We start from the raw sequence: 53,889 nt of genomic DNA on the forward strand, positions 1-53,889 counted from the left end.
GTCGCATGAGCGTTACCGAACAAGCCCGCCCGCCGCTGCCGCCCTTCACGCTGGAAAGCGCGAAAGAAAAAGTGCAGAAGGCCGAAGACGCCTGGAACAGCTGCGACCCCGACCGCGTGGCGCTGGCCTACACCGAAGACTCGGTCTGGCGCAACCGCGCCGACTTCTTCTCGGGCCGGCCCATGATCCGCGAGTTTCTGAAACGCAAATGGGCCAAGGAACTGGACTACCGGCTCAAGAAGGAGCTCTGGGCCTTCACCGGCAACCGCATCTCGGTGCGTTTCGAGTACGAATGGCACGACGACGCCGGCTTCTGGTTCCGATCCCACGGCAACGAGCAATGGGAGTTCAACGAGCTGGGCCTGATGCAGCGCCGCGAGGCCAGCATCAACGACGTGCCGATCAAGGAAGCCGTCCGCAAGTTCCACTGGCCACGCCCTGTGGCCCCCTGATCACCGCTTTTTTCTTTTCAACACGGAGAACACCACCATGAACCGCAACGACATCACCGAAAAAATCATCACCGTCAAAGTCAGCAAGGGCATCACCTGGGAATCGGTCGCCAAGAAAGTCGGCCTCAGCAAGGAGTGGACAACCGCCGGTTGCCTGGGCCAGATGACCTTTGACGAAAAGCAAGCCAAAGTCATCGGCAAGATTTTCGGGTTGACGGCGGAAGAACAGAAGTGGCTGCAGGTCGTGCCTTACAAAGGCTCGTTGCCCACACCCGTGCCCACCGACCCGCTGATCTACCGCTGGTACGAAATCGTCAGCGTCTACGGCACGACGATCAAGGAACTGATTCACGAAGAGTTCGGCGACGGCATCATGAGCGCGATTGACTTCTCGATGGACATCGTTCGTACGCCGGACCCCAAGGGTGACCGCGTGAATGTGGTGCTGTCGGGCAAGTTTTTACCGTACAAGACTTATTGATTAGGAAACGCTAGGGTGCCTGGCACCCTGGCGCGTCCTGCGGATGCAGGCTAGAGACCTTTGACCCGGCAGGCCAGCAGCAGGAGGCCGAATCCGATGATCCACGACCAGGTGGCCATCGGCGCGCCCAAGCGGACCACACCAAACTGCGCGAGCAGCGCGACCACAAACAGGACGAGGGAGATCACCCACACGACGAAGGTTGGAGCTTTGCCGGAAAAATTGCGCATGATGGATTCCTTGCTGGTTGTGAGATGAAGTAGTTCGAGTCTACGGGTTGCCATCTGCCCGCAATCGACAAAGGCGTGAGGTCCCACACCTTCACGCGCCATGCGGCTACGTGGCAGATGCGCTAAGCGGTTGGCTCTGCTGTTGGGTGTATCTATCTAACGTTTAAGTTAGATCTCACTCGACGCTTTGACGCTGCGCTCTCGCACGAAGGCAACACCAACAAGGAGAGCTCCGAAAACATAGAAAATGCGAAGCCGCGAATTCCATCTGCGTTCTTCGTCTTCGAGCTCGTTATAGCGTTTGTAGTTACGAGGAACCAAGACCCCGGCAGACTGTAGTTCAAGAGCGCGCAACTGGGCGGCATGCGAGATGACCTTGTCATAGTCCTTCTCGCGATAGGCGGCCTTCGCGCTTTCGAGACGGTTCTCCCGGAATTCGGCAAACTGATTCCTCTCGCTCATGTTCTCGTTGTCCCAAGCGACCGCGGACTGGAGGACATTCAAAGTGAATTCCATGTAGAACAGAGACGCCATGGCGGTGGCCTCGAAGTTTCTTTCGGGTTGTGAGTCGAGCAGTCGGATATGGCTGTACCAGACCTGCGCAATGGTGTGGTTGCTAGACATGCGCACTTGGAGACGGTCGAGGTCCTCACGCCGATTCTTAGCCTCGTACTCAAAGTGCTTCTCGCTCAGCCACGAACAGAAGAGCAGCAGACTTCCGATGCAGTAGAGCCACGGGAGCTTTCTAAGGACACTTAGAACGTTAGAGGTATTGAGCATGGCCAGTCGCGGGTTAGTGCGGTCTAACGAAAAGTTACCAGCTCGCCGGCTTCACCGGCGCGTGCGAGGGGACTGATGGGTTAGAGCGTTCAAACTTAAGCAACTGCCAAATTTGATCCGGTCCTCAATTGCAGGTGGGCAATCGGCACATCCGACCGAACTACTACCAGCAATTTTTTTTCGGGCACACTTACTCTGTGCTGAATCGGACCATCAGGGTTTGAAACACCACCGTAAGTGGAAACCAAACTTCCGCATATCCAAGTGATTGCGTCTTTTCCTTGATCGTAATCAATCGACCAAGCCACTTGACTTTCATATCCAGTGTTTCGATTTTTTGACCTTGCAATTCCAGAAGCTATCCAGCTACGATCAAACCAAACTATGTCACCGGAAAACTGATCTATCACCCAAGTGGTACGGTAGTCGTATGTCGACATCCTCCAACTTCCGCCAATAGAAGTGAGAAAAGTATCTACGGAGTGTTTCACTCCAAGCCTCTCTAGCCGTGTTCTCACAAATTCGATCGACTCATTCTCGCTTTGCAAATTTGCCTCGACATCGAGCGCCGTCTCTTTACTCATTTCATTCTCCCAATCGTTGGTGGATTCAATTTTCTACTGTGAAGTGAAGCGGCGGCACCATTTCCCCATATGCCTAACTTAATGTGTGCCGCAAGACCTGCGGTGTAACTTGGACATGAATCCTCTTGAATAGGCTGCCAGCATTGGCTTTGCGGGAAATCGGGTCGAATTTGCAAAGGTAATAAATGAAGTCACCAAACCCGGCAGTGATTGTCAGAGAATTCTAGGTCTCTATCGCATTCGGGCCACCCCCCAATCGAAGTTGGTGTGGCTTTTAACGCCACCCACGACGCCCGTCCTGCCGACACCTGCTTCCTACGCCAAGGCAAAAAGACCCATGAATTCCCTAGACGGCTAGAAATTCTCAGGGAGAGACATATGTGAGCACTCTCGGTTGGTGTGAGGTGGTCAGACTTTGAACTCATTAAAGAACAAGTGATCGAGCTCATATGTCTTTACCGGGTTAAGACCAAGCTCAAACCTCTCGAGCATGTCAATCAGCTTCTCGCCATCGATCAATTCGATCGGCGGCGCACCATCGCGCGTAGCCTCACGCTTTGCTTCTGCAGTGAACGTTCCGGTAGTAATAATGATGCCTTTGTCAGCGCGCCCTGACATCGCTCCGCGAAAGTCGCGGACTTGAGAAGGCACTACTGATTTTGTATAGCGTTTGCACTGGAATAGCACTTTGAAAGAGACGAGCGGATTCACCTGCAATATTCCGAATCCGTCAATTCCACCATCGCCGCTTTGACCGGTGACTACCACTTGAGTGAAGCCTGCCTCGCGTAAAAGACGCTGTGAAAGGCGCTCGAAACCTGCTGGCGCAAGTGACAAGAGAACTTCCAGTGCCTCTTCTCTATAGTCAGTCGAAACAGCGCCCGTTCCTTCAGCGACCTTCTCGGCAACTGGTTCAGACGTCTCCTTTTGCTTACGTTGCTCTTGAAATATCTTTACCCATTTCAAGAAGATGCTGCGAGCTTGATCTTGAGTTAGATGAGTTTTGAAACCCGCTTCAGTGAGGCTCCAAACTCCGTGCTTGGAAGAGCTAATGAGACCTTCTCGAACTAAGTAGAACCTTGCCCACGCAACTTGATTTCGGAATCTCGAACCTCCCGAAGGCAGTGTTTCGTTGAGTACATCATCCGAAATTTTCAGATCAGTTGATACTCGATCGACCGCTTCGTCGGGCTTTGCGGAGCCGCCAAGACCCCGCAACGCATTCAAAAGCGGGCCGAAGTATCTAAGGAACTGAGCGCCTTCGTCCTTCTTCTGCTTCGTAGTAGCCAAAGTGGCCTCCATTGATGTTTAGCGTTCGCATTCACAGTCCGGAAGCAGTTTGCCACTCGGCATCGATTACCGGTGAATTCTAGGCGGGCAGCGACTTACACCCCTCCTCCAATCGAAGGAGTTGTCGCTTTGCCGCCACCAAGTCACGTGCTCGAGTTGCCTCCAATGATTTGCGGCTTCGCTCTGCCTCCGCAAGCTCTTCTGTCGCGAAAGGCACAATGCCCCACATGAACTCCCTAGACGGCATCCGCATCCTCGACCTCTCCCGCGTGCTCGCGGGCCCCTGGTGTACCCAGACGCTGGCTGATCTCGGCGCCGACGTGATCAAGATCGAACGGCCGGGCACCGGTGACGACACGCGGACCTGGGGGCCGCCGTTCTTGCAGGACAGTGCGGGCGCCGACACGGCCGAGGCGGCTTATTACCTGGGCACCAACCGCAACAAGCGCTCGCTGACCTGTGACATTGCCAAACCCGAAGGCGCGGCGCTGATCCGTGAACTGGTGGCGCACTGCGATGTTTTTGTCGAGAACTTCAAGGTTGGCGACATGGCGCGTTATGGGCTGGACTATGCCTCGCTCAAAGCGCTCAACCCGCGGCTGGTGTATTGCTCGGTCACCGGCTTCGGCCAGACCGGGCCGTATGCCGAACGCGCCGGGTATGACTACGCGATCCAGGGCATGGGCGGGCTGATGAGTGTGACGGGTGAGCGTGACGATCTGGGCGGTGGGCCGCAGAAGGTCGGTGTGGCGGTGTCGGACCTGATGACGGGCATGTACGCGACCGTCGCGATTCTTGCCGCGTTGCGCCATGCCGAAAAAACCGGCGAGGGCCAGCAGGTCGACATGGCGCTGCTGGACACACAGGTGGCCATGCTGGCCAACCTGGGCGCCAACTACCTGGTCAGCGGCAAGGTGCCGGGACGCGCCGGCAATGCGCACCAGAACATCGTGCCTTACCAGGTGTTCGAGGTAGCGCCCGCCCCTGACGGGACCAAGGACCACATCATCATCGCGGTGGGCAATGACTCGCAGTATGTGAAGTTCTGCAAGGTGGCCAACATTCCCGAGCTGGGCGTGAACCCGCTGTTTGCCAAAAACCGCGACCGGGTGCAAAACCGCGCGCAACTGGTGCCGATTCTGGAAACGGTGATGAAAACGCGGACCAAGGCCGACTGGCTGGCGGCGCTGGAGGCGGCCAAGGTGCCTTGCGGTGCCATCAACAACCTGGCAGAGGTGTTTGATGATCCGCAAATCGAGGCGCGGCACATGGTCACGCAGTGGCAGCACCCGTTAAAAAATCACTTGCGGTTGGTGTCCAGTCCGATCAAACTGAGTGCCACCCCGGTGCGCACACCGGGCCAAGGCGGGCTGCCACCCCCCATGCTGGGCCAGCACACCGAGGAAGTCTTGCGCAGCGTGTTGAACTACTCCGACGCGCAACTGTCTGACCTGAAAAGCAAAGAGGTGATCTGATGGCCAATTTTGTTCTGGTGCATGGTGCCTGGCACGGCGGCTGGTGCTGGCAGCGGGTCACCCACGCGCTGCAGCAGCAGGGCCACCGGGTGCATGCGGTCACGCTCACCGGCCTGGGCGAGCGCGCGCACCTGCTGGCGCCCAGCATCACACTCGACACGCACATTGACGACGTGATCAGCGCCATCGAGGTGGAAGAGCTGCACGACGTGATTCTGGCGGTGCACTCTTACGCCGGCATGATTGGCACGGCCGTGGCCGACCGGCTCGGCAAACACCTCAAACACCTGGTCTATGTGGATGCGGTCATTCCCAAGCCCGGCGAAAGCTGGAGCAGCACACAGTCGGCCGCGACGCAGCAGCAGCGCCTGTCGGCAGCGCAGGCGTCCACGCGTTTCAGCTTTCCGCCGCCTGACCCGGAAGTGTTTGGCCTGCATGACGCCGACCACGCCTGGGTCAAGCGCCGGCAGACGCCGCACCCCGGCAACACCTACCAGGCACCACTGGCCTTTGACATCCAGCGTGTGGCCGCGATCCCGCGCACTTTTATCAACTGCACGCAGCCGGCGCTGGCCACCATTGAGCCCAGCCGCCTGCGCGCGAAAGACCCCAAGTTCTGGGATGGCGCCTGGCTGCCCAACTCGAAAATCGTGGAGCTCAAGACCGGCCACGACCCGATGATCAGCGACCCGACCGGCTTGACCCGCATTCTTGTGGACTGCGCATGACCGAGCCGGGCAGACGCCACCTTGCTGCCGGCAGGCCAGCGGATGCTGTCTGTAGCGGGCTGGCCGAACAGCGGGCAAAGCGCCGGGCGGCCACGCGCGAGGCTCTGGCAGCGTTCAACCCGGCGTGAGCGGCGAGGCGACCCATGACCGACGCCGACTCCCTGCACGCGGCCATCCATGAAGATGTGAGTTTGCAGGCCTACGACAGCCGTTGGCCGGACCGATTTGTGGCCGAGCGGGACCGCTTGCTGGCGCTGTTTCCACTCGTTTTTGTCGACATCGAACACATCGGCAGCACGGCCGTCCCCGGGATGGTGGCCAAACCCATTGTGGATCTGCTGGCGGGCGTCGAAAGCATGGCCATGGCCCGATCGCTGGCCGAACCGCTGCGTGACGCGGCCTACACCACATCGGCAGAGTTCAATGCCACGCTGACCGACCGCCAGTGGTTCATGCGTTGGGCGGACGGCCGCCGCACCCACCACCTGCACATTGTTGTGCACGGCGGCCCGGTGTGGACGCGGCATCTGCAATTTCGCGACGCGCTGCGCGCCAGCCCCGTGCTGGCAGCACGTTATGCCGCCCTGAAGGCCGAGCTGGCAGTTCGGCACCCGACCGACCGCGAGGCCTACACCAGCGCCAAAACCGCCTTTGTGAGCTCCCTGTCGGACCCCACCTGAGCGGCCCGCCCCGTTACAGAAGCAGCCTCGGCCCTCAACTTTCCACCCAATCAATCACTTTTTTATAGCGGCTCGCGCTTGCTGCACAAGGGCTGAAGGCCAATTTGACCCATCATTTCTGAAACCTGCCTATTTCATCGCCCCAAACACCCGCTTCAGGATCGCGCTGCCGGTACCGACCGGGTCCTGGCGGATCTTCTTTTCTTCCTCGCCGATGACCAGGTAGAGCCCATCGAGCGTCTTGCCGGTGACGTACTGCTGGATGTTGGCGTGGTCTGGCCAAAGCCGCAAACCGCTCAAAGTTCGCCAAATCGGCTGTCATCCTTCAATAGGCCACTGTCCATCAGCAGATCTGCTGGCGAATGCGTGCTGGACAAGGTAAAGAAAAAAGTGCTTCCTGTGCCCGCCTGGGACTCTGCCCATATGCGTCCGCCGTGCCGCGCGATCACCCGGCTCACTGTGGCCAGTCCCACGCCAGTACCAGGAAACTCTTCGGCCGAGTGGAGCCGCTGAAACGCACCGAATAGTTTGTCGGCATAGGCCATGTCGAAGCCGGCGCCATTGTCAGAAACAAAAAAAACTCTCTCGCCCGACCCTGTCTGGTGGTGTCCCACGGCAATTTTGGCGACGTCGCGTTGCGAGGTGAATTTCCATGCGTTGCCCAGTAAATTCTCCATGACCACAAAAAACAGACCCGCGTCTGCGTTGATCATCAGCCCGGGCTCAATGTTGATGCTTACTTGCCGACCGGGGTCTCGTGCCTTGAGGTCAGACAACACCGCATCGGCGATTTCGCTCAGGTCAACCGGTACGGCCTGCAGGGAGTTGCGCGAAACCTGTGCCAGCGCAAGCAGGCTTTCAATCAGTTGCCCCATGTGCGCGACGCTGTGGCGAATCCGGGACATGTATTGCTGAGCTTTCGGATTGCCATCTGCGTCAAGTTGCTTGGCGAGCAAACGGCTGAACCCGTCGATGGTGCTCAGAGGCGCACGCAGATCATGGGAAACGGAATAAGAAAATGCTTCCAGCTCCCGGTTGGAAAGCCGCAACGCGGACTCGATGGCCTTGATATCCGTGATGTCGGTATCCATGCCGATCCAGCAGGTAATGTCTCCACGGGCATCCAGCACAGGCGAAGCCCTGTAGGCAAGCACATGGTATTTGCCATCAACTGCGCTCACCCGGCGAATACCCGACAACACCTTGCCGTTTTGCCAGACGAGCTTCCATTTCTCCATCATGTCGGCGACATCCTCGGGGTGAACCACCTGCATCCACTCATTTCCGTAGCCTGTGGGAGATGACCCGCCCACGAGCTCATACCAGAACCGGTTCAGGTAGGTGACCTCGCCTTTGGTGTTGACGATCCACATCACCTGCGGCGCCTGGTCGGCGGCAGCCTGGAAAAGTGCCTCCTGCCGCGCCAGGGCCTCTGTTCCGTCCACCACCTTGAGCTCAAGTTTGGTATTGAGATCTGTGATCTCTTCCAGCAATTTGACGTTTTCCATGGCCGCCGAGGCAATCTGGACCAGTTGCTCCAGCACATATTGGTCCTGCGCGCTGAACTCGCCTTCGCATTTGTCGGCCAGTTCCAGCAGGCCAACGCTTTCCCCATGGCGGTTTTTCAGCGGAACCGCGAGCCATCCACGCATGGCTGGTCGATGGTCCTGCTTTTTTGCCAGAGCGGGCCAAAGCGGGTGGGCCTGCAGCTCGGCCTGGGTCAATCGCATTGCGCCATGGCCGGCTAAAACCAGGGCATCCAGGCCTGTGCTGGTGTCGCCCTGTGCCGCTACCTCCACCTTGGCCCGCCAGTTCGCGTAGTCGTCAGACAGTGACGCGCTCGCGACGGCCTTGATCGAGCGGTCACCCGGCGACAGCCTGACGAAACACTGCTTGGCCCCGGCCACCGTTCTGGCCTGGCTGGCAAGCTCTGCAATCATGCCTTCCAGCGTCCGGTGTTGTGTGATGGCCTGGGCTGCGATAGTTGCACGCTGCATGGCAAGCATGTACCCCTGCTCACGTTGTTCCCCCTGTTTGCGCGCTGTGATGTCCCGGACAATGACCATGATCTGCGTTTCCAGCAGCGGCACGAGCCTGGCCTCGCAATGAGCGACCTCGCCCCCAAGCACGGTTGAATACTCCATGCTTATTGGAGAGTTTTTAGCGATGACGCCCCGAACGCCGTCCATCATCTGATCGGCCACATCGGCAAACAAGCTGTCCTGAATTTTTTTTCCGACAAGGTCCAGCCGCCGGGGCGCCAGCCCGTCACTGGTACCCGCCTTGACGTCAAGAATAAGGCCCTGGTGATCAAGGCGAAGCACCAGGTCTGGAACAGCCTGAAAAACGGCCCGCATTTCGGAGTTCGCGTCCAGCAGTTCCTGTGAGCTCAATTCAAGTGAGTGCTCCAGCATCGCGCGATCATCATCGAACCCCTTGTAGGCATCGTTGACGCCGTTGACGAATGCCTGCCACTCCGCCGGGATCTTGTCCGGGTCGCCGAAGTGGCGTTTGAGTTGGCGTTTGAGCAGGCTGTGCATCACATGCAGGCTATCGCTCTGAGAGCGTGGTAATGGTCATGGTCTGGTTGTGCAATTCGCATTTGGCACCGGGCGTGAACGGGGAAATTTCACCATAGGAATAAAAACCAGCCAGCATCGCCCCGCTTCCGAGAATCTCGCGGACTGCCTCCACTTCCTCTTCAACACGTTGCTTGAGAACCAGCTTTCGCCCCACACAACTTATCAGAATCGCCAGCTCAGGAACAACGGAACCCATGGATTCGGCGTTGGCCCGGGCCGCGCCGGCCGCACCGTCAATCAGCCGGTCAAAGTTCGCTTTCATCAGACGCGCGTAAGCGCCTTGGGGCACGTCGCCTGCAAAGGTCAGGCTCTGCGAGCTTTCATCAACCGCCAGGATGGTCCGGACCACGGGAGCTTCGCCGGGCCGGGCACGCACACTCAGCGGGAACAGAAGGCCGGTGGCAGGCAATCCGTCGGCATGGTCTCCGAGATACTGTTTATACAGCCCGAGCGCGGAACGCCCATCAAGTTCATACAGGACGTTGGCCTCTGAGCGTGTAATAAGCCGTTCAGGGCCGAAAGAATCCCACCCGCCCAGCGAGCCTATGCCCACTTTCAGGCGACTGCCGTACAGGCCCAAAGCGGCAATCGAATCTTTTTCCGGCACGCCGTCCCGGAAGACCAGTGTTTTACCAAAGCGGGCGCCATCACCGGCCAACCCGCCGGTCATGGTCGCGCCCTCAGGCAAGTGCCGCATCACACCGGATACAAAATCACTGCCATTGACCTTCAGCCCATCGGTTAGCACCAGCACGTGCGCCAGCTTTTCCTCCAGGCCGGTAGACGGGTCGGAAAGTGTTTGCGGCAAGTTCCGTGCAATCCATTCGCCGGCCTCAAAACTGTCAGGGACCAGACCCAGACTGACTTCCACGCTGCGCAGCAGGGTGTGCTCAAAATGCACTGCCGTGACCACCAGCGAATCGTCGAAGACACTCGTGCCGCAGATTTCGCCTGCCGTGGAGCACCCAAGCAGGCAGGCCGCTGGGTAGTCCTTGCGGATCGCCGCAACAAGTTCCGGTTTTTGCAGGGCGGCTGGCGCACCGAACACCAGGACCAGTTGCGAAGATGCGCCCAGCGAGGCTGCGCCCGTCGTCCAACCAAGTTGCTCAGTCCAATATCGCTGTTCGATTTTCATGAAGATCGCCTGGTGGTTTACATTTTGTTGCGAACTGTTTTCAAGATAACACCAAACAGGCGCCGCATCGTGCTAATTCGTAGAGGGAAACCCACCCCCAGGGGCTTGGGCGGCCGCGCCTCTATTGACCGCCGATGCTTTCTGGCGAGGCAATCGCACTTCACCGCTGGGGGTGCGGCATTCCGGCGAGCTTTGGAGCAGGAGAGGGCTCCATGGACAGAGTTCAGCGCAGCCGCCCTCGACTGCGGCAGATTGCTTAATTCATCGACCCAAACACCCGCTTCAAGATCGCGCTGCCGGTACCGGCCGGGTCCTGGCGGATCTTCTTTTCTTCTTCGCCGATGACCAGGTAGAGCCCATCGAGCGTCTTGCCGGTGACGTACTGCTGGATGTTGGCGTCTTCCTTCCTGACCAGGCCAAAGCCGGCAGCCTTGCCGGCGAACTCGTTGTATTTGTTGGCCAGCCCCACTTTGGCCGTGGCCTGGGTCACCGCCGGCAGAAACTTCTCCCCCAGCGGGGCGCGGGTTTTCTCGGCGAAGAAGTTCGTGACCGAGGTTTCGCCACCGGCGAGGATGTTTTTGGCGTCGGTGACACTCATGGACCGCACGGCACTGACCAGCAGGTCCTTGCCCATGGGCACCGCGGCTTCGGCGGCGCGGTTGATGGCGGTCACGAGCTCGTCAATGCGTTGGCCCTGGCCGAAATTTCTGAGCAGTTTCGACGCGTCTTCGAGATAACCGGGCAAAGGAATGCGAACTTTCGGGTTGCCAAGGAATCCATCAGTCTTGCCAAGCAGGGCCACCGCCGCCAATGCACCTTTTTCAAGGGCGGTTTTCAGCCCACTGGATGCTTCTGCGTTGCTCAGGTCGCCCAGCGACACGGCCTGTGCCTGCTGGCAGGTGGCCAGAATCAGCATGCCCAGTGCGCTGAGACCGGCCTGGTTAAAATGGCGACGTTGCATGAGAAGATCCTTCACAAATATGAGTTCAGTTTCAGCCGCAGTATGCCGGATCGCCCTCGCCTCGCTGCTGGCGCTGGGCACCCTTGCCGGCCTGGCCGGCTGCGGTGGTGCGCAGGTCGCCCCCGAGTCGACGTTTGTGCTGCTCGACGGCAGCAAGAAAACGACGGCAGACCTCAAGGGCAGGGTCACCCTGGTCAACTTCTGGGCCACCAGCTGCGTGACCTGCGTGGCGGAGATGCCTCAGATCATTTCCACCTACAACAAGTACCAGGGCCAGGGGTACGACACGCTGGCCGTGGCCATGAGTTACGACCCGCCGAGCTACGTCGTCAACTTCGCCGAAACCCGCAAGCTGCCCTTCAAGGTGGCCATCGACAACACCGGCGCGGTGGCCAAGGCCTGGGGCGACGTACAGCTCACGCCAACCACCTACGTGGTCAACAAACGCGGGGAAATCGTCAAGCAGTACGTGGGCGAGCCGGACTTTGCGGCGCTGCATCAGCTGATCGAGAAGCTGCTCGCTGAGACCTGATACACCTGCCGCTCTTAAGCCACCATAAAAAAAGGCCGGATCCCTTGCGGGATCCGGCCTTTTTTTATCACCCCCAGCGCAGGAAGCTCCTCTTTTTCAAGCAGGGGCCGCGGGACTGGCTTTGCCAGACCGCAGGCGCAGCGGCCCCCTCGGGGGGCAGGGAGCTACACGCAGTGAGCGACCGTGGGGGCTTTATTTATTCCGGAACGCGTCGTGGCAAGCCTTGCAGGTATCGGCGGTTGAAGCAAAAGCCGTTTTCAGGCTGTCAAGGCTGCCGGTCTTGCTGGCGGCAGCAAGCTTGGTGGTTTCCACCTGCAGCTTGTCGCTGTATTCCTTGAATTTGGCCTGCTCGGTCCAGATTTCGGGCTTGGCCTTGGTGTTGCCACCCTGGTCCGTGCCTGCACCAAAGCCGGCCCACGGGAGCTTGGCCATGGCGGCCACGATCTCTGCATTATCGGCGGCAACCTTGGCGTCATAAGGCGCGCGGCCGGACGCCATGGCGCCGACGCGACCGAAATGCGTACCCATCACGGACAGGGCGCTCTGGCGGTACTTGATGGCGTCTTCAGGTTTGGCGAACTGGGCAGAGGCCGGTGCAGCCAGGGCGAGCAGGGTGGCAGCGGCTGCAATACAGGCAAAAGTTTTCATTTATTTTTCCTCGTGGTTTTGTACATGTGCTGGCGATGGGCAGTGCTTCCCGATAGACTGCCTGTCAAAGGAGCTGTATCCCGGACGCAAAGTTCCACCGGAACCGGACGACTAGGGTAAGCACCAAGGAAAAGCAAGCGGGCGCTGAACCCGACGCATGAAACATACCATGGCCGCATGACGGCCCAGGCAACAGACACAACAAGAGGCTCACGCATGAACCAGCACATCCATAAAATTCGCGTCTGGGATCTGCCCACACGGCTTTTTCACTGGGCGCTGGTCGCCGCCGTGATCGGGCTGGCGATCACCGGCACCGTGGGCGGCAACGCCATGGTCTGGCACTTCCGCTTCGGCTATTCGGTGCTGACGCTGCTGCTGTTTCGCATCGTCTGGGGCCTGGTGGGTGGACGCTGGTCCCGTTTCGGGGCGTTTATTTATTCACCCGCCAGCGTGATCAACTACCTGAAGGGAAAAGGCAAGCTGGAACATGGCGTCGGGCACAGCCCCATCGGCGCCGGGTCGGTTTTTGCCATGCTGGGCTTCCTGCTGGCGCAGGTCGGCACCGGATTGCTCAGCGACGACGAAATTGCCTTCGCAGGCCCGCTGACGCGGTTTGTCTCCAACGCCACGGTCGGCCTGGCAACCAACTACCACACGAACATCGGCAAGTGGATCGTGCTGGCCCTGGTGCTGCTGCATGTCGTGGCCATCGTGGTCTACCTGAGGCGCAAACACAATCTGGTGGGCGCCATGCTGCATGGCGACAAGGAGCTGGTGACCGCCGTACCCGCTTCGCGCGACGACACGGCTTCGCGGCTGCTGGCCCTGGGCGTGCTGCTGGTCTGTGCAGCCGGGGTCTACTGGATCAGCAGCCAGGCTGCGCCCGCGTTCTGACACGCCCTGTAACGCAGACCCGGGCAAGTCCCGGTCAGGGCGGCGAAAAAAGCCGATAAACTGGGTTTTGACTTTCAGCGCCATGCCTGCTTCTTCTCCCACCATCGAGTTCATCCCCGCGTCCACGCCGGAACAGCTGGCGGCCACACGCCTGATTTTTCAGGAGTACGCCGACCAGCTGGGCGTCGACCTCTGCTTCCAGAACTTCGAGGCCGAGCTGGCCGGCCTGCCGGGCGACTATGCACCGCCCCAGGGCTGCCTGCTGCTGGCCCTGCTCGACGGCGAGATCGCCGGCTGCTGCGCGATGCGCCCGCTGGAGACGGTGGACTACCCCAACGCTTGCGAAATGAAACGCCTGTATGTACGCCAGGGCTTTCGCCGCTTCGGGCTGGGGCGGCAACTCGCCGAAGCGGTACTGGATGCCGCGCGTATCGCGGGTTACCACTGCCTTCTGCTCGACACCCTCAACGACATGGAAGCCGCGCGGGCGCTGTACGAAGATCTGGGTTTCAGGGACATCCCGCCCTACTACCACAACCCGATAGCGGGCGCTCACTACCTGAAGGTGGATTTGCAGTGAAATCAGGCTGTAGCTCTTATCTGCTGGTCGCAGACAGCTACTTTTTTCATAGCACTCCGACAATGCCCTGGCGCCTGAACCGCCCATAAAAAAGCCGCAGATCCTGCGATCTGCGGCCTGTCTGCGGGGTCAGCCCGGCGCCCGGGCAAAGGCTCAGCCCTTGGCCTGTGCCAGCAGTGTGCCCGCGTCGCTGACTTCAAACTTGCCAGGGCCTTCCACGTTCAGGGACGCGACCTTGCCGTCCTTGACCAGCATCGAGTAACGGTTGCTGCGCAAGCCCATGCCGCGCGCGCTCAGGTCCAGCGTCAGGCCGGTGGCCTTGGTGAAATCGGCGCTGCCGTCGGCCAGCATGCGGACCTTGGTACCGGTCTTCTGGTCGCGCGCCCAGGCACCCATCACGAAAGCGTCATTGACACTCACGCACCAGATCTCGTCCACCCCGGCGGCCTTGAGTTCGTCGAATTTCTCGACATAACCCGGGACATGCTTGGCGGAGCAGGTCGGCGTGTAGGCGCCCGGCAGTGCAAACAATGCAACGGTCTTCCCGGCCGCCGCCTTGGTCACGTCAACAGGGTTGGGGCCAATGCTGCAGCCATTGCCTTCGACTTCCGAAAATTCCATCAGCGTGGCCGCGGGAAGGGTGTCGCCTACTTTGATCATGGTGTCTCCTTGTGATGATGAGAGGGGTATGCAAAAAACGGACAACCGCCATTTTCAACGATTCCGGTCAACTCGTTCACTGGCCGGCGAAAGCCCCCCGCCGATTGCGGGCGGCGCCAGGAGGGCGACTGAAAGCGGAAACAAAAACGGCCCACATCGTGGGCCGCTTTTTGAGTGACTTTCCGTCAAACCCGGAAGGCTCAGACCACAGCAGCTTTTTCCAGCAGCTTGGTCACAACCCAGTTCTTGGTCTTGGAAATCGGGCGGCTCTCGGTGATCTCGATCAGGTCACCGGTCTTGTACTCGCCCTTTTCGTCATGGGCGTGGTACTTGCTCGACAGGGACACGATCTTGCCGTACAGCTCGTGCTTGACACGACGCTCGACCAGCACCGTCACCGTTTTCGCGCGCTTGTCGCTGACCACACGGCCAACCAGGGTGCGCTTGAGGGATTTTTTAGCTTCCGTCATTATTTCGCTCCTTTGCGGGCGTTGGTCTCGGCCAAAATGGTTTTTGCCCGAGCGATGTCACGGCGCGCAGAACGCAGCGTGGCGGTGTTGGTGAGTTGTTGCGTGGCTTTTTGCATGCGCAGGCCAAAGTGGGCTTTTTGCAGCTCTTTGACTTCGGTTTTCAGGCCGGCAACGTCTTTTTTGCGCAGTTCAGTAGATTTGGTCATGGTCATTCCCTTACTGGCCGATCATGCGGCTGACGAAGGTGGTGCGCAGCGGCAGCTTGGCAGATGCCAGGCGGAACGCTTCGCGAGCCAGTTCTTCAGGCACACCGACGATCTCAAAAACGATCTTGCCGGGCTGGATTTCAGCCACGTAGTACTCGGGATTGCCTTTACCGTTACCCATACGCACTTCAGCAGGCTTTTGGGAAATCGGCTTGTCCGGGAAGACACGGATCCAGATACGGCCGCCACGTTTGACGTGACGGGAAATCGCACGACGTGCGGCTTCGATTTGACGAGCAGTGAGGCGACCGCGGTCGGTACACTTCAGACCGAAATCACCGAATGCCACCGAGTTGCCTCGTGTGGCGATGCCGGTGTTGCGGCCTTTTTGCTCTTTGCGATATTTTCTGCGAGCGGGTTGCAGCATTTGTATTCTCCGTAGTTAGACCGATTACTCGGTCTTGGCACCGTCAGCTGCTGCAGCTGGCGCGGCTTTGCGGACGCGCTTAACGGTGGTTTTCGGGGCGTCGCTACCAGGGGTAGCTTCAGCCGGTTTGTCGCTGCCATCTGCAGGGGCCGTGTTCACACCACCGACAGGACCGCGCGCTGGGCGTGCGGCTCCACGAGGTGCGGACGGACGGTCCGTGCGGTCGCCAGGACGTGCATCGCGACGCGGGCCGCGAGGCTTGCGTTCTTCATCGGAAGGTGCGGCATCCAGACGGGCGCCCGGCGAGTCGCCGCGGCCCAGGGTGTCGCCCTTGTAGACCCAGACCTTGACGCCGATCACACCATAGGTGGTCTTGGCTTCAGAGGTGCCGTAGTCGATGTCGGCGCGCAGGGTGTGAAGGGGCACGCGACCTTCGCGGTACCACTCGCAACGAGCGATTTCAATGCCGTTCAGGCGGCCCGACGACATGATCTTGATGCCCAGGGCACCCAGACGCATGGCGTTTTGCATGGCGCGCTTCATCGCACGGCGGAACATGATGCGTTTTTCAAGCTGCTGGGTGATGCTGTCTGCGATCAGCTTGGCATCAATTTCAGGCTTGCGAACTTCTTCGATGTTCACGGCGACCGGCACGCCCAGCTGGCGGCTCAGTTCTTTCTTGAGGTTCTCGATGTCCTCGCCCTTTTTGCCGATCACAACGCCCGGACGTGCCGAGTAAATCGTGATGCGGGCATTCTTGGCGGGGCGCTCGATCAGAACGCGCGACACCGCGGCGTTCTTCAGCTTGGCCTTGAGGTACTCGCGAACCTTGATATCTTCAGCCAGCATGCCGGCGAAGTCCTTGTTGCTGGCGTACCAACGGCTGGACCAGTTACGGCTGATGGCAAGGCGGAACCCGGTTGGGTTGATTTTTTGTCCCATATCCTGTCTGCCTTCTTAATTGCCAACCACAACGTACACATGGCACGTGGGCTTGCTGATACGGTTGCCGCGGCCCTTGGCGCGCGCCGAGAAACGCTTGAGCGTAGTGCCTTGCTCGACGTAGATGGTTTTCACCTTCAGTTCGTCGATGTCGGCGCCATCGTTGTGTTCTGCGTTGGCGATAGCCGACTCAACGACCTTCTTGATGATTCCGGCAGCTTTTTTCTGCGTGAAGTTCAAGATGTTGAGCGCCTGATCCACCTTTTTACCGCGGATCAGATCAGCGACCAGACGGCCCTTGTCGACCGACAGACGAACGCCCCGGAGGGTTGCACGTGTTTCCATGGTCTTTCCTTACTTTCTCACAACTTTTTTGTCAGCCGGATGACCTTTGAAAGTCCGGGTGAGTGCGAACTCGCCCAGCTTGTGGCCAACCATTTGATCGGTGATGTAGACAGGGACGTGCTGCTTGCCGTTGTGCACGGCGATGGTCAGGCCGATGAACTCGGGCAGGATCATGGAGCGGCGCGACCAGGTCTTGATCGGCTTTTTGTCTTTGTTGGTAACGGCCTTATCAGCCTTGGCTACCAGGTGCTGGTCGACAAAGGGACCTTTTTTGAGTGAACGTGTCATGGGTTAGCCTTACTTCTTGCGACGCGAAACAATCATCACTTGCGTGCGCTTGTTGTTGCGGGTGCGGTAGCCTTTGGTCAGGTTACCCCATGGATCGACAGGATGACGACCTTCGCCGGTCTTGCCTTCGCCACCACCGTGTGGGTGGTCGACCGGGTTCATCACCACACCGCGAACGGTCGGGCGGATACCCATCCAGCGCTTGACACCGGCCTTGCCCAGACGGCGCAGGCTGTGCTCTTCGTTGGCGACCTCGCCAATCGTGGCGCGGCATTCAACGTGGATCTTGCGCACTTCGCCGGAGCGCATGCGGACCTGGGCGTAGATGCCTTCGCGAGCCAGCAGCGTCGCCGATGTACCGGCCGAACGTGCAATCTGCGCGCCCTTGCCAATTTGCATCTCGATGCAGTGAATCGTCGAGCCCACCGGAATGTTGCGGATCGGCAGGGTGTTGCCGACACGGATCGGGGCCTCGGCACCGCTGACCAGCGTGGCGCCAACTTCAAGGCCGCGGGGGGCAATGATGTAGGCACGCTCGCCGTCGGCGTAGCAGATCAGCGCAATGTGGGCCGTGCGGTTGGGGTCGTACTCGATACGTTCGACCTTTGCCGGAATGGCGTCCTTGTTGCGCTTGAAGTCCACCACGCGGTAGTGGTGCTTGTGACCGCCGCCTTTGTGGCGAGTCGTGATGTGCCCGTTGTTGTTACGGCCGGCCTTCTGGAATTGTGGCTCCAGCAGCGGCGCGTAAGGCTCACCCTTGTGCAGGTGATCCCGGGAAATCTTCACCATCCCGCGCATGCCGGGGGAGGTGGGTTTCATTTTGATGACAGCCATGATTACGCAGCCTCCCCACCGATGTTCAGCTCTTGACCGGGCTTCAGCGTCACATAGGCCTTACGGATGTTGTCCCGACGGCCAGTGGATTTGCCAAAACGCTTGGTCTTGCCTTTTTGGTTGAGTACAGAAACGGCCTTGACGTCCACCTTGAACATCAATTCCACAGCGGCCTTGATTTCAGGTTTGGTGGCGTCCTGCAGGACCTTGAACAGCACGGCGTTGGATTTGTCCGCGACCATGGTTGCCTTTTCAGACACGATGGGGGCGACCAGAACCTGCATCAGCCGGCCTTCGTCAAATTTTGGTTTGGTGTTCACGGCGCTCATGCAAACATCTCCTTGAGTTTGTCCATGGCAGCCTTGGTGACCAGAACCTTCTTGTAATGAACCAGCGACAGAGGATCTGCGTAGCGGGGCTCAACCACAAGAATGTTCACCAGATTGCGTGAAGCCAGGTACAGGTTTTCATCAACCTCGTCAGCGATGACCAGCACCGACTTGAGGTTCATGGCCTTGAATTTGTCGGCCAGGACTTTCGTCTTGGGCGAATCGACGGTCAACGAGTCCACCACAGCCAGGCGGCCTTCACGTGCCAACTGGGAGAAGATCGAAGCCATGCCGGCGCGATACATCTTCTTGTTGATTTTGTGCGTGAAGTTTTCGTCAGGCATGTTCGGGAAAATGCGACCACCTCCGCGCCACAGCGGGGAAGAAGTCATACCGGCGCGAGCGCGGCCAGTACCCTTTTGCTTGAACGGCTTTTTCGTCGAGTGCTTGACCTGCTCACGGTCTTTCTGGGCACGCGTTCCCTGGCGGGCGTTGGCCTGGAAGGCCACGACCACCTGGTGAATCAGGCTTTCGTTGTATTCGCGACCAAAAACGGTATCAGGCACGTCCACTTTGGACGAAGCCAGACCTTGGTCATTCAGGAGTTCGACCTGCATCAGTTCGCTCCTTTGGCAGCGGTTGGTTTGGCCTTGATGGCGGCGCGAACCGTCACAAAACCACCTTTGGAACCAGGCACGGCGCCACGAATCATCAGCAGCTGACGGGCTTCGTCAATGCGCACGATGTCGAGGTTTTGCGTGGTTTTGGTGACGTCACCGAGGTGGCCCGTCATGCGTTTACCGGGAAACACACGACCGGGATCCTGCGCCATACCGATGGAGCCGGGCACGTTGTGCGAACGGCTGTTACCGTGCGACGCGCGCTGCGAGCTCATCTTGTGACGCTTGATGGTGCCGGCAAAGCCTTTACCAATGGAAGTACCTTGGACGTCCACCTTCTGGCCGACTGCAAACACGTCAGCGGCGGGCACAACAGTGCCGGCAGCATATTTGCCTGCGACGTCAGCCGTCACGCGGAATTCTTTCAGGATTTCACCGGCTTCAACGCCTGCTTTCGCAAGGTGGCCAGCGGCCGGCTTGGTGATACGCGACGCTTTGCGCGCACCGAATGCCACTTGCAGGGCATCGTAGCCGTCGTTTGCTTGGGTTTTCACCTGGGTCACACGGTTGTTAGACACATCCACCACTGTGACAGGAACGGTATCCCCATCATCAGTGAACAGACGCATCATGCCCACCTTGCGGCCCAGCAACCCGAGGGAGTTGCTCAGACTCATGCTTTTTTCTCCGTAACTTCCACCGCTGCGACTTCAATTGGCCGCAGACGTTTTGATGTGAAAGACTGTTAATAAAACCGTCCCGCTCATGCCAAGGCACGTTCAGGACAGCCCAAGAGTATAGCGCAGACTGCCAGCGATGGCAAATCTGCGCCGAAACCTGTTTTTTTGGGGTTCCGGCTGTTGCCGAAACCCCGACTTCACTTACTGCAGCTTGATCTCGACGTCCACACCGGCAGGCAGGTCCAGCTTCATCAAGGCATCAACGGTTTTATCCGTCGGGTCCACGATGTCCATCAGGCGCTGGTGCGTGCGGATTTCCAGCTGGTCGCGGCTCGTCTTGTTGACGTGGGGCGAACGCAGGATGTCAAAACGCTTCATGCGGGTCGGCAGGGGCACGGGGCCCTTGACGATCGCGCCGGTGCGCTTGGCGGTATCGACGATTTCGGCTGCCGACTGGTCGATCAGCTTGTAGTCAAACGCTTTCAGGCGAATGCGGATTTTTTGCTTGGTGGCCATGGTAATTCCTTAAGTGTTTGCAGAATTACGCAATGATCTTGGCCACGACACCGGCGCCGACGGTCTTGCCGCCCTCGCGGATGGCGAAACGCAGACCTTCTTCCATGGCGATCGGGTTGATCAGCTTGACGGTGATCGACACGTTGTCGCCTGGCATGACCATTTCCTTGCCTTCTGGCAACTCGATCGCACCGGTCACGTCCGTCGTGCGGAAGTAGAACTGGGGACGGTAGTTGTTGAAGAAAGGTGTGTGGCGGCCGCCTTCGTCCTTGCTCAGAACGTAGATCTCGCCGGTGAAGTGGGTGTGGGGCTTGATCGAACCCGGCTTGCACAGGACCTGACCACGCTGGACATCTTCACGCTTGGTGCCGCGCAGCAGGATACCGACGTTGTCGCCGGCCTGACCCTGGTCGAGCAGCTTGCGGAACATTTCCACGCCGGTGCAGATGGTTTTCTGGGTATCGGCAATACCGACGATCTCGATTTCTTCGCCGACCTTGACCACACCGCGCTCGACACGGCCGGTCACGACGGTGCCGCGGCCGGAGATGGAGAACACGTCTTCGACGGGCATCAGGAAGGCGCCGTCCACAGCACGCTCTGGCAGGGGGATGTAGGTGTCCAGGGCTTCTGCGAGCTTGAGGATGGCCTGCTCGCCCAGGGGACCTTTGTCGCCTTCCATGGCGAGCTTGGCGCTGCCGTGGATGATGGGGGTGGCGTCGCCGGGGAAGTCGTATTTGTCGAGCAGCTCGCGCACTTCCATTTCAACGAGTTCGAGCAGTTCTGCGTCGTCGACCATGTCGCATTTGTTCAGGAACACGATGATGTAAGGCACGCCGACCTGACGGGCCAGCAGGATGTGCTCGCGGGTCTGGGGCATGGGGCCGTCAGCAGCCGAACAAACGAGAATCGCGCCGTCCATCTGGGCAGCGCCGGTGATCATGTTTTTCACATAGTCGGCGTGGCCTGGGCAGTCAACGTGGGCGTAGTGGCGGTTGGCCGTTTCGTATTCCACGTGGGCGGTGTTGATGGTGATGCCGCGGGCTTTTTCTTCGGGAGCCGCGTCGATCTGGTCGTAACCTTTGGCTTCACCGCCGAACTTGGCTGCGAGCACGGTCGTGATCGCTGCCGTCAGGGTGGTCTTGCCGTGATCAACGTGTCCAATTGTGCCGACGTTGACGTGCGGTTTGGTCCGCTCAAATTTGCCTTTTGCCATTTCAAATCTCCAAAGAACATTGCCCGTGTCTGTTTAACGTCTCCAGCTGAGGCCTCGCCACGGGCAGCGGGCCAACCACAAAAGTGGCGCCGAAGACAGGGATCCATTCCAGCAACCGCCACGGAACCGGCTTTGCCGGGCCGTAGGCGGTGCCCCCGTGAGGGGGAGGCGGCAAAGCCGCCCCGGGGGTGTACTTCTATTTTGCGCGCGCAGCCATGATGGCTTCAGACACATTGCGCGGCGCTTCGGAGTAGTGCTTGAACTCCATGGTGTAGGTGGCACGGCCCTGCGACATCGAACGCAGCGTGGTCGAGTAACCGAACATTTCGGACAACGGCACTTCGGCCTTGATGGCCTTGCCGCCACCAACCATGTCTTCCATGCCCTGCACCATGCCGCGGCGTGAGGACAGATCGCCCATCACGTTGCCGGCGTAGTCTTCAGGCGTTTCCACCTCGACGGCCATCATCGGCTCGAGAATCACCGGGCCGGCCTTGCGGCAGCCTTCCTTGAAACCGAAGATCGCAGCCATCTTGAAGGCCATTTCGTTCGAGTCCACGTCGTGGTAGGAACCGAAATGCAGCGTGACCTTGACGTCCACCACCGGGTAACCGGCCAGCACGCCCGAAGTCACTGCCTCGTGAATGCCTTTTTCAACCGCAGGAATGTATTCGCGAGGAACCACACCGCCCTTGATGGCGTCGATGAACTCGATGCCCTTGCCCATTTCATTGGGTTCGATCTTGAGCACCACGTGGCCGTACTGGCCCTTGCCGCCCGACTGGCGCACGAACTTGCCTTCGGCATCTTCGATGGTCTTGCGGATGGTTTCGCGGTAAGCCACCTGGGGCTTGCCGACGTTGGCTTCCACACCGAACTCGCGCTTCATGCGATCCACGATGATTTCCAGATGCAGCTCGCCCATACCGGCGATCAGGGTCTGGCCGGACTCTTCGTCGGTCTTGACGCGGAAAGACGGATCTTCCTGGGCCAAACGCTGCAGGGCAATGCCCATCTTTTCCTGGTCAGCCTTGGTCTTGGGTTCGACGGCCTGGGTGATCACAGGCTCAGGGAACACCATGCGCTCGAGCATGACGATGGCATCCGGATCGCACAGGGTTTCGCCCGTGGTCACGTCTTTCAGGCCCACGCAGGCGGCAATGTCGCCGGCGCGGATTTCGCTGACTTCTTCGCGGTTGTTCGCGTGCATCTGCACGATACGGCCGATACGCTCTTTCTTGCCCTTGATCGGGTTGTAAACGCTGTCGCCCTTTTTCAGGACGCCGGAGTACACACGCACGAAAGTGAGCTGACCCACAAACGGGTCGGTCATCAGCTTAAACGCGAGCGCAGAGAATTTCTCTTCGTCGTCGGCGCGACGGGTGACCGGCGCTTCGTCTTCATCCATGCCCTTGACAGGCGGGATGTCGATCGGCGAGGGCATGAACTCGATCACGGCGTCCAGCATGCGCTGCACGCCCTTGTTCTTGAATGCCGAGCCGCAGTACATCGGCTGGATCTCGCTGGCGATGGTACGCGTGCGGATGCCCAGCTTGATTTCTTCTTCGGACAAATCACCTTCTTCAAGGTATTTGTTCATGAACTCTTCCGACGCTTCAGCGGCGGCCTCAACCATCTTCTCGCGCCATTCCTTGGCCAGCTCGACCAGCTCTGCCGGGATTTCGCTGTAAGTGAACTTCATGCCCTGCGAGGCCTCGTCCCAGATGATGGCCTTCATTTTCAGCAGGTCCACCACGCCGGTGAAGTTTTCCTCGGCGCCGATGGGGATCACCATGGGCACAGGGCTGGCCTTCAGGCGCAGTTTCATCTGCTCGACGACCTTGAAGAAGTTGGCGCCGGTGCGGTCCATCTTGTTGACAAAGGCCAGACGCGGCACCTTGTACTTGTTGGCCTGGCGCCAGACGGTTTCCGACTGGGGCTGCACGCCACCCACGGCGCAGTACACCATGCAGGCGCCATCGAGCACACGCATGGAACGCTCGACTTCGATGGTGAAGTCCACGTGGCCGGGGGTGTCGATGATGTTGATGCGGTGTTCGGGCAGGGACGTGTCCATGCCTTTCCAGAAGCAGGTGGTTGCAGCGGAAGTAATCGTGATGCCACGCTCCTGCTCCTGCTCCATCCAGTCCATGGTGGCCGCGCCGTCGTGAACTTCACCAATCTTGTGGTTCACGCCGGTGTAAAAGAGGATCCGCTCGGTGGTCGTGGTTTTCCCGGCATCGATGTGCGCGGAAATGCCAATGTTGCGGTAGTTTTGAATGGGGGTAGCGCGGGACATAAATTACTTTCAGTTCGGGGTTACGAACAAAGACTGCTGAAAGACGCCCTGCAATGACATCTCTCATGTTTTCTGCGCGTCTGCCAGCTGTGCGTTGTGCGCTCAGCTGGCAGAAATTGGGGTTGAACCGCCAGACGTCAAGGTGATGGACACCCGGAGGCCGCTCGGCAACCCGTCAAATCAGCGCAGCAAATACTGCGAACAAAAAATCAGAAGCGGAAGTGGCTGAACGCCTTGTTGGCTTCGGCCATGCGGTGCACTTCATCACGCTTTTTCATGGCACCGCCACGACCTTCGGTGGCTTCCATCAGTTCGTTGGCCAGGCGCAGGGACATGGACTTTTCGCCACGTTTCTTGGCAGCTTCCTTGAGCCAGCGCATGGCCAGGGCCATGCGGCGGACCGGACGCACTTCAACCGGCACCTGGTAGTTGGCACCGCCGACGCGGCGGGACTTCACCTCGACCATGGGCTTGATGTTGCCGATGGCCATATGGAAAGCCTCCAGCGGATCTTTGCCGGGGTTCTTTTTCTCGATCTGCTCGAGGGCGCCATAGACAATACGCTCGGCGACAGCTTTTTTGCCGCCTTGCATGATGACGTTCATGAATTTGGCAAGGTCAACATTGCCAAATTTTGGGTCAGGGAGAATTTCACGTTTAGGGACTTCGCGACGACGTGGCATTTTTTCACCTCTTTGCTTCAGTTGGCACCGCTGTGGGCGGCACCGCGAGAGTTATCAAAACCCTCACTTACTCGACCGGCGCAACAATTTGCACTTGGGTCACTTCGCTTGAAACACCTGCCAGGGTGATTCAAACACCTGTTTTTGAAGACGTCATGACAACTTCTTCTGGCGCGGGCCATGAAACCCGAGCCGGTCTGGCTTATTTGGCCTTTGGCTTCTTCGCACCGTACTTGGAGCGCGACTGCTTGCGGTCTTTCACGCCTTGCAGGTCGAGCGAACCACGAACGATGTGGTAACGCACACCGGGCAAGTCCTTGACACGACCACCACGAACCAGCACCACGCTGTGTTCCTGCAGGTTGTGGCCTTCGCCGCCGATGTAGGAAATGATTTCAAACCCGTTGGTCAGGCGCACTTTGGCGACTTTACGAAGAGCGGAGTTTGGCTTCTTGGGCGTCGTGGTGTACACACGGGTGCACACGCCACGGCGCTGGGGGGAGTTCTGCATCGCAGGACTCTTGGACTTGATCTTTTCGACCTCGCGCCCCTGGCGAACTAGCTGATTGATGGTTGGCATTTAAAACGTCCCTAAACGTCTGATTTCTGACTTGACTAAATACGTGACTATTTACGTGAAAACGTGAATCTCCCCGGAAATTCCGGAAAAGCCCTCGAGTGTAGCAGTTTGGGGGGGCGACTGCAAATTTACCCGGCCGGGGGAGGCCTCCTGCACCCTGCCCACGCCCCCCCGGGGGGGGAACGCGGCTTATTTGATCCAGAGCCGGATCGAATCCCAGGCGCGGCCCAGAATGCCGGCTTCTTCCACCGTTTCGAGCGCGACCAGCGGGATGTCCACCATGGTCTCGCCGCCCACGTTGACCTTGAGCGTTCCGAGAGCCTGCCCCCGGGTGTAAGGCGCGACCAGCGGGTCGGGCCGGGCGACCTGGGTCTGGACCTTGGCGGCGCTGCCGGCCGGCACGGCAATCACGATGGCCTCGGGCCGGCCCAGCTTGACGGTGCTGGATTTGCCCTTCCAGACCGCCGGCGAAACCACCGCCTGGCCGGCATCGAACAGCTTGACCGCCTCAAACGCGGTGTAACCCCAGTTCAGCAGCTTTTGCGACTCATTGGCGCGGGCACTGTCGCTGGTGGCGCCCAGCACGATGGCCACCAGGCGCCGGCCGCCCGACGCACCGGTGGCACCCAGGTTGGGAAAGTCGCGCTTGGCCGTGGCGATCATGCAGTAACCGGCTGCGGCGGTGTGGCCGGTTTTCAGGCCATCGACCGTGGGGTCGCGAAACAGCAGGGTGTTGCGGTTGGTGTCGTTGGCCGCAGGCGTGCCCGGGTAGCGGTACTTCTTGATCGCCGAAAAGCCCATGTAGTCGGGAAAATCCTGCATCAGGCGGGTCGACAGGATGCTCAGGTCGCGCGCCGTGGTGGTGTGGCCCGGCTCGGTCAGACCTTCCGGGTTCTTGTAGGCGGTCGATTTCATGCCCAGCGCCTTGGCCTGCTCGTTCATGAGTTTGACGAAGTTTTCAGCCGTGCCGCCCACGCCCTCGGCCAGCGCCATGGTCGCGTCGTTGCCGGACTGGACGATCATGCCCTTGATCAGGTCTTCCACCGGCACCTGCATCTTGGGATCGATGAACATGCGCGAGCCCGGCATTTTCCAGGCGCGCTCGCTGACCGGAAAGGTCTGCTTGAGGGTGATTTTTTTCGACTTGAGCGCGTCAAACACGAGATATTCGGTCATCAGCTTGGTCAGCGAGGCCGGCTCGACCGGGGAGTCGATGTCCCTGGCGGCCAGGATCTGGTTGGCCGTGATATCGAGCAGGAGGTAGGAGCGGGCAGCCACTTCCGGCGGCTGCGGCATCTGCGCTTGCGCCGCAGGCAACAGGGCCACGGAAGAAAGCAGAACCAGCGTTGACGCCAGGCCACGGAAAACAGTCAGGAAACGGTGCATGGGGAGATAAGCCCTGAAATGGAGGAAGAAGAAAAAAGAAGGGCCGGCAAGCCCGGCGTGGCTCTGAAAGCGTCAGCCCAGGTGGCGGGTCACCAGATTTTTCAGAAGCGGCAATTGTCCATGAAAGAAGTGCCCACCCCCCGGGACAACCGTAACAGGCAGTACCTGCGGCCGCGCCCAGTCCAACACCGCCTGCAGGGGCACCGTGTCGTCCTGCTCGCCGTGGATCACCAGCGTCTGCGCATGGGCTGCTTCGGGGATGGTTGCCACCGCAAAGCGGCTGGCGGCGGTACCGACCAGCACCAGCCTGTCGATCGGGCGCAGGGGCTGCAGGCGCTCAAAGACGTGTGAAGTCACGAATGCGCCAAAGGAGAAGCCGGCCAGGGCCAGCGCCCCGGCAGGCGCCAGCTGCTGCACTACCGCCAGCATGTCGTCGATCTCGCCGCGACCCTCGTCGTACGTCCCTTCACTGGCGCCCACACCGCGGAAATTGAAACGCACTGCGGTCCACCCGGCCTGGGTGAAAGCGCGCGCCAGGGTCTGCACCACCTTGTTGTCCAGCGTGCCGCCGAAGAGCGGATGCGGGTGCGCAATCACGGCGACGCCGCGCGACGGCCTGGCGGGCGCGTCCAGCGCGGTTTCCAGCACGCCGGCCGGGCCGGCCACGCTGCTTTTCTGGGTCTGAGCGTTCATGCAAAAAACCTCTTCGGGTTAGGTGTGCTATGGAATCAATAGCTGTTGGCGCACATCGAACAAGGGCTGGAGGCACAAAACATGCCGAAACCACCGACTGACGGGCCCCGGGACCGGCTCAGCGCCCCAGATGCGCGGGCGTGAGCAGCCGCTCGACCACCTGGCCGTTTTTCAGGTGCGACTCGACAATTTCGTCGATGTCCTGCGCGTCCACATAGGTGTACCAGACCGCCTCGGGGTAGACCACGGCCACCGGCCCGGCCGCGCAGCGGTCCAGGCAGCCGGCCTTGTTGACGCGCACCTTGCCCGGTCCGGCCAGTCCGGCCGCCTTGACCTGCGCCTTGCAGCGGTCAAACCCCTCCTGGGCCTGGTGGTTGGCACAGCTGTCTTCACCGCTGTCGCGCTGATTCAGGCAAAAAAAGATGTGCCGCTCGTAGTAGGAGCCGGGGGGGATGCTGGGTGGGGTCATGGCTCGATTTTACTTTCGCCGGCGTCCGCGACCCGGCGGCTGGACAAGCGCACCAGCACATACAGCACGGCCGCATAAGGCCAGAGCCAGCCCAGCCACTGGGCCAAACCGTTGAAACGGACGAAACGTCCCTGCTCCCAGATCTGCAGCGTCTCGGCAAAATAGGGTCCGACCGGCGCCTGGTTGAGCAGCGACAGATGAATGCTCAAGGCCAGCAGCAGCAGCGCAGCGGCGACACGCCGCGGCAGCGGCGACAGCAGCACGGCCAGCACGCCGCCCATGATCAGGCCAACACGCACCGGCAGGTCCAGCCAGGCCCAGGCGTGGTCCGGGCCGTAGCTCAGCGCGGCAGACATCGCGGTCAGCGCGATGCCGGCCGCCAGAATGAGGATCAGGAACACGGCGCGCTGCAGCAGGGAGCGAATCACGCAGTAACCGAGCAGGCAGGGAATCAGCGCGCCCAGCGCCACACAGATCACTTCGGCGCCGGGCACCAGCGGCTGCAGCTCGATGTCGCGCACCGGCAGCCACTCGAGAAAGGGCGTGTCGGCCAGGACGTCGGCCAGTGCGTACTCCAGCCGCTCCAGCACCTGGCCCAGACCCAGCGGCACCGAAGCCGGAAACAGCAGCGCGACCGGCCACAGCGCCAGCAGCACCAGTGCACCGCGCGCATCCCGCACAAACCAGCGCACCCGAAAGCGGCTCCAGCGAGCGATGGCGCCGGCTTTTTCCAGCAGCCAGGCGCTGCAGGCGCCCAGCCAGGCACCCGCGGTGTTGAGCGCCAGATCGACATTCGATGGCACGCGCGAAGGCAGGTAACTCTGCAGGGTTTCCATGACCAGCGACAGCAGGCCGGCACCGATCACCGCCACGGTGACGGCCCAGGCCACGCGGCCGCTGCGCAGGGCCGCCAGCGCGAGCAGGAAACCCAGCGGCGCATAACCGGCCAGGTTGACGCCGACATCGAAACCGGTCCAGTAACGCGGCAGCGGCGCGGTCAGGAAGTTGAACGGCGAGATCCCCTGGTTGCGCCACTCTGAAAACGGGTAGAGGCTGGCGTAAACAATCAGGCACACCGTGGCCAGCGCCAGCGGCCAGGAGGCTGTGGGCTCACCCCCATCGTTCTCACTCCGCTTCGCTTCGTGTAGTGCCTTTCCCCCTTGCAGGGAAAGAGGTGGCACACCCCTGACATCCTCACGATGCTGCGCATCGTGTAGTTCTGCCTCCCCTTGCAGGGGACGACGCATCGCGCCCGGCAAAGCCGGTTCGCTCGCGTCTGCTGGTGGGACCGGAGAGTTCACGCGGTGCCGTCCTGTCTGTCAGAACGGCTTGACGACCACCAACACGACGGCGGCGAGCAGCAGCAGCACCGGCACTTCGTTGAACCAGCGCCACCACACGTGGCTGCGCGTGTTGCGCTGTGCGATGAATTTTGCAAGGATGCGGCCGCAAGCATGGTGGTAGCCAATGGCCAGCACCACCACGACCAGCTTGGCGTGCATCCAGCCATTGCCGGGGCCGCGCCCTATGCCGTAACCCAGCCACAACCACAGGCCGAAAACCAGCGCGGGAACCGCCAGCATCGTGGTGAAGCGCAGGAGCTTGCGTGCCATCAGGATCAGGCGCTCATGCTCGGCCAGGCTTTCCGGCGGCACCATCGCCAGGTTGACAAAAATGCGCGGCAGGTAAAACAGGCCGGCAAACCAGCTGGCGACAAAAACGATGTGGAGTGATTTGACCCAGAGCATCAGCGTAGTTTAGTGCGCGCTCTAATACGCGTCTCACGGCGTTTTCAGAAATTCGCCTTTCGGGATGAAGTGCAAGGCGCACGGAGCGCAGCAACCGGAATGTACTTCGGTACATGAGGATTGCGAGCACCGCGCAACGCCGCAATTCGCCCGAAAGGCGGATTTATGAAAATGCCGGACAAAAAAATGCCCGGATGACACTGGGTCAACCGGGCCTGGAAGCCTTGTCTGCTGTGACACTTGAAGGCACCCGCTCAGGGAGGAAAAGCGGGGTGCTGCCGCCAAAAAGACGACAACACGGCGCATTCTAACCACGCCTGCAAGGCGATGACAAGCACCGTGCGGTCAAAGTGAAAGATAGTTTCGCTGACTATGTTCGGCAGCGCACAGATGGCCGGCACCGGCGATGAATTTCCGGCCTTGACAAAGCTTTGGCACAATTTGGTCATGACCCTCCACGCCTCCAACTTCGCCCCCTACCCGCTCGGCCGGCCGCGCCGCCTGCGCCGCGACAGCTTCACGCGCAACCTCGTCCGTGAAAACGCGCTGAGTGCCCATGACCTGATTTACCCGGTGTTTGTTACCGAGGGCATGAACCGCCGCGAGGCGGTGGCCTCCATGCCCGGCGTCGAGCGCCTGAGCCTGGACCTGCTGCTGCCGGTGGCCGAAGAGTGTGTGCAACTCGGTATCCCGGTGATGGCGCTGTTCCCGGTGATCGACGCCTCGCTCAAGACCTACGACGGCAAGGAAGCCCTGAATCCCGACGGCCTGGTGCCGCGTGTGGTGCGCGAACTGAAAAAGCGTTTCCCCGAACTCGGCGTGATGACCGACGTGGCGCTCGACCCCTTCACCAGCCACGGCCAGGACGGCCTGCCGGACAAGGAAACTGGTTACATCCTGAACGACGAGACGATTGAGCTGCTGGTCGGGCAGGCGCTGGCGCAGGCCGAGGCCGGCGTGGACATCGTTGCGCCCAGCGACATGATGGACGGCCGCATTGGCGCGATCCGCCAGGCGCTCGAATCGCGCCAGCTGATCCACACCCGCATCATGGCCTACAGCGCCAAATACGCGAGCGCGTTTTACGGCCCCTTCCGCGATGCGGTCGGCTCCTCGGGCAACCTCGGCAAGGCCGACAAAAAGGTCTACCAGATGGACCCGGGCAACAGCGACGAAGCGCTGCGCGAGGTGGCCATGGACATTGCCGAAGGCGCCGACATGGTGATGGTCAAGCCCGGCATGCCTTACCTGGACGTGGTGCGCCGCGTGAAGGACGAGTTCGGCGTGCCGACCTTTGCCTACCAGGTCAGCGGCGAATACGCGATGCTCAAGGCGGCTGCGCAAAACGGCTGGCTGGACCACGACGCGGTGATGATGGAAAGCCTGCTGGCGTTCAAGCGCGCCGGCGCCGACGGCGTGCTCACCTACTTTGCCATTGCGGCAGCACGTTTGCTACAAAAAACATAGCTGCTTGCGCATGACTGACAATGGCTAGAGGCCAATTTGACCATCAACCGGACAGACTCCCGTGCAAATAGTTGAATTCACCGCCGACAGCCTGCGCTTTTCCGACACCCTGCCCGCGCAGGTACCGGGCGATGGTTTTGTCTGGGTGTTCCTGGACCGTGACGAATTCGAGACCCACGAGGCGCTGGTGCATCAGGCGGCACAGCAACTGGGCGGCTCGGCCCTGCTGGACCTGCATGACCAGGACCTTCGCAACCCGGTCCACCCATCGCACTACGACTACACCTCGATCTACGACCTGATCATCTTCCGGCGGCTGGCCACGCAGATCGAAACCCGGGCCGAGGTCGAACACGAGGCCGCGGTCGAGGCCTACCACGGCCAGGGCGGCCAGCCGCGTATCAAGCCGCGCGGCGGCCTGCCCGCCTTCAACCGCATCAGCTCACGGGCCGTGGGTTTTGTGGTCTTCGACCGGCTGCTGATCAGCGTGCACCCGCGCGGCTGCTACACCGCCAAAAGTTTCCTCCAGCGCTCGCTGAGCGACGCCAAGTTCAGCGTGGACAGCGTCTCCACCCGCAGCCGCATCCCGTCCAGCCCGGCCGACCTGGTGCTGCGCATGGTCAATGCCATGGTGGACAGCTACCTCGACGTGCGCAAGGAGCTCACCACCCAGCTCGAGCATTGGCAGGCCGAGCTGCTCAAGCCCAATTCGCGTTTCATCAACTGGGGCTCGCTGATGGGCGCGCGCAGCCAGCTGCATGTGCTGGAAGACCTGTGCGACGAGCAGCACGACGCCATGCAGGAATGGCTCGATTCATTGCGCGAGCAGCCAATGTCCTCGTTTGCCGCCGATGCCCAACTCGCGCAGACCCGGCGTGACCAGCTGGTGGCGCGGGCGCGCGATGTCATCGAACACATCGAGCGCGTGGTTCACCATGCGCGGCGGCTGGAACAATCGGCCGAAACGGTGGTGCAGATCCACTTCAGCGCGCAAAGCAACCGCACCAACGACATCATGCGCACACTGACCGCGCTGACCGCCGTGTTTCTGCCGCTGAACCTGATCACCGGTTTTTTCGGCATGAACTTCGAATTCATGCCCCTGATTCACCAGACCGGCGGCTTTTGGTGGACCCTCGGCTTCATGCTGCTGCTGGTGGTGGGGGTGGTGTCGGTCTTCTGGCGCAAGCGTTACCTGGCCAGAAGCAGGCGTTAGGAGCCAGGGACATGGCGGCGGTGGTCAATGCACCGGAACTGGGACGCCTAGACAAAGGGCGGCGCCAGCTCTTCCGCCGCCAGCACCCGCAACACCGCCGGCCGCGCCAGCATGCGCTGCAGGTAAGGCCCGAGGTGCGGACGCGTGCGGGCGGCGGGTGACTGGAAGTTGCGTGTCCAGCGGCACAGCGTGAACACATAGGCGTCCAGCGCGCTGTAGTTCTCACCGGCAAACCAGGGGCCGCCGTGGCGTGCCAGTTCCGCGTCGAGCTGGTCGAGCATGGTGCCGATTTTTGCTTCGGCCTGCACCTTGACCTCCGCTGCGCCGGCGGCATTGCCGGCTGCCACCGAACGCTCCGGGTAAAAGTAGGTCATCAGCGTGGCCTGCAGGGTGTTGGTCAGCCACATCAGCCATTTGTAGAAGTGGGCGCGCGCTGCCGTGCCCACGGCCGGCACCAGTCCTGCCTCGGGATGGATGTCGCTCAGGTGCAGGCAGATGGCCGCGGTTTCATAGAGCACCAGGTCGCCATCGAGCAGCACCGGGATCAGCCCGTTCGGGTTGAGCTTGAGGTAGTCCGGTGCCTTGTGGGCGTTTTGCATGCGGTCCACCAGCACCCGCTGGTAAGGCACGCCGATGTCTTCAAGAACGATGTGCGGCACCATGGCCGCGGTGCTGGGGTAATAGTGCAGACTGATCATGGCACTTTGACGCCAAACAGAGTCGCGCCGTTGTCCCAGGCAATTTTCCGCGCCACATCGGGCGGCAAATCACCGAGCCAGGTGCGGTAACCCTTCATGAGTTCTTCGTAATACTGCCAGCGCTGGTTGACCCAGGTGTCCGAACCGATCATGAAGCGCCCCGGGTACTTGAGCAGCAGCGCGCGCCATTCCGGGCAAAGACGTGGGCCCCCACGCTCCCGCACTGCGTGTCGCTCGCTGCCCCCCGAGGGGGCGCGCTCGCCTTGGGGCGGCCCGGCGTCGAGCGAGCCCGCGTCGCAGGTCAGGCCGGGCCGGTAGGACAGCTCACCCATCAGCGTCGGGTAACGGGCCAGCAGCGCCTCCACCCGCGCCACGGGGGCGCCGCTGATGCCGGTGTGCGCCCAGATCAACCTGGCGTTGGGCGCATGCGCCATCAGCAGGTCAATCGCCACATCGTCCACATGCGAGAGCACCGCGAGTTTGTTTTTCTCGGCGAACTGCATCAGCTTTTTCGCGACCGGTCCGTTGGCATTGGCGCTGTCATACAAATGGAATTCGCCGATGCCCTTGTACGGTCCGGCCTGGGCGCCGCTGACGCCGCGCGCAAACTCGGCCTGCACCATCTCGAAAATCGTCTCGTCGCGAAACCAGTTGTCGTAGTCGGCGCGGTTGCGGTAGAGGCGAATGAAGGGCACCACCGTCACACCGGCGCGCGCCGTCTGCTCCGAAGCCGCCAGCGCCTTGGTGCCGTCATTGGGCCGCGAGTTGGCGACGATGGCCTTGACGCCGCTTCGCTGCATGCGCGCCAGCACGTCGGCGGGCCCATGCGGGCCGACGCTGCCGTTCCAGGCCTCCTCGTTGTAGTGCAGGTGGGCATCGAACAGCGGGCCACTGTAGTCGGCAGCCCGGGCGCTCACTGAAAACGCTATCAAAAGCAGAGCTGCCGGCGCCCGCCAATCAAGGGCTGAAGGCCAAAACCTCTTGAAATGCGGGCTGCCCACGGGTCAGCCCAGGTGTTTGGCGAAAAACGCCAGCGTGCGCTGCTTCGCCAGGGTGGCCGCCGCCTCGTTCCAGGAGCCGCGCTGGTCGCAGTTGAAGCCGTGGTTGGCCTCGTACACATGCACCTCTACGCCGGGCTGGGCTTTCTTGAAGGCTTCGACGGTGTCCAGCGGAATCCAGTGGTCCTGGTTGCCGAAATGGGCCAGCACCGGGCAGGCCGGCCGGCGCGCGGGTTCGTCACCGGCCGTCATGCCGCCACCGTAATAAGGCACGGCCGCCGACAGGCCGGACAGCGTGGCGGCCGCGCGCCAGGTCAGCAGCCCGCCCCAGCAGTACCCGACGATGCCGACCTTGCCGCCGGTGCTTTTGCCGGCGTGGTCGATCGCCGCCTGGATGTCCTGCAGCACACCAGGCGCCGGCAGGGCCTCGACCGCGGTCTTGAGCGCGAAGCCGGCGTTCATGTCGGGCTCGGTGTAGCCAAGCTCCACCTCCGGCTTGACACGATGGAAGGTGGCTGGCGCCACCGCGAGGTAACCGGCCGCCGCGTAGCCGTCGGCCACCGAGCGGATGTGCGAGTTGACGCCGAAAATTTCCTGCAGCACCACCACGGCGGCTTTCGGCGTGCCGGCCGGTTCGGCCACGTAGGCCGGAAAAACCAGGCCGTCGGCGGACGTGAGATTGATGAATTTACCCATGGTGAAAATTTCCTTGTTCAAGTTGACGATTCAATTCAATTTACTTTGTGTTGAGCTTCTTCTCCAGCAGCTCCAGACGGTCCTGACCCCAGAAGATCTCGCCGTTGACGACGTAGCTCGGCGCGCCGAACACCCCCGCATCAATGGCCTGCTGGGTGCGGGTTTCATAAAGCTGCTGGATGGCCGGGCTGTGCGACTGCGCCAGTCGCCCGGCATCCAGGCCGCACTCCTGCAGAATTTCCGCCAGCACCGCGTCGTCGGCAATATTGCGCTCTTCCACCCAGACCGCCTTGAAAATCGCGCCGGCCAGCGCCATGGCCGCAGCACTGCCGTCGGCCTGGTCCACCGCCGTGATCAGCCGCGCGGCGGGATCGCCCCCCACCGGGAAAAATTTGGGCTGTCGGTTCAGCGGCAGTTGCAGGTGTTCGCTGAAACGCTGCAGCTCCACCAGCCGGTAGGCCTGGCGCTGCGGCGCGCGCTGGCCCAGCGGCAAGCCGCCGGAGACCGGAAAAACCTTGCCGAAATCCACCGGCAGCACCCGCACCGCCGCGCCAGCGGCGCTGGCGATCTGCGTAAAACGCTGGTGGCCCAGGTAAGTCCATGGGCTTTGCGGCGTGAAGTAATAGTCGATGGTGGTGCTCAAGGAAGTCTCCAGTGGGGAAGCTGTGATTGGGGCGCTTGCGGCCGATTGAGGTAGATTCGGGTCAATCCGGTTTGTAACCGGGATTGCATTTTTTTGCTGGAGACCGGCTTTGTCCAACATTGTTCTGATCACCGGGGGCTCGCGCGGCATTGGCGCCGCCACCGCCCTGCTGGCCGCCCGCGCCGGCTACGCCGTGGCGGTCAACTACACCGCCAACTCGCTCGCTGCCGACGAGGTGGTGCGGAGAATACGCCAGGGCGGCGGCACGGCCATCACGGTGCAGGCCGACGTGGCCGAGGAAAGCCAGGTGCTGGCCATGTTTGAAAAAGTCGACGCCAAGCTCGGGCGGCTCACCGCCCTGGTCAACAACGCCGGCGTGGTGGACCAGACCTCGCGGGTGGACGGGATGAGCGTGGCGCGCCTCAAACGCATGTTCGACATCAACGTGATCGGCACCATGGTCTGCGCGCGTGAAGCCGTCAAACGCATGAGCACGCGCTACGGCGGCGAAGGCGGCGCCATCGTCAATGTTTCCAGCGCCGCGGCCCGCCTCGGCGCCCCCGGCCAGTATGTGGACTATGCGGCAGCCAAGGGCGCGGTGGACGTCTTCACCCTCGGGCTGGCGAAGGAAGTGGCGGCCGAAGGCATACGTGTCAACGCGGTGCGGCCCGGCATCATCGAGACAGACATCCACGCCTCGGGCGGCCTGCCCGACCGCGCGCGCGACCTGGCGCCCCAGGTGCCCATGCATCGGGCGGGCAGCGCCGACGAAGTGGCGCAGAGCATTGTCTGGCTGCTCGGCAGCGGTTCAAGCTACACCACCGGCGCTCTGCTGGACATTGCAGGGGGCCGCTGATGGACTTCAAGCCCCTGGTGGCGCTGCTGGCCATCGTCAATCCGCTGGCCATCGTGCCTTTTTTCATTCACTACACACAGGGGTTTTCCACGGCGCAGCGCCGCCGCACCATCGTCACCGCATCGTTCAGCGCGTTTGTGGTCATCGCCAGCAGCGCGTTGCTGGGCTTGCAGATTCTCGAGTTCTTCAGCATCTCGCTGGCCAGCTTCCAGGTCGGCGGCGGCATGCTGCTGCTGATCAGCTCCATGAACATGCTCAACGCGCAACCTGCCGAGGCCAAGCCGAACACCCATGAGCTGGAAGACGGTGCCGCCAAGGCGGCCATGGGCGCCAGCATCGCCGTGGTGCCGCTGACCATTCCGCTGCTGACCGGCCCGGCGACGATGTCCACCGTGGTGATCTACGCCGAGAAGGCCCAGAACTTCCTGCAGATTGCCATGCTGGTCGGTTACGGGGTGGTGATCGGCCTGGCCACCGCTTTGTGTTTTTCGCTGGCCCACCCGATCGCCCGCGTGCTCGGCAAGACCGGCATCAACGTGATGACACGGCTCATGGGCCTGATCCTGGCCGCGCTGGCCATTGAGGTGATGGCCGGCGGCCTGCACAAGCTGTTCCCCATCCTGAGCCGCGGCCTGTAGGAAATTCGCCTACAGGCCATGTCGAACGGTCGCTGGTAGCTACTTTTTCAATAGCAACTCAGGTCTGCCTCCAACGGCATCCCTTCAGTGACGATGCAGGTGGTGTGCGTCGGGCACATGCGGATGGGCGTGTTCCAGCGGCTCGTGGTGGTGTGCGTGGCTGTGCGATCCCTCGGGCATCGGCACGTGACTGTGGTTGTGGTGGCCATCGGCGTGGTCGTGTGCATGTTCATGGTCCATGGCCGCGTGCCGGTGCGCATGCCCGTGTGACTCCATCAGGTGCAGCAACACGCCGCCCAGCATCAGCAGCCCGCCGGCGCCCATCCAGACGCTGACCGAACGGTCGCCCAGGGCCAGTGCGAGCAGCGCGCCGATGAAGGGCGCGAAGGCAAACACGGAACCGGTACGGGCCGCCCCGAAAGCCCGCTGCGCCAGCAAATAAAAGCGCAGGCTCAGGCCGTAGCCGGTGGCGCCAACCGCCAGCAGCCCGGCAGCAGCCGCCAGCGCGGGCACCGGTTCGGCGAACGCCAGCGCGAGCAACGCCGTGACCGTGGCGCCCAGCGCCGCCTTGACCAGCACGACCTGCCCCGGGTCGCGCTCGGCGAGCGCGCGTGACAGGGTGTTGTCCATGCCCCAGGCGGCCGTGGCCACCAGCACGGCCAGCAGGCCGGCGAGCTGGGCCCCGCCCAGGCGGGCCTGGTCCAGCACCAGCACGGCCCCGCCGGCCAGCAACAGCGCCATGGCGACCCAGACACGTAGGCCCAGGGTTTCACGGTAAAGCCGCCAGGCCAGCAGCGCGGTGAACAGCGCCTCCAGGGTCAGCATCAGGGAAGCACTGGCGCCGCTGGTGCGCTGCAGGCCCCAGGCCAGTGCCACCGGCCCGATCACGGCGCCGAAAACAACCACGGCCAGCAAGCGCCGCCCATCACTGCGCTGGAGCCGGGCTTCCTGCTGACGGCCTTTCCTCAGCAACGCGCCGGCCAGCGCGGCACCGGCGTACAGCAGGGCTGCCGTGGTCAGCGGCCCCAGGCCCCGGCCCAGGTACTGCACCAGCGGCGTGCTGACACCGAAAAGTGTCGCCGCCAGCAGCGCCAGCAGGCCACCGCGCAAAGCGGGTGTGTTCATGTTCGTCGTCTCATGGAATCAGTCAAATCAGCCTCCACCCCAGTACCGGCGAGCACCAGCAGCTATTTTTTCTGCAGCAACCGGACCAGCCGGTTGCTGGTGTTGCGCAGGCGCTGCGCCAGCAACTGGGTGATCTTGACCATCAGCTTCGCGCCAACACCGGGGTGCTGGCGGATCAGCTGCCCTATGGCGGTGCGGCTCAGCACCGCGGCCTCCACCGCGTCGATGGCGGTGCAGGTGGCGTAACGCACGTCGCGGTCGAACATCGACATTTCGCCGAGGACCGCGCCCTCGGTGGTCACGCCGAGGCGGGACTTGTTGTCCGCGGCATCCGGGTCCTCGTCGTCCGCCGGGGTGGTTTTGGTCACATCGACCGTGCCGCTGAGCAGCAGCAGCATCCAGTCGCCGGCATCACCCTCGGCGATCAGCACCTGCCCGGGCTGCGCGCGGATCAGCAGCATGGCTTCCCCCAGGGTGTCGAGCTCCTTCATCGTGAAGTCTTCCAGCAGGGCCGAGTGCTGCAGCAGCGCGGGGCCGCGGCCGGACATCTTCTGGCAGCTGCCCAGCACTTCCAGCCCGGCTTGCTGCAATTGTTCTTCCAGTGAACGGGGCGCCGCCGCGCCCGCCGCTTCGCGGGCCTGCGGCGTGGCGCTGCCCGGTTCCCCCGGAAGAGGGGTGTTCTCGCCCTGGGGCGCGGCGGTGTTCAGGGGATTTGCTGCAGCCATTGCGAGATCTCCTCAATCGCTGCGTCGGTCGCCGCGGTCAGTGCGCGCACGCCACCGGCCGCGTCGGCGCTGGTCGCCGGACGCTGGACCGTGAAGTAGCGCTGGGCCAGCAGTTTTTCACCGCTCGGCGTGTTTTCCACGAAGGTGGCGTGCAGCCGGACCAGGCCGGTGCTGCTGGCCGGTGACTGGAACAGGTGGCTGAATTCCTCGAGCTGCAGCTGCAGCGTGCGCGGCGGCGGCCCCAGGGCGGCGCTGCGGTTCAGGGCCGGACCTTCCCCGGCGTTGAAGACAGCCCGGTCGCGGCCCAGCGTCTCGCGCAGGCGCTGGCGCACCAGCTGCGCAGGCGGCATGCTCCAGCGCGCCTGCGAGTAGGGGCGCAACTGCTGCGCATCGGCGTAGGCCAGCCGATACAGCACCGCCTGGTTGTCCAGCGCGCCGCCGGGCGTTGAAATATCAGCCAGCGCCAGCGGCGGCAGCGGCGCCTGCCGCGTCGCGGGCGGTGGGTTCAGCAGACCGGGACCGAAGTCATAAAGCGCGGCGCGCAGCGGCTTGTCGGGCAGGGCCGAGCAGGCGGAAAGCGCCAGCGCCACCAGAAACATCATGCCAAATCGGCCTGTAGCCTTTATCTTTCGGGCGTCGGCAGCTACGGTATTGATAGCGTTGACAGGGTTCATGGGGTTCATGGTTTTCCTCCGGGAGCGGTGAAGCCCGTCTCGCCCGGGCCGGGCGTGGGCGGGCCGTTGCCGAAAATCAGCGATTGCGGGTTGTCGTCCACCGCGTTGACGGTGCGCCTGAGCTGACGCATGGCGCGGGCGGTTTCCTCGGCCACTTCTCCCAGCCTTGGCAGGGTGGCCGCGCTGAAGGTCTCCACCGTAGCCGTCAGGGCGGCACCGCCCGCGGCCAGCTTGTCGATGGGGCCGTCCTTGGCGTTCAGACGCTCGGCGGTGGTTCCCACCTCGGTGGCGGTTTTGGAGACATCGTCGGCCGCGGTTTTCAGCGACTTCATGGTGACGCTGGCCTCCTGGCTCAGCTTGGGCAGCGAAGCGACCACCGGGTCCAGTTTCAGAACCACCTTGTTGATGCTGTCGGCCGCCTGGCCGAACTGCTGGACAGCGGCCATCAAGGCCTGCTGATTGCCGTCGCCGAGCAGCTTGTTGAGTCGGGTGCTGGCCGCCTCGACCTGGTCCATGATCACCTCGCTCTTGTTGAGCAGCTTGTCGAGCAGGCCGGGCTTGAGCGGGATGCGCGGCGGGTCGTCGTCGTTGGGCACCAGCAGCACGGTGGAAGGGCCGTCGTCTTCGAGCTGGATGAAACCCAGCCCGGTGACGCCCTGCGAGCTGACGGTGGCAAACGTCGATTGGGTCAGGGGCGTGCCGACATCGACCGAGATGCGCACCAGCACATTGCCCTTGGTCTTGTGGTCAAAACCGATGAACTCGACCTTGCCGACCGGCACGCCGCGAAAACGCACCTGCGCCTGCGGCTGCAGGCCCGACAGCGTCTCGCGGGTGGACAACTCGTAGAGGTGGCGCTCGCCGTTGTCGCGCGTCAGCCAGACGGCCAGCAGCGCCAGCAGGGCAGCCACCACCAGCACAAAAGCGCCGGCGGCCATGGCATGGGCTTTGTTTTCCATTTTGAAAACCTCTCTTAATAGCAGTAGCGATGCATGGCTGAAAATTCAGATTTTTGGGATGAAATGCAAGGCGCCCGGCGCGCAGCAACCGGAATGTACCCAGGTACATGAGGATTGCGAGCACCGCGCAACGCCGCAGTTCGCCCAAAAAATGAATTTGCAGCCATGCATCAGACGGTGAAGGGGTATTCGCGCAGCAACTCCATCGCGCGCTGGCCCCGCTCGCCAAGAAAAAAGTGTCGGATAAAGGGGTGCGGAAAGGCAATCACGTCGCGGGGCGGACCGCTGACGATGACCTGCCTGTCGGCCAGCACGGAAATGCGCGTGCTGAGCTCGAACAGCGTGTCCAGGTCGTGCGTGACCATCACCACGGTGAGTTCCATGTCGCGGTGCAGCGAACGCAGCAGGGCACAGAAGCTGTCGGAGCTCTCCGGGTCCAGGCCGGCGGTCGGTTCGTCGAGCAGCAGCAGCGGCGGGTCCATGATCAGGGCACGCGCCAGCGACACCCGCTTGACCATGCCGCCGGACAGGTCGGCCGGCATCTTGTCGGCATGTTCGGGCGCCAGGCCGACCATCTGCAGCTTGACCATGGCCGCCTCGCGGATCAGCGCGTCGGGCAGGGTCTTGAGCTCGCGCAGCGGGAAGGCAATGTTTTCCAGCACCGTGAAGGCCGAAAACAGCGCCCCGTGCTGGAACAGCATGCCGACGCGGCGCGCCGCGCCGCGCTTGCCCAGCTCGGCCGCCGGCTTGCCCAGCACGGTGATCTCGCCGCGGGTCGGTGCTTCCAGCCCCAGCATCTCGCGCAGCAGCACGGTCTTGCCCGACCCCGAGCCACCGACCAGCGACATGAACTCGCCGCGCTCTATGCGCAGGTTCAGGTCCTGGTGAATGACGGCCTCCTTCTTGCCGTTTTTGAACACCGTCCACAGATCGCGAATGTCAACAATCATGTCACTCATCGCGCACACCCCGGAGTTGTTCCGAATGAAGGCGGGACTCCCCACTTCAAGCAGGGGCCGCGGAACCGGCTTCGCCGGGCCGCAGGCGCAGCGGCCCCCTCGGGGGGCAGCGAAGTACACGCAGTGACGAGCGTGGGGGCGATATTCATACGCCGATGCTCTTGAACAGCACTGCAAAAAGTGCATCGACCAGGATGACCACCGTGATCGAGGTGACCACGGAGGACGTGGTGCCCTGGCCCAGGCTTTCGGTGTTGGGTTTGACACGCAGGCCAAAGTGGCAGCCGATCAGCGCAATCAGCACACCGAACACCACCGACTTGGCCGTGGCCAGTGTCAGGTTGGCGGCCTCCACCGCCTCGGGCAGGGCATTGATGAAAAAGGATGGCGTCACACCCATGACCAGGTCGGCGGCGAGCATGCCGCCGAGCAGGGCTGCAATCGTGGTCCAGACGCTGATCAGCGGCATCACGATGGCCAGCGCCATGGCGCGCGGCATGACCAGCCGGTAGCTGTGGGCAATGCCCATCACGCGCATGGCATCGAGCTCTTCGGTCACGCGCATCACGCCGATCTGGGCCGTGATCGCCGAACCGGAACGCCCGGCAATCAGGATGGCGGCCAGCACTGGCCCGAGCTCGCGGATCAGCGAAATCCCCAGAATGTTGACGATGAAAGCATCGGCGCCAAACTGGCGCAACTGCTGCGAGATCAGGTAGGCGAGCACCACACCGATCAGGAAGCCGACCAGTGCAGTGATGGGCAGCGCCGTCGCACCGATGTGGTAGAGGTGGCCGGAGAGGTCGCGCCACGGGCCTTCGCGCGGATTCTTGACCAGCTTGATCAGGTTCAGCAGCAGCCGGCCGACCAGGGCCAGCAGGTCCGCGCCGTGATCCACCACCTTCAGAATGCCCTCGCCCAGCGACAGAAAGGATTCCCGCAAACTGGTCACCGGCGGCTCGGGCCGGTCCACACTGAACTGGGCCACGCGGTCGAGCACCGCGCGTTGCGCAGGCAGCACCTCCAGCTTGTCGGGCCATTGCCGGCCCCAGTGGTCCCACAGTACCTGGGCGCCCAGATGGTCAAGTTGCCCGATCTGGCGCAAGTCCCACAGGGCGGTGCTGGCCGAAGCAGCCGCCAGCGTCTTGAGCTGGAGCGTCAGATCCTGCCACGCCGGCTGGGCCGTGAGTTCGGCGGCCGTCCACGGACCCAGCACCACACAACACGCACCGTCGGGCGAGTCCTGCGAGTCAATGTGCGGAGCAGATCCGCTCGCGGCAGCGTCCTCCGGAGATGGCATGGTGTCGATAGGTGCAAACAGCTTGGGATCGATGGACGGAACGGGGCGGCGATCCGGTTTAGCTGCACGACAGCCGCCCGTCTGGTCCATGTTAATCCAGCGATCGGTGCGCCCACCAGGGCATTTGTCCCCAATCGATACCCTGCCCTGTCCTACAGCGCGGGGGGTGAGGCTCGCCTGGCACGGCCCGGAACCGGCGAACAGTCCGCCGGCACGCGATTCATGGGGTGCCCCACACGGCCTCGATCGCCTGCCAGGCACTGGCCACCACCGGCGCCTGGCGCTGCGCGCTCAGGCTGACAAAACTCAGCACGCTTTGCAGGCTGACCTGGTCGGCAATCACCAGGCCCGCGGCGTGCGACTCGCGCATCGCGATCGAGTCGCGCACCAGGCTCAGGCCCACACCGGACTTGACCAGGTCCAGCATGGACGCCTCCTGGTCCACCAGCGCCACCCGGTGCGGCTCGACCCCCAGCGGACCAAACACGCTGGCCAGCAGCCGGTGATGGGCCGAGGCGGGCGGCGTGGCAATCCAGGGCAGGGCGGCCAGCGCCTTCCAGTCCTTGCCGCGCACCTGCGGCCCCCAGCCGGCCGGCGCCAGCACCCGGTAGGTGAAGTGGGTCAGCTGCCGCATGGCAAAACGCGCCGCCCGGTCGGGCCCCTGGCTTGCTCCTGAATGTATAGCTGTCTGCGCTTGTACGGTAAGGGCTGAGGCCTGATTTTCCATAAAATCACCGGCCTCCCCCAGCGGCTGGGCCGGCGTGCCGAGGTAAAAGCCCACATCGAGATCGCCGCGGTCGATCTGCGCCAGCACCTCGCCGCTCATGGCCTGGCGCAGTTCGGTTTCCACCTGGGGCGCGGTTTCCACCAGCACCTTCAGAAAAGCCCCGAGCCGGGTGAACTCGGGGTCGAGGATGGTGCCTATGCGCAGGCGGCCGCGCACCTGGCTGTGCAGGCGGGCCGCGGCGTTTTTGAAGTCGCCCTGCGCGGCCAGCACTTTTTCGGCCAGCGGCAGCAGGGCCGCACCGTCGCGCGTCAGGTTCATGCCCTGCGCGCTGCGCTTGAACAGTGTCAGCCCCGTGGCAGCTTGCAGGCCTTTAATCTGCAGGCTGACGGCCGGCTGTGTCAGGGCCAGCTTGTCGGCAGCGCGCGACAGGCTGCCCTCGCGGGCCACCGCCACAAAAATCCGGAGTGTCTGGATGTCCATTATTAAAAATATTTATAACACTTCTGAGAAATTCAAAGTAGCAAAAGCTTGACCCGTCCGCTAATCTAGTGAGTTAGTCACAGATTAATTACAGGAGACCCACCCATGAATGATATGAGCCGCCCAAATATGAACAGCAGTGTCCAGGCCATAGGCCACGCCATCAACGGACGCCCCGTGCCCGGCAACTCCGGGCGTGCGCAGGACGTCTTCAACCCCGCCACCGGCGCCGTGACCGGCCGCGTGGCGCTGGCCAATGCCGCCGAGGTGGACGCCGCTGTCAGCGCGGCGCAGGCGGCCTTCCCGGCCTGGGCCGATACGCCGCCCATTCGCCGCGCCCGTGTGATGTTCAAGTTCCTCGAACTGCTGAACCAGAACAAGGACAAGCTCGCCCACATGATCACGGCCGAACACGGCAAGGTGTTTACCGATGCCCAGGGCGAGGTCTCGCGCGGCATCGACATCGTCGAGTTCGCCTGCGGCATTCCGCAGCTGCTCAAGGGCGACTTCACCGACCAGGTGAGCACCGGCATCGACAACTGGACCTTGCGCCAGCCGCTCGGTGTGGTCGCCGGCATCACACCCTTCAACTTCCCGGTGATGGTGCCGATGTGGATGTTCCCGGTGGCCATTGCAGCCGGCAACTGCTTCGTCCTCAAGCCCAGCCCGATCGACCCGAGCGCCAGCCTGTACATGGCCGAGCTGCTCAAGCAGGCCGGTCTGCCCGACGGCGTGTTCAACGTCGTGCAGGGCGACAAGGAAGCGGTCGATGCGCTGCTGGTGCACCCCGACGTGAAGGCCGTGTCTTTTGTCGGCTCCACACCGATTGCCAACTACATCTATGAAACCGGCGCGCACCACGGCAAACGTGTGCAGGCGCTGGGCGGCGCGAAGAACCACATGGTGGTGATGCCCGACGCCGACCTGGAGCAGGCGGTGGACGCGCTGATTGGCGCCGGTTACGGCTCGGCCGGCGAGCGCTGCATGGCGATTTCGGTCGCGGTGCTGGTCGGCAATGTCGCTGACAAACTGGTTCCCATGCTGGCCGCACGTGCCAAAACCCTGGTCGTCAAGAACGGGGTCGAGCTCGACGCCGAGATGGGCCCCATCGTCACGGCCGCAGCCCACCAGCGCATCACCGGCTACATAACCACCGGCGTCCAGGAAGGCGCCAAACTGCTGGTCGACGGCCGCGGCTTCACCGGTCAGAGCGCGGGCGCGGGCTGCGACCAGGGCTTCTGGATGGGCGGCACGCTGTTCGACCATGTCACGCCTGAGATGAAGATCTACAAAGAGGAAATCTTCGGCCCGGTGCTCGGCTGCGTGCGTGTCAAGGACCTGGCAGAAGCGGTGGAACTGATCAACGCCCACGAGTTCGGCAACGGGGTGAGCTGCTTCACGCGCGACGGCAACGTGGCGCGCGAATTTTCACGCCGCATCCAGGTCGGCATGGTCGGCATCAACGTGCCCATTCCCGTGCCCATGGCCTGGCACGGCTTTGGCGGCTGGAAGAAAAGCCTGTTCGGCGACATGCATGCCTACGGCGAGGAAGGCGTGCGTTTTTACACCAAGCAGAAGTCCATCATGCAGCGCTGGCCTGAGAGCATTGGCAAGGGCGCGGAATTCGTGATGCCCACGGCAAAGTAAGTACCCCCCCGGAGCGGCCTGCGGCCGCCTCCCCCCTCCGGGGGCGCCACCTGCGGCCCGGCAAAGCCGGTTCCGCGATGGCACTGGCGAAGACCACCGGATTGAACGGCTGTACCCGACACAATAAAAACGACGAGACAAGACGCATGAACGAAAACATCTTTGACTACATCATCGTCGGGGGCGGCACCGCCGGTTGCCTGCTGGCCAACCGCCTGAGCGCCGACGCTTCCAAACGGGTGTTGCTGATCGAGGCCGGCCGCAAGGACGACTACCACTGGATCCACATTCCGGTCGGTTACCTGTACTGCATCGGCAACCCGCGCACCGACTGGCTCTACAACACCGAGCCCGACGCCGGCCTGAACGGCCGCAGCCTGCGTTACCCGCGCGGCAAGACGCTGGGCGGCTGCTCCAGCATCAACGGCATGATCTACATGCGCGGCCAGGCGCGTGACTACGACCGCTGGGCCGAACTCAGCGGCGACGATGCCTGGGCCTGGGACAAGGTGCTGCCGGACTTTCGCAAACACGAGGACCACTACAAACTCGATGCACCCCAAGGCAAGGCACAAGCCGAGGTCAACGAGAACTTCCGGCGCCTGCATGGCCACAAAAGCCAGCACGCCGCCAGCGAAGGCCTGGCGCGCAAGATGGGCGGCGAGTGGCGGGTTGAAAAGCAGCGCCTGCGCTGGGACATCCTCGACGCGTTTGCCGCGGCGGCGCAGCAGGCGGGCATTCCGGCCACCGACGACTTCAACGGCGGCAACAACGAAGGCGTCGGTTATTTCGAGGTCAACCAGAAAAGCGGCTGGCGCTGGAACACCGCCAAGGCATTTTTGCGCCCGACCTGTTTTGCACGCCCCAACTTCGAGATGTGGACCGGCGCGCAGGTCTGCAAACTCGTCATCGAACGCCAGGACGACGGCAGCCAGCGCTGCACCGGCGTCGAGGTCTGGACCGGCCACGAACGCGTCCAGGCCTTTGCCACGCGCGACTCCGGCAAGGCGCAGGGCAAGATGGGCGAGGTCATCCTGAGCGCCGGCAGCATAGGCTCGCCGCAGATCCTGCAGCTCTCGGGCATCGGCCCGGCGGCGCTGCTGCAACAGCACGGCATCCCGGTGCTGGTGGACCTGCCCGGCGTGGGCGCCAACCTGCAGGACCACCTGCAGATCCGCTCGGTCTACAAGGTCAACAACATTGCCGGCAGCAAGGCAAAAAACTTCACGCTCAACACCCTGGCCAGCTCGCTGTGGGGCAAGGCCAGAATCGGCCTCGAATACGCACTCAGGCAGACCGGCCCGATGAGCATGGCGCCGTCGCAGCTCGGCGCCTTCACGCGCAGCTCGCCGGACCAGCCCTGGCCCAACATCGAGTACCACGTGCAGCCGCTGTCGCTCGACGCATTCGGCGAGCCCTTGCACAACTTCAATGCCTTCACCGCCAGCGTCTGCAACCTCAACCCCACCAGCCGCGGCTCGGTCCGCATCAAGAGCGGCAACTTTGAAGACGCACCCGCCATCGCACCCAACTACCTCAGCACCGCCGAGGACCGGAAGGTGGCGGCCGACTCCCTGCGTGTCACGCGCCGCATCGTGAGCCAGAGCGCCCTGGCCGGCTACCAGCCCGAAGAGTTCCGCCCCGGCGTGCAGTTCCAGAGCGATGACGACCTGGCGCGGCTGGCCGGCGACATTGCCACCACCATCTTCCACCCGGTGGGCACCACCAAAATGGGCAGGGCGGACGACCCGCTGGCCGTCGTCGACGCCCACCTGCGGGTGCGCGGGGTGACGGGGCTGCGGGTGGTCGATGCCGGCGTGATGCCGCTGATCACCAGCGGCAACACCAATTCACCCACCTTGATGATTGCGGAAAAAGCCGCGCAGTGGATACGGGACGGGGTGTAAGGCGAAGCCACCCTGCTGCCTTGCTATTGCCCAATCAGCGCGGCGATGGTCACGCCATCACCTCTCTGGTTGCTGGCGCGCAGCTCGTCAGCGCAGGAGATCCAGCTCTTGATCTGCGCGACCCAGCGATCCGCCTCGTCCTCGGCCGGCGGCGCCTTCGCCTTCATGGCCAGCGCCACGGGTTCAGGTCCGCAGCGCGCCTGCGCCGCATCAATGAAGCCAAGCCGGTAAGACACAGCGATGAGCAGTTGCTGCTCCGCCAGCCAGCGCGGGCTGATGACAAACAGATCTGCCGGCGCGGTGGCGTTCATCTTGTCGAGGATGGCGCGCGGTGTGCCCAGACCCGACATGTAGTTTTCAACCGTGCGCGCGATCTGGCTGACATACGCCGATTGCTGGTCAATGCTCCCTTCCTTCACCTGGACATGGATGCGATGCACGCCCAGGGTGGCACCTGTGGACACATGGCGGGTAACGCCGCCCATCCACAAAATGAAACAGGCGCTGTAGCAGCGCGCGCCACTGGCGACATGGGTGGCGGCGTAACTCTTGTCAAGCAGGTGGGCGATCTTGATGGCCTCGACCACGTCACCGCCCGATGAATCCAGATAGACCATGCGCGCAAAGCGCCCGTAGTTGTCGGGATGCCGGACGAACGCGATGATCCTGGCGTAGTCGCCTTTTTCGATCGTCCCCTGGATCAACACACCACGCTGATAGGCAGAGATATCGGCAGCAACGGCCGGAAGGCATGCACAGGCAAACGCGCTGATCAAAAAGGTGACGATGGCTCGCATCATGGGGGTCTCCTGCCGTCAGCCGGAAGAGCTGAACAGGTGTCATCTTAGGACGACGCGGCGCCTGTGTCAGTCATCAATTACCAGGGTGGCAGTAACTTATTTACCGTCCTTTTTCCCCACCTGGCGACCGGCGAGAGAACCTATGTCTTGACCGTCGGCTGGCTCATGCGAAAAGTGAAGACCAAGGACTCCTTATTTGCTGCGCAGCACCATGTTGTCCCCGGACAGCACGATTTCGAATCGGGACAGAAAGCTCTGCCCCAGCAGGGCCATGGCGGGATCGGGCCCCACCAGCCCCACGCCGACCCGTGTACCCGAAACGCTGGCCGGACCGACCGACACCGTGACACCCTTGACGATCCGGCCCTCCAACTCGCCGCTGGCGGTCCGGAAGGTGGTCGCCTCGCCCGCCGCCAAGCCAGCGGTCCGCGCGAACTCCTGGCTGACCACCACCAGCGAAGCGCCGGTATCCACCAGAAAAGTGACAGGCCGGCCATGAACCTGTCCCTGAGCGTAAAAGTGGCCGTCCCGGGCACGCGGAATCACCAGTTCCCCGGTCACTGCCACCGTCAGTGCAGGCGGCTTCAACACCTGGCGCATCACAGCGTACAGGGCAGCCATGACCAGCAGCCAGAAAAGCAGGATCAGCAGCGGCCCCCACCGAAGGCCTGCATTGGCCGGGTGGGCCTTTTTCGTGCTGCTGCTGTCCGGATGAGTCATGGGTGGTTGGCCTGGCTGGTGCTTGCCTGTGCGAAAGGACTCAGGACGCCGTGCATCCTGGGGGCATGATACGTTGGGGGCAACCCAGGTCGGCGCCACCCCGATAATGAACCTGCCCCCTCCAACTCCAAAGCCTTGATGCCGATGACCAGCCTCGCCCTTTACATGCAGACCCAGCGCGCGCTGTATGCGGACGGGTTGCCGGAAAAGATCCGTGCGCTGGAGGCGGCGCTGCACCAGCTTGACGGCGGCACCGCCGGACCCAGCGGCCAGGCGGCTGTGCTTTTCGTGCTGGCGCAAGCCCACAAGCTCGCGGGCTCTGGCGGAACTTTTGGTTTTCCTGCCGTCAGCGAAGCCGCGGCAAGGATGGAAAGAATTCTCTCGGAAAACGCCGGTGTCCCGGGTTTTCCGGACGGCGACGATCGTCTCATGCTGCAAGCCAGTCTGGAGGCACTCAAAGCCGCCGCGACCAAGGACGGGTCAGGCGCCGACGCTCCAGCCTCCGCCCCCACGGCCAGCAGTGAAGCAGCCGTGCGACAGCCCGCCGGGCCGGCACGGCTGCTTCACATCATCGATCCTGACGGGGTGGCAGCCAGCCAGCTTGCTGATCAGCTTGGCCATGGCGGCTACCAGATCCGCGTGTTCTCCCGGCCTGCTGAGGCCAACCAGGCGGCGCTGCAGGAAGCGCCGGCGGCCATTCTTGCCGACATCGCGTTTTCTGCAGACCCTCTGGTGGCGCGGCAGGGGCTGGCCGCGCCCGGCCCGACCACAGAGGGCAGAGCGCCCCTGCTTCTCATGGGCGCCGGCACGGACTTCCCGACCCGCCTGGCCGCCGTGCGGGCCGGGGCAGCCGGTTACTTCCCGCGCCCACTGGATGTGCGGGCCATCATCGCCCTGCTGGACCTGCTCACCTCTGCGGAGCCGACGCAGCCCTACCGGGTACTGATCATCGAGGACGACGAAGCGCTGGCGGGTTTTTATGCCGGCGTGTTGCAGGCAGCAGGCATGCAGACCTGTATCGTCACCGAGCCCCCCCAGGTCATGGCGCCGCTGGTGGATTTCCGGCCCGACGTGATCACCTGCGACATCCACATGCCGCAATGCAACGGGATCGAACTGGCCACCCTGATCCGGCAGCAACCCGAGTTCGTCCGGGTACCCATCATCTTTCTGTCTACCGAAACCAGCCTGGACAAGCAGGCCCAGGCGCTGCGGCAAGGCGGCGATGACTTCATCACCAAGCCGGTTTCCCCAGAAACGCTGGTCTCCGCGGCGCAGAGCCGGGCACGTCGCCACCGCAGCCTGCTGGCAGCGGAGGACACCCTGCGCATCAGCGAGGAGCGCTTCCGGCTGGTGGTGGAAACCAGCCTGGACGGCTTTCTGCAGAGCCTGCCGGACGGCACGGTGGTCGCGGCCAACCAGGCCGCCTGCACCATGTTCAGGATGAGCGAACAGCAAATCAGGGCAGCGGGCATCGCCGGTCTCGTGGACGCGACGGATCCAGCCATGGCCGGGCTGATGACGCAGATCAGCCGTTCGGCCAGGTTCCGCGGCGAACTCACCTGCGTACGCGGGGACGGCACCCGCTTTCCGGCCGAAGCTTCTTCGTCGCAGCACGTGAACAGCGAGGGCGACGTGCAAGGCAGCGTGATCCTGCGCGACATCACCGAGCGCAAGCTGGCCGAGCAGCAGATCCTGCAGCTCAACGCGGAGCTGGAAACCCGCGTGGAAAAACGCACCGCAGAGCTCACGGCAGCCACCCTGGAGCTGCAGGCTTTCTCGCAGGCGCTGGCCCATGACCTGCGCCAGCCCTACATTGCCATCAACGGCATGACCCGCCTGCTGGAAAAGGAAATGGCAGCCGGCATCAGTGAGCGCGGCAGGCACTACCTCCAGCGCATCCGTGCCGGGGTCAGCCAGATGAACGAACGGACCGACAGCCTGCTGGCGCTGGCGCAGCTGTCGCGCACGCAGTCACGCCGCGAGCAGGTGGACCTGGGCGCCATGGCCGGCGCGATTCTGAAATCGCTCCAGCAACAGCACCCGGAGCGCCTTGTAGCCAGCCGGGTCCAGACGCTGCCGGCGGTGCAGGCCGACGCCGGGCTGGTACTTCACTTGCTGAACACCCTGTTGGGCAATGCCTGGAAATTCACCTCGCGGCAGGCGCACGCCGAGATCACCGTGGGCAGCGAGCCAGACACCGACGGCGAGATCATCTTTTTCGTGAGGGACAACGGCGTCGGCTTTGACATGGCCTATGCCGACAAGTTATTCACGGCTTTCCAGCGCCTGCACTCGCCGAGTGAATTTGCCGGTGCCGGCATCGGCCTGGCGACTGCCCGCAGCATCGTCACGCGCCACGGCGGACGCATCTGGGCCACATCGGCACCCGGTCAGGGCGCATGCTTTTATTTCACGCTGGCGCCGGCATCACGCTGAAGTGACTCGCGGCTGGCGCGCGCTCAGCGCAGTCCCTTCACATAACGAGGGGCGTCCGGATCGCGCGGCTTTCGCTCGCGGTGTTTCTCACTTTCGCCAAACAAGGTGCCAAACGTCGACTCGATGAAACCCGACTCGGGGTAGACATCTTCCTCGGTGTTGACCGAACGGGCACCCTGCTGGTCCGGCACCTGCGCAGCGGCCGTCGGTGACGCCGCGCCGCGCTCCCTGACCGCATCGGCCATCATCCTGACCAGCGGCACGCGGTGTCTGGCCTCCGGAGAGGTCATGATTTCTTCCAGGCGGTCGGCCCAGACACCAAGATCGAGGTGACCTTCTTCGGCTGCCTTCTCGCGCGAGAAACGGACAATTTCGGCGGCATATTCGGCGTTGGTCGCCATCCACTCGGTGTCGGTCACGCGCCCGGTCTTTCTGCGCAGCAACACATGCAGGTGGGCAGCAATCGCTATTTTTTCGCTGGAGGGCATGCCAGGGCCCTCCATCAGGTGCCGATCCGCTCGGCGTGCTGGGCGATGTCCAGGCCGTCGGATTCCGAACTGTCGCTGACCCGCAGGCTGAACACCTGCGAAGTGACCCAGAGCACCACGGCCGTCATGAGCAGGCTGTAAACCAGCACGGCGCCCACACCGATGGCCTGGGTCAGCACGCTGCCTTCAACGCCCGAGATGGTCTTGCTGGCAAACACGCCGGTCAGCAGCGAGCCGACGATGCCGCCCACGCCGTGTACGCCGAACACATCGAGGGAGTCGTCGGCATTGAGCAGGCGTTTCAGACCGGTGGCGCCCCAGTAACAGGCGACGCCGGCAATCAGCCCGATGGCCAGCGCCGCACGCGGCGAGACAAAGCCGGCCGCCGGCGTGATGGCGACCAGCCCGGCCACCAGCCCCGAACACAGGCCGAGCAAGGTGGGCCGCTTGCGAACCATCCACTCGGCGGCCATCCATGACAGGGCGCCGGCGGCGGCGGCGATGTGCGTTACCGCCATCGCCAGGCCGGCCCGGCCGTCGGAGGCCACGGCGGAACCGGCATTGAAGCCGAACCAGCCCACCCAGAGCATGCCGGCACCAGCCATGGTGAGCCCTAGGTTGAAGGGCGTGAAGGCCTCGCGACCGTAGCCGCGGCGCGGCCCGAGCACGTAGGCACAGACCAGCCCCGCCACACCGGCATTGATGTGGACCACGGAACCACCCGCAAAATCGAGGGCCCCAAGTTGCGCCAGCCAGCCATTGGGCTCCCAGACCCAGTGCGCAATGGGTGCATAAACGACCACGGTCCAGAGGCAGATGAAACACAGCATGGCTGAAAAACGCATGCGCTCCACAAACGCACCGACCACCAGCGCCGCGGTGATGATGGCAAAGGTCAGCTGGAACATCGCATAGACCGACTCGGGGATATTCGGCGCGATATGGCTGACCGCGACTTTCTGCGCGTCCTTGACGTAATCCAGCCCGGCAAACCAGAGCCGCTCGCCACCCCCCATGTAGGGACCCAGCGCGCCGCTGCCCGGCGTGAAGGCCAGGGAGTAGCCGACGGCAAACCACAGCAGGCTGACGACAGCGCAAATGGCCACCACGCAGGCCATGGTGTTGAGCACGTTCTTCTTGCGCACCATGCCGCCGTAAAACAGGGCAATACCCGGCAAGGTCATCAGAAGCACCAGGGCCGTCGAGGTCATCATCCAGGCGGTGTCGGCGCCGCTGAGTGTGTCGGCGGCCACCAGACCCGGGCGGGTCAGGGGGGCCGGGATCGGGGCGGGGGCTGGGGCTGCGGTTGTAGCAGGCGGCACGGCCGCCACGGGCGCCACCCGCTCAGCAGGCGCGCTGGCAAGCGGCGCGGCGGGCGCCGTCTCTGCGGGCGCCGGTGTCTGCGCTCCGGCGAGCATGGCGGCCAACAGCAGCCCGATCCCCCAACCCAATGTGACTAACCTCTTGTGGTGCATGGTGATTTCCGATGTGTGCCAAATGGAGCGAACATCTCGTAACAGGCATAAGTCGTGCCATGCTTGCTGCGCTCGTTTTTTGACACCTCCCCGGCGGCTGGGCGGGACGACAGCCCCCCCGGTACGGGGAAGGGAAAGTCCCGATGCACTAAGTGGGTGCGCACAATACAGTAAGCGATCTGCATACGAGCCAAGCTGCTCGCAGAGGGCCGAGGAGACAAACTCGCACAAGCACAACAGACAACAAAATTGGCATCCAGAGAGATGTTTTTTACCAGGCGCCGGTCAACCCGGCGCTTTTTTTTGCCTGGCCCCTCCGATGCTTCTGTGGACGGGGCCGGGCCTCAAGCCTGTCACCGCCGGACCCAATGAGACAATTCGCCGATGGAATTACTGATCGTGTCATTGGCCTCGCTGCTGGCGGGTTTTGTGGACTCCATCGTCGGTGGCGGCGGGCTGATTCTGGTGCCCGCCCTGTTCGCCGTGTTTCCCACCACCCACCCGGCGACGCTGTTTGGCGTGAACAAGGGCGCATCGGTCTGGGGCACGGCGGTGGCTACCGTGCAATACGCCCGGCGCGTGGACATGCGCTGGGCCGCCCTGCTGCCGGCCGCGCTGGCCGGTTTTGGCGGCTCGTTTGCGGGCGCCTGGCTGGTCACCGTGATTTCCCCGGGCTTTCTGCGCAAGGTCCTGCCGTTTGTGCTGCTGGCCGTGCTCTTGTACACCCTGGTCCGCAAGGACCTGGGGCGCACCCACGCACCACGGTTTTCCGGTCGCGCTGAAACCTGGGCGGCCTGCACCATCGGTATCCTGCTGGGTTTTTACG

62 protein-coding genes and 1 pseudogene (2 of these 63 only partly in view) are annotated in these 53,889 nt (G+C 62.5%); 17 read left to right on the forward strand and 46 right to left on the reverse strand.

Annotated features, from left to right (window positions below; genetic code table 11):
• The 3 genes in view from PSV26_RS21625 to cynS are tightly spaced (at most 37 nt apart) and all read left to right on the forward strand, a layout consistent with a single transcriptional unit that may run on beyond the window.
• Positions 1-9: the end of an ABC transporter ATP-binding protein gene (locus PSV26_RS21625; protein ID WP_300574037.1), read on the forward strand. It extends 897 nt beyond the left edge of the window; the window shows 9 of its 906 coding nt (coding positions 898-906); its start codon lies beyond the left edge, outside the window; its stop codon occupies positions 7-9.
• The gene (locus PSV26_RS21630) at positions 6-452 is read left to right on the forward strand and encodes a nuclear transport factor 2 family protein (protein ID WP_300574040.1); all 447 of its coding nucleotides are present in this window, start codon (positions 6-8) and stop codon (positions 450-452) included. Before PSV26_RS21625 ends, PSV26_RS21630 begins: the two co-directional genes overlap by 4 nt.
• A 37-nt stretch (positions 453-489) precedes the next feature.
• Positions 490-933 carry a cyanase gene (cynS, locus tag PSV26_RS21635; RefSeq protein ID WP_300574043.1) on the forward strand — a complete coding sequence of 148 codons (444 nt, stop codon included), beginning with the start codon at positions 490-492 and terminating at the stop codon, positions 931-933.
• A gap of 50 nt (positions 934-983) precedes the next feature.
• Here cynS and PSV26_RS21640 read toward each other — a convergent pair whose 3' ends face one another.
• From PSV26_RS21640 to PSV26_RS21655, 4 genes are all read right to left on the reverse strand, one after another.
• Positions 984-1,163 (reverse strand): hypothetical protein, encoded by a 180-nt coding sequence (locus PSV26_RS21640; protein ID WP_300574046.1) that lies wholly within the window; start codon positions 1,161-1,163, stop codon positions 984-986.
• 168 nt (positions 1,164-1,331) lie between these two features.
• On the reverse strand, positions 1,332-1,943 hold the full coding sequence (locus tag PSV26_RS21645; protein WP_300574048.1) for a hypothetical protein: 612 nt from the start codon (positions 1,941-1,943) through the stop codon (positions 1,332-1,334).
• A gap of 95 nt (positions 1,944-2,038) precedes the next feature.
• Positions 2,039-2,527: a hypothetical protein gene (locus PSV26_RS21650; protein WP_300574051.1), complete on the reverse strand. Its 489-nt coding sequence runs from the start codon at positions 2,525-2,527 to the stop codon at positions 2,039-2,041.
• A gap of 408 nt (positions 2,528-2,935) precedes the next feature.
• The gene (locus tag PSV26_RS21655; protein ID WP_300574053.1) at positions 2,936-3,817 is read right to left on the reverse strand and encodes a restriction endonuclease; all 882 of its coding nucleotides are present in this window, start codon (positions 3,815-3,817) and stop codon (positions 2,936-2,938) included.
• Between the two features lie 227 nt (positions 3,818-4,044).
• On the opposite strand from PSV26_RS21655, the gene PSV26_RS21660 reads away from it, so the two are divergent.
• From PSV26_RS21660 to PSV26_RS21670, 3 genes are all read left to right on the forward strand, one after another.
• Positions 4,045-5,292, forward strand: coding sequence for a CaiB/BaiF CoA-transferase family protein (locus PSV26_RS21660; protein ID WP_300574056.1), 1,248 nt, complete (start codon positions 4,045-4,047; stop codon positions 5,290-5,292).
• Complete coding sequence (locus PSV26_RS21665; protein ID WP_300574059.1) at positions 5,292-6,020, forward strand: alpha/beta fold hydrolase; 729 nt, start codon at positions 5,292-5,294, stop codon at positions 6,018-6,020. The genes PSV26_RS21660 and PSV26_RS21665 overlap by 1 nt, the downstream gene beginning before the upstream one ends.
• A gap of 143 nt (positions 6,021-6,163) precedes the next feature.
• Positions 6,164-6,700: a GrpB family protein gene (locus tag PSV26_RS21670; protein ID WP_300574062.1), complete on the forward strand. Its 537-nt coding sequence runs from the start codon at positions 6,164-6,166 to the stop codon at positions 6,698-6,700.
• Positions 6,701-6,829: 129 nt separating this feature from the next.
• Here the strand turns inward: PSV26_RS21670 and PSV26_RS21675 are convergent.
• The 4 genes and pseudogenes from PSV26_RS21675 to PSV26_RS21690 form a co-directional block, all read right to left on the reverse strand.
• A pseudogene (locus PSV26_RS21675) lies at positions 6,830-6,994 on the reverse strand (DUF4197 family protein); the annotation flags it as partial.
• Positions 6,995-6,996: 2 nt separating this feature from the next.
• Positions 6,997-9,240 carry a PAS domain-containing protein gene (locus tag PSV26_RS21680; RefSeq protein ID WP_300574065.1) on the reverse strand — a complete coding sequence of 748 codons (2,244 nt, stop codon included), beginning with the start codon at positions 9,238-9,240 and terminating at the stop codon, positions 6,997-6,999.
• A 10-nt stretch (positions 9,241-9,250) separates the two neighbouring features.
• Positions 9,251-10,417, reverse strand: coding sequence for an FIST N-terminal domain-containing protein (locus tag PSV26_RS21685; protein WP_300574068.1), 1,167 nt, complete (start codon positions 10,415-10,417; stop codon positions 9,251-9,253).
• Positions 10,418-10,673: 256 nt separating this feature from the next.
• Positions 10,674-11,378, reverse strand: a complete 705-nt coding sequence (locus tag PSV26_RS21690; RefSeq protein WP_300574071.1) for a DUF4197 domain-containing protein — start codon at positions 11,376-11,378, stop codon at positions 10,674-10,676.
• Positions 11,379-11,397: 19 nt separating this feature from the next.
• Between PSV26_RS21690 and PSV26_RS21695 the strand changes: the two genes are divergently transcribed.
• On the forward strand, positions 11,398-11,910 hold the full coding sequence (locus tag PSV26_RS21695; RefSeq protein WP_300574074.1) for a TlpA disulfide reductase family protein: 513 nt from the start codon (positions 11,398-11,400) through the stop codon (positions 11,908-11,910).
• Positions 11,911-12,102: 192 nt separating this feature from the next.
• On the opposite strand, the gene PSV26_RS21700 is transcribed toward PSV26_RS21695, so the two are convergent.
• Entirely contained in the window at positions 12,103-12,558 is a 456-nt protein-coding gene (locus PSV26_RS21700) for a cytochrome c (RefSeq protein ID WP_300516879.1), read from the reverse strand.
• Positions 12,559-12,774: 216 nt separating this feature from the next.
• Here PSV26_RS21700 and PSV26_RS21705 point away from each other — a divergent pair, with 216 nt between their 5' ends.
• Entirely contained in the window at positions 12,775-13,455 is a 681-nt protein-coding gene (locus PSV26_RS21705) for a cytochrome b/b6 domain-containing protein (protein WP_300574077.1), read from the forward strand.
• An 82-nt stretch (positions 13,456-13,537) separates the two neighbouring features.
• A complete protein-coding gene (locus tag PSV26_RS21710) occupies positions 13,538-14,035 on the forward strand; it encodes a GNAT family N-acetyltransferase (protein ID WP_300574080.1) in 498 nt (165 codons plus the stop codon).
• A gap of 153 nt (positions 14,036-14,188) precedes the next feature.
• Here the strand turns inward: PSV26_RS21710 and PSV26_RS21715 are convergent, their stop codons facing one another.
• The 22 genes from PSV26_RS21715 to PSV26_RS21820 form a co-directional block, all read right to left on the reverse strand.
• Positions 14,189-14,695, reverse strand: coding sequence for a peroxiredoxin (locus tag PSV26_RS21715; RefSeq protein WP_300574083.1), 507 nt, complete (start codon positions 14,693-14,695; stop codon positions 14,189-14,191).
• Between the two features lie 200 nt (positions 14,696-14,895).
• Entirely contained in the window at positions 14,896-15,165 is a 270-nt protein-coding gene (rpsQ, locus tag PSV26_RS21720) for a 30S ribosomal protein S17 (protein WP_096671113.1), read from the reverse strand.
• Positions 15,165-15,371, reverse strand: a complete 207-nt coding sequence (gene rpmC, locus PSV26_RS21725) for a 50S ribosomal protein L29 (RefSeq protein ID WP_300516867.1) — start codon at positions 15,369-15,371, stop codon at positions 15,165-15,167. The genes rpsQ and rpmC overlap by 1 nt, the downstream gene beginning before the upstream one ends.
• A gap of 10 nt (positions 15,372-15,381) precedes the next feature.
• A complete protein-coding gene (rplP, locus tag PSV26_RS21730) occupies positions 15,382-15,798 on the reverse strand; it encodes a 50S ribosomal protein L16 (RefSeq protein ID WP_077593716.1) in 417 nt (138 codons plus the stop codon).
• A 24-nt stretch (positions 15,799-15,822) separates the two neighbouring features.
• Positions 15,823-16,740: a 30S ribosomal protein S3 gene (rpsC, locus tag PSV26_RS21735; protein WP_096671111.1), complete on the reverse strand. Its 918-nt coding sequence runs from the start codon at positions 16,738-16,740 to the stop codon at positions 15,823-15,825.
• Between the two features lie 15 nt (positions 16,741-16,755).
• Positions 16,756-17,085, reverse strand: coding sequence for a 50S ribosomal protein L22 (rplV, locus tag PSV26_RS21740; protein WP_077593714.1), 330 nt, complete (start codon positions 17,083-17,085; stop codon positions 16,756-16,758).
• A gap of 9 nt (positions 17,086-17,094) precedes the next feature.
• Positions 17,095-17,373: a 30S ribosomal protein S19 gene (gene rpsS / locus PSV26_RS21745; RefSeq protein WP_077593713.1), complete on the reverse strand. Its 279-nt coding sequence runs from the start codon at positions 17,371-17,373 to the stop codon at positions 17,095-17,097.
• Positions 17,374-17,382: 9 nt separating this feature from the next.
• Positions 17,383-18,207, reverse strand: coding sequence for a 50S ribosomal protein L2 (rplB, locus tag PSV26_RS21750; protein WP_077593712.1), 825 nt, complete (start codon positions 18,205-18,207; stop codon positions 17,383-17,385).
• A gap of 2 nt (positions 18,208-18,209) precedes the next feature.
• Complete coding sequence (rplW, locus tag PSV26_RS21755) at positions 18,210-18,536, reverse strand: 50S ribosomal protein L23 (RefSeq protein ID WP_077593711.1); 327 nt, start codon at positions 18,534-18,536, stop codon at positions 18,210-18,212.
• The gene (rplD, locus tag PSV26_RS21760; RefSeq protein ID WP_300516834.1) at positions 18,533-19,153 is read right to left on the reverse strand and encodes a 50S ribosomal protein L4; all 621 of its coding nucleotides are present in this window, start codon (positions 19,151-19,153) and stop codon (positions 18,533-18,535) included. The genes rplW and rplD overlap by 4 nt, the downstream gene beginning before the upstream one ends.
• A complete protein-coding gene (gene rplC / locus PSV26_RS21765) occupies positions 19,153-19,833 on the reverse strand; it encodes a 50S ribosomal protein L3 (RefSeq protein ID WP_096671107.1) in 681 nt (226 codons plus the stop codon). Before rplC ends, rplD begins: the two co-directional genes overlap by 1 nt.
• 204 nt (positions 19,834-20,037) lie before the next feature.
• Entirely contained in the window at positions 20,038-20,352 is a 315-nt protein-coding gene (rpsJ, locus tag PSV26_RS21770; protein WP_007838118.1) for a 30S ribosomal protein S10, read from the reverse strand.
• A gap of 25 nt (positions 20,353-20,377) precedes the next feature.
• Complete coding sequence (gene tuf / locus PSV26_RS21775) at positions 20,378-21,568, reverse strand: elongation factor Tu (protein ID WP_300569125.1); 1,191 nt, start codon at positions 21,566-21,568, stop codon at positions 20,378-20,380.
• Between the two features lie 196 nt (positions 21,569-21,764).
• A complete protein-coding gene (gene fusA, locus PSV26_RS21780) occupies positions 21,765-23,867 on the reverse strand; it encodes an elongation factor G (protein ID WP_300512160.1) in 2,103 nt (700 codons plus the stop codon).
• Positions 23,868-24,076: 209 nt separating this feature from the next.
• Complete coding sequence (gene rpsG, locus PSV26_RS21785) at positions 24,077-24,550, reverse strand: 30S ribosomal protein S7 (RefSeq protein WP_077592325.1); 474 nt, start codon at positions 24,548-24,550, stop codon at positions 24,077-24,079.
• Positions 24,551-24,752: 202 nt separating this feature from the next.
• The gene (rpsL, locus tag PSV26_RS21790) at positions 24,753-25,130 is read right to left on the reverse strand and encodes a 30S ribosomal protein S12 (RefSeq protein ID WP_293595927.1); all 378 of its coding nucleotides are present in this window, start codon (positions 25,128-25,130) and stop codon (positions 24,753-24,755) included.
• Positions 25,131-25,319: 189 nt separating this feature from the next.
• Positions 25,320-26,516: a D-alanyl-D-alanine carboxypeptidase family protein gene (locus PSV26_RS21795; protein WP_300574088.1), complete on the reverse strand. Its 1,197-nt coding sequence runs from the start codon at positions 26,514-26,516 to the stop codon at positions 25,320-25,322.
• A 72-nt stretch (positions 26,517-26,588) separates the two neighbouring features.
• A complete protein-coding gene (locus PSV26_RS21800) occupies positions 26,589-27,209 on the reverse strand; it encodes an alpha/beta fold hydrolase (RefSeq protein ID WP_300574091.1) in 621 nt (206 codons plus the stop codon).
• A gap of 118 nt (positions 27,210-27,327) precedes the next feature.
• A complete protein-coding gene (locus PSV26_RS21805) occupies positions 27,328-27,678 on the reverse strand; it encodes a (2Fe-2S) ferredoxin domain-containing protein (protein WP_300512157.1) in 351 nt (116 codons plus the stop codon).
• Positions 27,675-28,859 (reverse strand): VanZ family protein, encoded by a 1,185-nt coding sequence (locus PSV26_RS21810; protein WP_300574094.1) that lies wholly within the window; start codon positions 28,857-28,859, stop codon positions 27,675-27,677. Before PSV26_RS21810 ends, PSV26_RS21805 begins: the two co-directional genes overlap by 4 nt.
• A 138-nt stretch (positions 28,860-28,997) precedes the next feature.
• Positions 28,998-29,426 (reverse strand): CopD family protein, encoded by a 429-nt coding sequence (locus PSV26_RS21815; RefSeq protein WP_300512155.1) that lies wholly within the window; start codon positions 29,424-29,426, stop codon positions 28,998-29,000.
• 254 nt (positions 29,427-29,680) lie between these two features.
• Entirely contained in the window at positions 29,681-29,875 is a 195-nt protein-coding gene (locus PSV26_RS21820) for a hypothetical protein (protein WP_300512154.1), read from the reverse strand.
• On the opposite strand from PSV26_RS21820, the gene hemB reads away from it, so the two are divergent.
• Together hemB and PSV26_RS21830 are read left to right on the forward strand one after the other, a co-directional pair.
• Positions 29,874-30,893, forward strand: coding sequence for a porphobilinogen synthase (hemB, locus tag PSV26_RS21825; protein ID WP_300512153.1), 1,020 nt, complete (start codon positions 29,874-29,876; stop codon positions 30,891-30,893). The two genes, PSV26_RS21820 and hemB, sit on opposite strands and share 2 nt — an antisense overlap.
• A 61-nt stretch (positions 30,894-30,954) precedes the next feature.
• On the forward strand, positions 30,955-32,109 hold the full coding sequence (locus PSV26_RS21830; protein ID WP_300574097.1) for a magnesium transporter CorA family protein: 1,155 nt from the start codon (positions 30,955-30,957) through the stop codon (positions 32,107-32,109).
• A gap of 47 nt (positions 32,110-32,156) precedes the next feature.
• On the opposite strand, the gene PSV26_RS21835 is transcribed toward PSV26_RS21830, so the two are convergent.
• The 4 genes from PSV26_RS21835 to PSV26_RS21850 all read right to left on the reverse strand — a co-directional run bounded on the left by PSV26_RS21835 (position 32,157) and on the right by PSV26_RS21850 (position 35,144).
• Positions 32,157-32,807, reverse strand: coding sequence for a glutathione S-transferase family protein (locus PSV26_RS21835; protein ID WP_300512150.1), 651 nt, complete (start codon positions 32,805-32,807; stop codon positions 32,157-32,159).
• On the reverse strand, positions 32,804-33,724 hold the full coding sequence (locus PSV26_RS21840) for an amidohydrolase family protein (protein ID WP_300574100.1): 921 nt from the start codon (positions 33,722-33,724) through the stop codon (positions 32,804-32,806). Before PSV26_RS21840 ends, PSV26_RS21835 begins: the two co-directional genes overlap by 4 nt.
• A gap of 87 nt (positions 33,725-33,811) precedes the next feature.
• A complete protein-coding gene (locus tag PSV26_RS21845; RefSeq protein WP_300574103.1) occupies positions 33,812-34,501 on the reverse strand; it encodes a dienelactone hydrolase family protein in 690 nt (229 codons plus the stop codon).
• Positions 34,502-34,541: 40 nt separating this feature from the next.
• Positions 34,542-35,144 carry a 2-hydroxychromene-2-carboxylate isomerase gene (locus PSV26_RS21850; RefSeq protein WP_300574106.1) on the reverse strand — a complete coding sequence of 201 codons (603 nt, stop codon included), beginning with the start codon at positions 35,142-35,144 and terminating at the stop codon, positions 34,542-34,544.
• A 109-nt stretch (positions 35,145-35,253) separates the two neighbouring features.
• Between PSV26_RS21850 and PSV26_RS21855 the strand changes: the two genes are divergently transcribed.
• Together PSV26_RS21855 and PSV26_RS21860 are read left to right on the forward strand one after the other, a co-directional pair.
• On the forward strand, positions 35,254-36,000 hold the full coding sequence (locus PSV26_RS21855; RefSeq protein ID WP_300512145.1) for an SDR family oxidoreductase: 747 nt from the start codon (positions 35,254-35,256) through the stop codon (positions 35,998-36,000).
• A complete protein-coding gene (locus tag PSV26_RS21860) occupies positions 36,000-36,638 on the forward strand; it encodes a MarC family protein (RefSeq protein WP_300512144.1) in 639 nt (212 codons plus the stop codon). Before PSV26_RS21855 ends, PSV26_RS21860 begins: the two co-directional genes overlap by 1 nt.
• An 84-nt stretch (positions 36,639-36,722) precedes the next feature.
• Here PSV26_RS21860 and PSV26_RS21865 read toward each other — a convergent pair whose 3' ends face one another.
• The 7 genes from PSV26_RS21865 to PSV26_RS21895 all read right to left on the reverse strand — a co-directional run bounded on the left by PSV26_RS21865 (position 36,723) and on the right by PSV26_RS21895 (position 43,587).
• Positions 36,723-37,763, reverse strand: a complete 1,041-nt coding sequence (locus PSV26_RS21865) for a DMT family transporter (protein ID WP_300574109.1) — start codon at positions 37,761-37,763, stop codon at positions 36,723-36,725.
• A gap of 62 nt (positions 37,764-37,825) precedes the next feature.
• Positions 37,826-38,488, reverse strand: coding sequence for a cyclic nucleotide-binding domain-containing protein (locus PSV26_RS21870; protein WP_300512141.1), 663 nt, complete (start codon positions 38,486-38,488; stop codon positions 37,826-37,828).
• Positions 38,467-39,171 carry an ABC-type transport auxiliary lipoprotein family protein gene (locus PSV26_RS21875; protein WP_300574112.1) on the reverse strand — a complete coding sequence of 235 codons (705 nt, stop codon included), beginning with the start codon at positions 39,169-39,171 and terminating at the stop codon, positions 38,467-38,469. Before PSV26_RS21875 ends, PSV26_RS21870 begins: the two co-directional genes overlap by 22 nt.
• Complete coding sequence (locus PSV26_RS21880) at positions 39,168-40,121, reverse strand: MlaD family protein (RefSeq protein WP_300512139.1); 954 nt, start codon at positions 40,119-40,121, stop codon at positions 39,168-39,170. Before PSV26_RS21880 ends, PSV26_RS21875 begins: the two co-directional genes overlap by 4 nt.
• A gap of 170 nt (positions 40,122-40,291) precedes the next feature.
• Entirely contained in the window at positions 40,292-41,080 is a 789-nt protein-coding gene (locus tag PSV26_RS21885; RefSeq protein WP_300574115.1) for an ATP-binding cassette domain-containing protein, read from the reverse strand.
• Positions 41,081-41,225: 145 nt separating this feature from the next.
• A complete protein-coding gene (locus tag PSV26_RS21890; protein ID WP_300574118.1) occupies positions 41,226-42,380 on the reverse strand; it encodes an ABC transporter permease in 1,155 nt (384 codons plus the stop codon).
• A 220-nt stretch (positions 42,381-42,600) separates the two neighbouring features.
• Positions 42,601-43,587: a LysR family transcriptional regulator gene (locus PSV26_RS21895; protein WP_300574121.1), complete on the reverse strand. Its 987-nt coding sequence runs from the start codon at positions 43,585-43,587 to the stop codon at positions 42,601-42,603.
• A 129-nt stretch (positions 43,588-43,716) separates the two neighbouring features.
• On the opposite strand from PSV26_RS21895, the gene PSV26_RS21900 reads away from it, so the two are divergent.
• Both PSV26_RS21900 and PSV26_RS21905 read left to right on the forward strand, forming a co-directional pair.
• Positions 43,717-45,234 carry a CoA-acylating methylmalonate-semialdehyde dehydrogenase gene (locus PSV26_RS21900; RefSeq protein ID WP_300574321.1) on the forward strand — a complete coding sequence of 506 codons (1,518 nt, stop codon included), beginning with the start codon at positions 43,717-43,719 and terminating at the stop codon, positions 45,232-45,234.
• Between the two features lie 146 nt (positions 45,235-45,380).
• Complete coding sequence (locus PSV26_RS21905) at positions 45,381-47,141, forward strand: GMC family oxidoreductase N-terminal domain-containing protein (protein ID WP_300574124.1); 1,761 nt, start codon at positions 45,381-45,383, stop codon at positions 47,139-47,141.
• Between the two features lie 23 nt (positions 47,142-47,164).
• Here PSV26_RS21905 and PSV26_RS21910 read toward each other — a convergent pair whose 3' ends face one another.
• Positions 47,165-47,941, reverse strand: coding sequence for a hypothetical protein (locus PSV26_RS21910; RefSeq protein ID WP_300574127.1), 777 nt, complete (start codon positions 47,939-47,941; stop codon positions 47,165-47,167).
• A gap of 192 nt (positions 47,942-48,133) precedes the next feature.
• Entirely contained in the window at positions 48,134-48,661 is a 528-nt protein-coding gene (locus PSV26_RS21915; RefSeq protein ID WP_300512132.1) for a TIGR02281 family clan AA aspartic protease, read from the reverse strand.
• 144 nt (positions 48,662-48,805) lie between these two features.
• Here PSV26_RS21915 and PSV26_RS21920 point away from each other — a divergent pair, with 144 nt between their 5' ends.
• Positions 48,806-51,100: a response regulator gene (locus tag PSV26_RS21920; protein WP_300574130.1), complete on the forward strand. Its 2,295-nt coding sequence runs from the start codon at positions 48,806-48,808 to the stop codon at positions 51,098-51,100.
• A gap of 23 nt (positions 51,101-51,123) precedes the next feature.
• Here the strand turns inward: PSV26_RS21920 and PSV26_RS21925 are convergent, their stop codons facing one another.
• On the reverse strand, positions 51,124-51,588 hold the full coding sequence (locus PSV26_RS21925) for a hypothetical protein (RefSeq protein WP_300574330.1): 465 nt from the start codon (positions 51,586-51,588) through the stop codon (positions 51,124-51,126).
• A gap of 14 nt (positions 51,589-51,602) precedes the next feature.
• Positions 51,603-52,802 carry an ammonium transporter gene (locus PSV26_RS21930; protein ID WP_300574323.1) on the reverse strand — a complete coding sequence of 400 codons (1,200 nt, stop codon included), beginning with the start codon at positions 52,800-52,802 and terminating at the stop codon, positions 51,603-51,605.
• Between the two features lie 645 nt (positions 52,803-53,447).
• Between PSV26_RS21930 and PSV26_RS21935 the strand changes: the two genes are divergently transcribed.
• Positions 53,448-53,889 carry the 5' portion of a TSUP family transporter gene (locus PSV26_RS21935; protein ID WP_300512128.1) on the forward strand. The gene runs 317 nt beyond the window's last position, so only the first 442 of its 759 coding nucleotides appear in the window; the start codon lies at positions 53,448-53,450; its stop codon lies beyond the right edge, outside the window.

It is taken from the genome of Polaromonas sp. (assembly GCF_029945685.1).
In the GTDB taxonomy this organism is placed as follows: Bacteria; Pseudomonadota; Gammaproteobacteria; order Burkholderiales; family Burkholderiaceae_C; genus Polaromonas.

What these genes read in the sequence shown, in the direction of transcription:
- PSV26_RS21630 (WP_300574040.1), top strand. Translation starts at nt 6, where the DNA reads ATGAGCGTTACCGAACAAGCCCGCCCGCCGCTGCCGCCCTTCACGCTG.
- cynS (WP_300574043.1), top strand. Translation starts at nt 490, where the DNA reads ATGAACCGCAACGACATCACCGAAAAAATCATCACCGTCAAAGTCAGC.
- PSV26_RS21640 (WP_300574046.1), bottom strand. Translation starts at nt 1,163, where the DNA reads ATGCGCAATTTTTCCGGCAAAGCTCCAACCTTCGTCGTGTGGGTGATC.
- PSV26_RS21645 (WP_300574048.1), bottom strand. Translation starts at nt 1,943, where the DNA reads ATGCTCAATACCTCTAACGTTCTAAGTGTCCTTAGAAAGCTCCCGTGG.
- PSV26_RS21650 (WP_300574051.1), bottom strand. Translation starts at nt 2,527, where the DNA reads ATGAGTAAAGAGACGGCGCTCGATGTCGAGGCAAATTTGCAAAGCGAG.
- PSV26_RS21660 (WP_300574056.1), top strand. Translation starts at nt 4,045, where the DNA reads ATGAACTCCCTAGACGGCATCCGCATCCTCGACCTCTCCCGCGTGCTC.
- PSV26_RS21665 (WP_300574059.1), top strand. Translation starts at nt 5,292, where the DNA reads ATGGCCAATTTTGTTCTGGTGCATGGTGCCTGGCACGGCGGCTGGTGC.
- PSV26_RS21670 (WP_300574062.1), top strand. Translation starts at nt 6,164, where the DNA reads ATGACCGACGCCGACTCCCTGCACGCGGCCATCCATGAAGATGTGAGT.
- PSV26_RS21680 (WP_300574065.1), bottom strand. Translation starts at nt 9,240, where the DNA reads ATGCACAGCCTGCTCAAACGCCAACTCAAACGCCACTTCGGCGACCCG.
- PSV26_RS21685 (WP_300574068.1), bottom strand. Translation starts at nt 10,417, where the DNA reads ATGAAAATCGAACAGCGATATTGGACTGAGCAACTTGGTTGGACGACG.
- PSV26_RS21690 (WP_300574071.1), bottom strand. Translation starts at nt 11,378, where the DNA reads ATGCAACGTCGCCATTTTAACCAGGCCGGTCTCAGCGCACTGGGCATG.
- PSV26_RS21695 (WP_300574074.1), top strand. Translation starts at nt 11,398, where the DNA reads ATGAGTTCAGTTTCAGCCGCAGTATGCCGGATCGCCCTCGCCTCGCTG.
- PSV26_RS21700 (WP_300516879.1), bottom strand. Translation starts at nt 12,558, where the DNA reads ATGAAAACTTTTGCCTGTATTGCAGCCGCTGCCACCCTGCTCGCCCTG.
- PSV26_RS21705 (WP_300574077.1), top strand. Translation starts at nt 12,775, where the DNA reads ATGAACCAGCACATCCATAAAATTCGCGTCTGGGATCTGCCCACACGG.
- PSV26_RS21710 (WP_300574080.1), top strand. Translation starts at nt 13,538, where the DNA reads ATGCCTGCTTCTTCTCCCACCATCGAGTTCATCCCCGCGTCCACGCCG.
- PSV26_RS21715 (WP_300574083.1), bottom strand. Translation starts at nt 14,695, where the DNA reads ATGATCAAAGTAGGCGACACCCTTCCCGCGGCCACGCTGATGGAATTT.
- rpsQ (WP_096671113.1), bottom strand. Translation starts at nt 15,165, where the DNA reads ATGACGGAAGCTAAAAAATCCCTCAAGCGCACCCTGGTTGGCCGTGTG.
- rpmC (WP_300516867.1), bottom strand. Translation starts at nt 15,371, where the DNA reads ATGACCAAATCTACTGAACTGCGCAAAAAAGACGTTGCCGGCCTGAAA.
- rplP (WP_077593716.1), bottom strand. Translation starts at nt 15,798, where the DNA reads ATGCTGCAACCCGCTCGCAGAAAATATCGCAAAGAGCAAAAAGGCCGC.
- rpsC (WP_096671111.1), bottom strand. Translation starts at nt 16,740, where the DNA reads ATGGGACAAAAAATCAACCCAACCGGGTTCCGCCTTGCCATCAGCCGT.
- rplV (WP_077593714.1), bottom strand. Translation starts at nt 17,085, where the DNA reads ATGGAAACACGTGCAACCCTCCGGGGCGTTCGTCTGTCGGTCGACAAG.
- rpsS (WP_077593713.1), bottom strand. Translation starts at nt 17,373, where the DNA reads ATGACACGTTCACTCAAAAAAGGTCCCTTTGTCGACCAGCACCTGGTA.
- rplB (WP_077593712.1), bottom strand. Translation starts at nt 18,207, where the DNA reads ATGGCTGTCATCAAAATGAAACCCACCTCCCCCGGCATGCGCGGGATG.
- rplW (WP_077593711.1), bottom strand. Translation starts at nt 18,536, where the DNA reads ATGAGCGCCGTGAACACCAAACCAAAATTTGACGAAGGCCGGCTGATG.
- rplD (WP_300516834.1), bottom strand. Translation starts at nt 19,153, where the DNA reads ATGCAGGTCGAACTCCTGAATGACCAAGGTCTGGCTTCGTCCAAAGTG.
- rplC (WP_096671107.1), bottom strand. Translation starts at nt 19,833, where the DNA reads ATGAGTCTGAGCAACTCCCTCGGGTTGCTGGGCCGCAAGGTGGGCATG.
- rpsJ (WP_007838118.1), bottom strand. Translation starts at nt 20,352, where the DNA reads ATGGCCACCAAGCAAAAAATCCGCATTCGCCTGAAAGCGTTTGACTAC.
- tuf (WP_300569125.1), bottom strand. Translation starts at nt 21,568, where the DNA reads ATGGCAAAAGGCAAATTTGAGCGGACCAAACCGCACGTCAACGTCGGC.
- fusA (WP_300512160.1), bottom strand. Translation starts at nt 23,867, where the DNA reads ATGTCCCGCGCTACCCCCATTCAAAACTACCGCAACATTGGCATTTCC.
- rpsG (WP_077592325.1), bottom strand. Translation starts at nt 24,550, where the DNA reads ATGCCACGTCGTCGCGAAGTCCCTAAACGTGAAATTCTCCCTGACCCA.
- rpsL (WP_293595927.1), bottom strand. Translation starts at nt 25,130, where the DNA reads ATGCCAACCATCAATCAGCTAGTTCGCCAGGGGCGCGAGGTCGAAAAG.
- PSV26_RS21795 (WP_300574088.1), bottom strand. Translation starts at nt 26,516, where the DNA reads ATGCACCGTTTCCTGACTGTTTTCCGTGGCCTGGCGTCAACGCTGGTT.
- PSV26_RS21800 (WP_300574091.1), bottom strand. Translation starts at nt 27,209, where the DNA reads ATGAACGCTCAGACCCAGAAAAGCAGCGTGGCCGGCCCGGCCGGCGTG.
- PSV26_RS21805 (WP_300512157.1), bottom strand. Translation starts at nt 27,678, where the DNA reads ATGACCCCACCCAGCATCCCCCCCGGCTCCTACTACGAGCGGCACATC.
- PSV26_RS21815 (WP_300512155.1), bottom strand. Translation starts at nt 29,426, where the DNA reads ATGCTCTGGGTCAAATCACTCCACATCGTTTTTGTCGCCAGCTGGTTT.
- hemB (WP_300512153.1), top strand. Translation starts at nt 29,874, where the DNA reads ATGACCCTCCACGCCTCCAACTTCGCCCCCTACCCGCTCGGCCGGCCG.
- PSV26_RS21820 (WP_300512154.1), bottom strand. Translation starts at nt 29,875, where the DNA reads ATGACCAAATTGTGCCAAAGCTTTGTCAAGGCCGGAAATTCATCGCCG.
- PSV26_RS21835 (WP_300512150.1), bottom strand. Translation starts at nt 32,807, where the DNA reads ATGATCAGTCTGCACTATTACCCCAGCACCGCGGCCATGGTGCCGCAC.
- PSV26_RS21845 (WP_300574103.1), bottom strand. Translation starts at nt 34,501, where the DNA reads ATGGGTAAATTCATCAATCTCACGTCCGCCGACGGCCTGGTTTTTCCG.
- PSV26_RS21860 (WP_300512144.1), top strand. Translation starts at nt 36,000, where the DNA reads ATGGACTTCAAGCCCCTGGTGGCGCTGCTGGCCATCGTCAATCCGCTG.
- PSV26_RS21865 (WP_300574109.1), bottom strand. Translation starts at nt 37,763, where the DNA reads ATGAACACACCCGCTTTGCGCGGTGGCCTGCTGGCGCTGCTGGCGGCG.
- PSV26_RS21870 (WP_300512141.1), bottom strand. Translation starts at nt 38,488, where the DNA reads ATGGCTGCAGCAAATCCCCTGAACACCGCCGCGCCCCAGGGCGAGAAC.
- PSV26_RS21875 (WP_300574112.1), bottom strand. Translation starts at nt 39,171, where the DNA reads ATGAACCCCATGAACCCTGTCAACGCTATCAATACCGTAGCTGCCGAC.
- PSV26_RS21880 (WP_300512139.1), bottom strand. Translation starts at nt 40,121, where the DNA reads ATGGAAAACAAAGCCCATGCCATGGCCGCCGGCGCTTTTGTGCTGGTG.
- PSV26_RS21885 (WP_300574115.1), bottom strand. Translation starts at nt 41,080, where the DNA reads ATGAGTGACATGATTGTTGACATTCGCGATCTGTGGACGGTGTTCAAA.
- PSV26_RS21890 (WP_300574118.1), bottom strand. Translation starts at nt 42,380, where the DNA reads ATGCCATCTCCGGAGGACGCTGCCGCGAGCGGATCTGCTCCGCACATT.
- PSV26_RS21895 (WP_300574121.1), bottom strand. Translation starts at nt 43,587, where the DNA reads ATGGACATCCAGACACTCCGGATTTTTGTGGCGGTGGCCCGCGAGGGC.
- PSV26_RS21900 (WP_300574321.1), top strand. Translation starts at nt 43,717, where the DNA reads ATGAACAGCAGTGTCCAGGCCATAGGCCACGCCATCAACGGACGCCCC.
- PSV26_RS21905 (WP_300574124.1), top strand. Translation starts at nt 45,381, where the DNA reads ATGAACGAAAACATCTTTGACTACATCATCGTCGGGGGCGGCACCGCC.
- PSV26_RS21910 (WP_300574127.1), bottom strand. Translation starts at nt 47,941, where the DNA reads ATGATGCGAGCCATCGTCACCTTTTTGATCAGCGCGTTTGCCTGTGCA.
- PSV26_RS21915 (WP_300512132.1), bottom strand. Translation starts at nt 48,661, where the DNA reads ATGACTCATCCGGACAGCAGCAGCACGAAAAAGGCCCACCCGGCCAAT.
- PSV26_RS21920 (WP_300574130.1), top strand. Translation starts at nt 48,806, where the DNA reads ATGACCAGCCTCGCCCTTTACATGCAGACCCAGCGCGCGCTGTATGCG.
- PSV26_RS21925 (WP_300574330.1), bottom strand. Translation starts at nt 51,588, where the DNA reads ATGCCCTCCAGCGAAAAAATAGCGATTGCTGCCCACCTGCATGTGTTG.
- PSV26_RS21930 (WP_300574323.1), bottom strand. Translation starts at nt 52,802, where the DNA reads ATGATGACCTCGACGGCCCTGGTGCTTCTGATGACCTTGCCGGGTATT.